This window comes from Halanaerobacter jeridensis, from assembly GCF_016908315.1.
In the GTDB taxonomy this organism is placed as follows: domain Bacteria; phylum Bacillota; class Halanaerobiia; order Halobacteroidales; family Halobacteroidaceae; genus Halanaerobacter; species Halanaerobacter jeridensis.
In genome coordinates, this window is the sequence record NZ_JAFBDQ010000008.1 from 57,672 (window position 1) to 115,342 (window position 57,671).

Annotated in this window: 57 protein-coding genes and 1 riboswitch (2 of these 58 cut by a window edge); all 57 genes read right to left on the reverse strand. The window is 34.6% G+C overall.

Annotated elements, in window-relative coordinates; all coding sequences use genetic code 11:
• Nucleotides 1–187 carry the start of a KdsC family phosphatase gene (locus tag JOC47_RS08955; protein ID WP_204701736.1) on the reverse strand. Its footprint begins 311 nt before the window's first position, so 187 of the gene's 498 nt are visible here — the first part of the coding sequence; the start codon lies at nucleotides 185–187; the stop codon falls past the left edge of the window.
• A gap of 162 nt (nucleotides 188–349) precedes the next feature.
• On the reverse strand, nucleotides 350–1,330 hold the full coding sequence (locus JOC47_RS08960) for a KpsF/GutQ family sugar-phosphate isomerase (protein ID WP_204701737.1): 981 nt from the start codon (nucleotides 1,328–1,330) through the stop codon (nucleotides 350–352).
• 19 nt (nucleotides 1,331–1,349) lie between these two features.
• Entirely contained in the window at nucleotides 1,350–2,174 is an 825-nt protein-coding gene (gene kdsA / locus JOC47_RS08965) for a 3-deoxy-8-phosphooctulonate synthase (protein WP_204701738.1), read from the reverse strand.
• Nucleotides 2,175–2,335: 161 nt separating this feature from the next.
• Nucleotides 2,336–3,061: a 3-deoxy-manno-octulosonate cytidylyltransferase gene (gene kdsB / locus JOC47_RS08970; RefSeq protein WP_204701739.1), complete on the reverse strand. Its 726-nt coding sequence runs from the start codon at nucleotides 3,059–3,061 to the stop codon at nucleotides 2,336–2,338.
• Nucleotides 3,058–4,179 carry a tetraacyldisaccharide 4'-kinase gene (lpxK, locus tag JOC47_RS08975; protein WP_204701740.1) on the reverse strand — a complete coding sequence of 374 codons (1,122 nt, stop codon included), beginning with the start codon at nucleotides 4,177–4,179 and terminating at the stop codon, nucleotides 3,058–3,060. Before lpxK ends, kdsB begins: the two co-directional genes overlap by 4 nt.
• Nucleotides 4,179–4,826 (reverse strand): lysophospholipid acyltransferase family protein, encoded by a 648-nt coding sequence (locus JOC47_RS08980; protein WP_239551032.1) that lies wholly within the window; start codon nucleotides 4,824–4,826, stop codon nucleotides 4,179–4,181. The genes lpxK and JOC47_RS08980 overlap by 1 nt, the downstream gene beginning before the upstream one ends.
• Before the next feature lie 200 nt (nucleotides 4,827–5,026).
• A complete protein-coding gene (locus JOC47_RS08985) occupies nucleotides 5,027–6,778 on the reverse strand; it encodes an ABC transporter transmembrane domain-containing protein (RefSeq protein ID WP_204701741.1) in 1,752 nt (583 codons plus the stop codon).
• Nucleotides 6,765–7,913 carry a lipid-A-disaccharide synthase gene (gene lpxB, locus JOC47_RS08990; RefSeq protein ID WP_204701742.1) on the reverse strand — a complete coding sequence of 383 codons (1,149 nt, stop codon included), beginning with the start codon at nucleotides 7,911–7,913 and terminating at the stop codon, nucleotides 6,765–6,767. Before lpxB ends, JOC47_RS08985 begins: the two co-directional genes overlap by 14 nt.
• A gap of 66 nt (nucleotides 7,914–7,979) precedes the next feature.
• Entirely contained in the window at nucleotides 7,980–8,795 is an 816-nt protein-coding gene (locus JOC47_RS08995) for an LpxI family protein (RefSeq protein WP_204701743.1), read from the reverse strand.
• Between the two features lie 516 nt (nucleotides 8,796–9,311).
• Entirely contained in the window at nucleotides 9,312–10,118 is an 807-nt protein-coding gene (gene lpxA, locus JOC47_RS09000; RefSeq protein WP_204701744.1) for an acyl-ACP--UDP-N-acetylglucosamine O-acyltransferase, read from the reverse strand.
• Nucleotides 10,119–10,138: 20 nt separating this feature from the next.
• Nucleotides 10,139–10,570 (reverse strand): 3-hydroxyacyl-ACP dehydratase FabZ, encoded by a 432-nt coding sequence (gene fabZ, locus JOC47_RS09005; RefSeq protein WP_239551033.1) that lies wholly within the window; start codon nucleotides 10,568–10,570, stop codon nucleotides 10,139–10,141.
• Between the two features lie 3 nt (nucleotides 10,571–10,573).
• Nucleotides 10,574–11,401: a UDP-3-O-acyl-N-acetylglucosamine deacetylase gene (lpxC, locus tag JOC47_RS09010; protein WP_239551050.1), complete on the reverse strand. Its 828-nt coding sequence runs from the start codon at nucleotides 11,399–11,401 to the stop codon at nucleotides 10,574–10,576.
• Between the two features lie 31 nt (nucleotides 11,402–11,432).
• Nucleotides 11,433–12,173: an amino acid ABC transporter ATP-binding protein gene (locus JOC47_RS09015; protein ID WP_204701746.1), complete on the reverse strand. Its 741-nt coding sequence runs from the start codon at nucleotides 12,171–12,173 to the stop codon at nucleotides 11,433–11,435.
• A gap of 12 nt (nucleotides 12,174–12,185) precedes the next feature.
• Nucleotides 12,186–14,564 carry a hypothetical protein gene (locus JOC47_RS09020; RefSeq protein ID WP_204701747.1) on the reverse strand — a complete coding sequence of 793 codons (2,379 nt, stop codon included), beginning with the start codon at nucleotides 14,562–14,564 and terminating at the stop codon, nucleotides 12,186–12,188.
• 89 nt (nucleotides 14,565–14,653) lie between these two features.
• The gene (lptC, locus tag JOC47_RS09025; RefSeq protein ID WP_204701748.1) at nucleotides 14,654–15,319 is read right to left on the reverse strand and encodes an LPS export ABC transporter periplasmic protein LptC; all 666 of its coding nucleotides are present in this window, start codon (nucleotides 15,317–15,319) and stop codon (nucleotides 14,654–14,656) included.
• Nucleotides 15,306–15,890 (reverse strand): LPS export ABC transporter periplasmic protein LptC, encoded by a 585-nt coding sequence (gene lptC, locus JOC47_RS09030; protein ID WP_204701749.1) that lies wholly within the window; start codon nucleotides 15,888–15,890, stop codon nucleotides 15,306–15,308. Before lptC (JOC47_RS09030) ends, lptC (JOC47_RS09025) begins: the two co-directional genes overlap by 14 nt.
• Nucleotides 15,871–18,339, reverse strand: coding sequence for an LptA/OstA family protein (locus JOC47_RS09035; RefSeq protein WP_204701750.1), 2,469 nt, complete (start codon nucleotides 18,337–18,339; stop codon nucleotides 15,871–15,873). The genes lptC (JOC47_RS09030) and JOC47_RS09035 overlap by 20 nt, the downstream gene beginning before the upstream one ends.
• An 8-nt stretch (nucleotides 18,340–18,347) precedes the next feature.
• On the reverse strand, nucleotides 18,348–19,421 hold the full coding sequence (locus JOC47_RS09040) for an LptF/LptG family permease (RefSeq protein WP_239551036.1): 1,074 nt from the start codon (nucleotides 19,419–19,421) through the stop codon (nucleotides 18,348–18,350).
• A 27-nt stretch (nucleotides 19,422–19,448) separates the two neighbouring features.
• Nucleotides 19,449–20,570, reverse strand: coding sequence for an LptF/LptG family permease (locus JOC47_RS09045; protein WP_204701751.1), 1,122 nt, complete (start codon nucleotides 20,568–20,570; stop codon nucleotides 19,449–19,451).
• A 142-nt stretch (nucleotides 20,571–20,712) separates the two neighbouring features.
• Entirely contained in the window at nucleotides 20,713–21,357 is a 645-nt protein-coding gene (locus JOC47_RS09050) for a hypothetical protein (RefSeq protein ID WP_204701752.1), read from the reverse strand.
• Nucleotides 21,358–21,444: 87 nt separating this feature from the next.
• Nucleotides 21,445–22,464 carry a UDP-3-O-(3-hydroxymyristoyl)glucosamine N-acyltransferase gene (gene lpxD / locus JOC47_RS09055; RefSeq protein WP_204701753.1) on the reverse strand — a complete coding sequence of 340 codons (1,020 nt, stop codon included), beginning with the start codon at nucleotides 22,462–22,464 and terminating at the stop codon, nucleotides 21,445–21,447.
• A 55-nt stretch (nucleotides 22,465–22,519) separates the two neighbouring features.
• Nucleotides 22,520–22,954 (reverse strand): OmpH family outer membrane protein, encoded by a 435-nt coding sequence (locus JOC47_RS09060; protein WP_204701754.1) that lies wholly within the window; start codon nucleotides 22,952–22,954, stop codon nucleotides 22,520–22,522.
• 1 nt (nucleotide 22,955) lies between these two features.
• On the reverse strand, nucleotides 22,956–24,104 hold the full coding sequence (locus JOC47_RS09065) for a coiled-coil domain-containing protein (protein ID WP_204701755.1): 1,149 nt from the start codon (nucleotides 24,102–24,104) through the stop codon (nucleotides 22,956–22,958).
• A gap of 35 nt (nucleotides 24,105–24,139) precedes the next feature.
• Complete coding sequence (locus tag JOC47_RS09070) at nucleotides 24,140–24,622, reverse strand: OmpH/Skp family outer membrane protein (protein WP_204701756.1); 483 nt, start codon at nucleotides 24,620–24,622, stop codon at nucleotides 24,140–24,142.
• A 14-nt stretch (nucleotides 24,623–24,636) separates the two neighbouring features.
• Nucleotides 24,637–26,379 (reverse strand): BamA/OMP85 family outer membrane protein, encoded by a 1,743-nt coding sequence (locus JOC47_RS09075; protein ID WP_204701757.1) that lies wholly within the window; start codon nucleotides 26,377–26,379, stop codon nucleotides 24,637–24,639.
• Between the two features lie 20 nt (nucleotides 26,380–26,399).
• A complete protein-coding gene (locus JOC47_RS09080) occupies nucleotides 26,400–30,644 on the reverse strand; it encodes a translocation/assembly module TamB domain-containing protein (protein WP_204701758.1) in 4,245 nt (1,414 codons plus the stop codon).
• A gap of 147 nt (nucleotides 30,645–30,791) precedes the next feature.
• Nucleotides 30,792–32,696 (reverse strand): SpoIVB peptidase S55 domain-containing protein, encoded by a 1,905-nt coding sequence (locus JOC47_RS09085; protein WP_239551037.1) that lies wholly within the window; start codon nucleotides 32,694–32,696, stop codon nucleotides 30,792–30,794.
• 38 nt (nucleotides 32,697–32,734) lie between these two features.
• Nucleotides 32,735–33,058 (reverse strand): rod-binding protein, encoded by a 324-nt coding sequence (locus tag JOC47_RS09090; RefSeq protein ID WP_204701759.1) that lies wholly within the window; start codon nucleotides 33,056–33,058, stop codon nucleotides 32,735–32,737.
• A gap of 32 nt (nucleotides 33,059–33,090) precedes the next feature.
• Nucleotides 33,091–34,254, reverse strand: coding sequence for a flagellar basal body P-ring protein FlgI (locus JOC47_RS09095; RefSeq protein ID WP_204701760.1), 1,164 nt, complete (start codon nucleotides 34,252–34,254; stop codon nucleotides 33,091–33,093).
• Nucleotides 34,255–34,267: 13 nt separating this feature from the next.
• On the reverse strand, nucleotides 34,268–34,843 hold the full coding sequence (locus JOC47_RS09100) for a flagellar basal body L-ring protein FlgH (protein WP_338035340.1): 576 nt from the start codon (nucleotides 34,841–34,843) through the stop codon (nucleotides 34,268–34,270).
• 19 nt (nucleotides 34,844–34,862) lie between these two features.
• Nucleotides 34,863–35,831, reverse strand: coding sequence for a flagellar basal body P-ring formation chaperone FlgA (gene flgA / locus JOC47_RS09105; RefSeq protein ID WP_204701761.1), 969 nt, complete (start codon nucleotides 35,829–35,831; stop codon nucleotides 34,863–34,865).
• A gap of 11 nt (nucleotides 35,832–35,842) precedes the next feature.
• Nucleotides 35,843–36,631 (reverse strand): flagellar basal-body rod protein FlgG, encoded by a 789-nt coding sequence (gene flgG, locus JOC47_RS09110; protein ID WP_204701762.1) that lies wholly within the window; start codon nucleotides 36,629–36,631, stop codon nucleotides 35,843–35,845.
• 140 nt (nucleotides 36,632–36,771) lie between these two features.
• On the reverse strand, nucleotides 36,772–37,512 hold the full coding sequence (flgF, locus tag JOC47_RS09115; RefSeq protein WP_204701763.1) for a flagellar basal-body rod protein FlgF: 741 nt from the start codon (nucleotides 37,510–37,512) through the stop codon (nucleotides 36,772–36,774).
• Nucleotides 37,513–37,679: 167 nt separating this feature from the next.
• Nucleotides 37,680–37,928 carry a sporulation transcriptional regulator SpoIIID gene (spoIIID, locus tag JOC47_RS09120; RefSeq protein ID WP_204701764.1) on the reverse strand — a complete coding sequence of 83 codons (249 nt, stop codon included), beginning with the start codon at nucleotides 37,926–37,928 and terminating at the stop codon, nucleotides 37,680–37,682.
• Between the two features lie 74 nt (nucleotides 37,929–38,002).
• A complete protein-coding gene (locus JOC47_RS09125) occupies nucleotides 38,003–38,803 on the reverse strand; it encodes a M23 family metallopeptidase (RefSeq protein WP_204701765.1) in 801 nt (266 codons plus the stop codon).
• A 42-nt stretch (nucleotides 38,804–38,845) separates the two neighbouring features.
• Entirely contained in the window at nucleotides 38,846–39,760 is a 915-nt protein-coding gene (gene spoIID / locus JOC47_RS09130; protein ID WP_239551039.1) for a stage II sporulation protein D, read from the reverse strand.
• A gap of 273 nt (nucleotides 39,761–40,033) precedes the next feature.
• Nucleotides 40,034–41,293 carry a UDP-N-acetylglucosamine 1-carboxyvinyltransferase gene (gene murA / locus JOC47_RS09135; protein ID WP_204701766.1) on the reverse strand — a complete coding sequence of 420 codons (1,260 nt, stop codon included), beginning with the start codon at nucleotides 41,291–41,293 and terminating at the stop codon, nucleotides 40,034–40,036.
• An 87-nt stretch (nucleotides 41,294–41,380) separates the two neighbouring features.
• Nucleotides 41,381–41,977: a YueI family protein gene (locus JOC47_RS09140; protein WP_204701767.1), complete on the reverse strand. Its 597-nt coding sequence runs from the start codon at nucleotides 41,975–41,977 to the stop codon at nucleotides 41,381–41,383.
• Between the two features lie 305 nt (nucleotides 41,978–42,282).
• Nucleotides 42,283–42,708, reverse strand: a complete 426-nt coding sequence (locus JOC47_RS09145; RefSeq protein ID WP_204701768.1) for a F0F1 ATP synthase subunit epsilon — start codon at nucleotides 42,706–42,708, stop codon at nucleotides 42,283–42,285.
• A 2-nt stretch (nucleotides 42,709–42,710) separates the two neighbouring features.
• Nucleotides 42,711–44,135, reverse strand: coding sequence for a F0F1 ATP synthase subunit beta (atpD, locus tag JOC47_RS09150; RefSeq protein WP_204701769.1), 1,425 nt, complete (start codon nucleotides 44,133–44,135; stop codon nucleotides 42,711–42,713).
• Nucleotides 44,136–44,156: 21 nt separating this feature from the next.
• On the reverse strand, nucleotides 44,157–45,014 hold the full coding sequence (atpG, locus tag JOC47_RS09155; RefSeq protein WP_204701770.1) for an ATP synthase F1 subunit gamma: 858 nt from the start codon (nucleotides 45,012–45,014) through the stop codon (nucleotides 44,157–44,159).
• Between the two features lie 38 nt (nucleotides 45,015–45,052).
• Nucleotides 45,053–46,603 carry a F0F1 ATP synthase subunit alpha gene (gene atpA, locus JOC47_RS09160; protein ID WP_204701771.1) on the reverse strand — a complete coding sequence of 517 codons (1,551 nt, stop codon included), beginning with the start codon at nucleotides 46,601–46,603 and terminating at the stop codon, nucleotides 45,053–45,055.
• Between the two features lie 10 nt (nucleotides 46,604–46,613).
• Nucleotides 46,614–47,162 carry an ATP synthase F1 subunit delta gene (atpH, locus tag JOC47_RS09165; RefSeq protein WP_204701772.1) on the reverse strand — a complete coding sequence of 183 codons (549 nt, stop codon included), beginning with the start codon at nucleotides 47,160–47,162 and terminating at the stop codon, nucleotides 46,614–46,616.
• Entirely contained in the window at nucleotides 47,159–47,659 is a 501-nt protein-coding gene (locus JOC47_RS09170; protein ID WP_204701773.1) for a F0F1 ATP synthase subunit B, read from the reverse strand. The genes atpH and JOC47_RS09170 overlap by 4 nt, the downstream gene beginning before the upstream one ends.
• Before the next feature lie 115 nt (nucleotides 47,660–47,774).
• On the reverse strand, nucleotides 47,775–48,023 hold the full coding sequence (gene atpE / locus JOC47_RS09175; RefSeq protein ID WP_204701774.1) for an ATP synthase F0 subunit C: 249 nt from the start codon (nucleotides 48,021–48,023) through the stop codon (nucleotides 47,775–47,777).
• 51 nt (nucleotides 48,024–48,074) lie between these two features.
• On the reverse strand, nucleotides 48,075–48,626 hold the full coding sequence (gene atpE / locus JOC47_RS15735; protein ID WP_204701775.1) for an ATP synthase F0 subunit C: 552 nt from the start codon (nucleotides 48,624–48,626) through the stop codon (nucleotides 48,075–48,077).
• A gap of 29 nt (nucleotides 48,627–48,655) precedes the next feature.
• Nucleotides 48,656–49,417 carry a F0F1 ATP synthase subunit A gene (gene atpB / locus JOC47_RS09185; RefSeq protein WP_204701776.1) on the reverse strand — a complete coding sequence of 254 codons (762 nt, stop codon included), beginning with the start codon at nucleotides 49,415–49,417 and terminating at the stop codon, nucleotides 48,656–48,658.
• A gap of 20 nt (nucleotides 49,418–49,437) precedes the next feature.
• Entirely contained in the window at nucleotides 49,438–49,827 is a 390-nt protein-coding gene (locus tag JOC47_RS09190; protein WP_204701777.1) for an ATP synthase subunit I, read from the reverse strand.
• A 4-nt stretch (nucleotides 49,828–49,831) separates the two neighbouring features.
• Nucleotides 49,832–50,053 (reverse strand): AtpZ/AtpI family protein, encoded by a 222-nt coding sequence (locus tag JOC47_RS09195; protein WP_204701778.1) that lies wholly within the window; start codon nucleotides 50,051–50,053, stop codon nucleotides 49,832–49,834.
• Between the two features lie 239 nt (nucleotides 50,054–50,292).
• Nucleotides 50,293–50,431: riboswitch (cyclic di-AMP (ydaO/yuaA leader) on the reverse strand.
• Between the two features lie 160 nt (nucleotides 50,432–50,591).
• A complete protein-coding gene (locus tag JOC47_RS09200) occupies nucleotides 50,592–51,599 on the reverse strand; it encodes an MraY family glycosyltransferase (RefSeq protein ID WP_239551041.1) in 1,008 nt (335 codons plus the stop codon).
• Nucleotides 51,600–51,681: 82 nt separating this feature from the next.
• The gene (locus tag JOC47_RS09205) at nucleotides 51,682–52,182 is read right to left on the reverse strand and encodes a deoxycytidylate deaminase (protein ID WP_204701780.1); all 501 of its coding nucleotides are present in this window, start codon (nucleotides 52,180–52,182) and stop codon (nucleotides 51,682–51,684) included.
• Nucleotides 52,151–52,780 carry a uracil phosphoribosyltransferase gene (gene upp / locus JOC47_RS09210; protein ID WP_204701781.1) on the reverse strand — a complete coding sequence of 210 codons (630 nt, stop codon included), beginning with the start codon at nucleotides 52,778–52,780 and terminating at the stop codon, nucleotides 52,151–52,153. The genes JOC47_RS09205 and upp overlap by 32 nt, the downstream gene beginning before the upstream one ends.
• Nucleotides 52,781–53,121: 341 nt before the next feature.
• Entirely contained in the window at nucleotides 53,122–54,357 is a 1,236-nt protein-coding gene (gene glyA / locus JOC47_RS09215; RefSeq protein ID WP_204701782.1) for a serine hydroxymethyltransferase, read from the reverse strand.
• A gap of 37 nt (nucleotides 54,358–54,394) precedes the next feature.
• Complete coding sequence (gene rpiB / locus JOC47_RS09220; RefSeq protein WP_204701783.1) at nucleotides 54,395–54,826, reverse strand: ribose 5-phosphate isomerase B; 432 nt, start codon at nucleotides 54,824–54,826, stop codon at nucleotides 54,395–54,397.
• Nucleotides 54,827–55,001: 175 nt separating this feature from the next.
• A complete protein-coding gene (locus tag JOC47_RS09225; RefSeq protein WP_204701784.1) occupies nucleotides 55,002–55,571 on the reverse strand; it encodes a manganese efflux pump MntP in 570 nt (189 codons plus the stop codon).
• A gap of 340 nt (nucleotides 55,572–55,911) precedes the next feature.
• Complete coding sequence (locus JOC47_RS09230; protein WP_204701785.1) at nucleotides 55,912–56,949, reverse strand: L-threonylcarbamoyladenylate synthase; 1,038 nt, start codon at nucleotides 56,947–56,949, stop codon at nucleotides 55,912–55,914.
• 216 nt (nucleotides 56,950–57,165) lie between these two features.
• Nucleotides 57,166–57,671: the 3' portion of a carbohydrate ABC transporter permease gene (locus tag JOC47_RS09235; RefSeq protein WP_204701786.1), read on the reverse strand. It continues 337 nt past the right edge of the window; 506 of the gene's 843 nt are visible here — the last part of the coding sequence; its start codon lies off the right edge, out of view — the gene reads right to left on this strand; it ends in the stop codon at nucleotides 57,166–57,168.

The following is a 57,671-nucleotide window of genomic DNA, read 5'->3' on the forward strand; positions in this document are numbered from 1 at the left end:
CTGTAATAATAGCAGTCTTAATCCCTGCCTCTTGGGCTAACTTAATCCCCATTCCATCATGAACGTGAAAGAACTTGAACTCTTCGCCATCATTTCCTAGTACAATTCGTCCATCAGTTAATACACCATCTACATCAGTAATAAATAATTTTATTTCTTTTGCTTGAGAATCTAATTTAGGATTCATAGATTTTACCTCCGTTTTAAAATCAATTCTAAAATCACTTAGCTTCGCTCTTGTTGACCCCTCCGGGTTTTTATAGTGCGAAAAACCCTTCGTGTAGCCCACAACGCTCTACTTAGAGCAAATAAAGTGCGCAATCTACATGCATTGTTTTTTGCTTGGGTGCTATAATACTCCTGCTTTCAACAGATCTTGGAAATTAATTAATCCAATTGGGTGATCTTCTTCATCAACTATTGGTAAATCATTAATCTCTTTATCCTGCATAATCTTTAGTGCTTCTGCTGCTAATTTATCGCTGGTAATCCGGACGGGATCTTTAGTCATTAATTCTCGCACCGGTCGGGTTAATAAATCAGCTGATTTCTCTAACTGACGTCTGATATCACCATCAGCTATAATCCCTACTAATTCCTCTGACTCATCAACTACACTCGCTGCTCCCATCCGCGTAGAAGTCATCTTAAATAAGGTTTCTTTTAAAGTAGTCTCTTGGTCCACTACTGGATTTCGCTCTCGAACATGCATTACATCATCAACAGTCAACAATAATCTCTTACCTAAACTACCGCCGGGATGATATAAAGCAAAATCCTCTGGTTCAAAGTCCCGCACTGCTACTAAAGCCATAGCTAAAGAATCTCCTAAAGCTAAAGCAGCTGTTGTACTAGCCGTCGGGGCCAAATCCATCGGGCATGCTTCTTCTTTGACACCACTATCTAATACATAATCAGCATTTTCAGCCATAGTGGAATCTAAACTACCAGTAATCGCAATAATTTGCGCTCCAATACGCTTGACTACAGGAAGTATATTTAACACTTCATCTGTTTCCCCACTATTAGAGATAGCAATTACGATATCTTCTTCTTGCACCATTCCTAAATCACCATGAATTGCTTCAGCAGGATGGAGAAAGAAAGAAGGAGTGCCCGTACTTGATAAAGTTGCAGCCAACTTTTCAGCAATAAAACCAGATTTGCCCATCCCCGTCATTACAATGCGACCTGAGCAATCTAGAATAGCATGTACTATCTCTACGAATGTATCGTCAACAGAGCGTTTTAAACTACTAACCGCCTGTGCTTCTATATCTAAGACTTGTTGGCCCTGTTTTTTAATCTGTTCTGCATCTAAGCGATTCAAATTATATCAACCCCTTTTACTACCTTTTCACTATCTTATCTATTTCTTGTGCCTGCTTTAAAATTCCTTTTAAATCTTCTACTCGTACCATATTTGGCCCATCACATAAGGCGTCATCCGGACAATCATGCACTTCCATAAATAAGGCATCAACACCTGCACCTACTGCTGCCCGAGTTAGATACGGTACATATTCTCGTTCCCCTGCAGAAGAATCACCATCTCCACCAGGTAACTGTACACTGTGCGTAGCATCAAACACAGCTGGATAACCAGTCTCTCTCATTCGTGGTAAAGAACGCATATCTACTACTAGATTATTATAACCAAAAGAAGCACCACGTTCAGTTAATAGAATTCTTTCGTTCCCTGTACTTTCAAGTTTTTCTACTACCTGATCAATATCCCACGGTGCTAAGAACTGTCCTTTTTTCACATTTACTACCTTCCCAGTTTCTCCCACTGCTGTTACTAAATCAGTCTGGCGTGATAAGAAAGCAGGAATCTGAATCATATCTACTACTTCTCCAGCAATCTTAGCCTGTTCTTCAGTATGCACATCAGTTAAAACCGGTACTCCTACTTCATCTTTAACTCGCTTTAGGATCTCTAAACCTCGTTCTAAACCAGGTCCACGATAGGAATCAATCGAAGATCGATTTGCTTTATCATACGAAGATTTAAACACATAAGGAATTCCTAATTCATCCGTAATCTTCTTTATCTTTTTAGCCATTGTAATTACATGTTCTTCACTTTCAATCACACAAGGTCCTGACAACAGTACAAATGGATGTCCTGCCCCAAATTTGACGTCTTCATTTAATACAACTTCTTTTACCATAATAAACACCCCTTTTTAATTGATAATTGTCAATTGATAATGGACAATTAAGTTCAAGAACGTACAATCAAAATCAAAACCTAGACTTGGCAGTGCCAAGTCTCTACATTATCGTTTCTTGTTTTTTATTTTTTTAATTGTCAATTATCCATTCTCAATTCTCAATTGCTTTTAATTTTTCGCCTTACCTTTTCCAGGTCTTCTTCCGTATCAACACCAACTACTTGATGTTCGGTCTCTACTACTTTTATTTTATAACCATTTTCCAATACTCGCAATTGTTCTAGCGATTCTTTTTTCTCTAACGGTGTCGGTTCTAAATTTGTATACTCTAATAGAAACTTTCTGCGATAAACATATAAGCCGATATGTTTATAAAAAGTAATCTCTTCTTCAGTCCGTGGATAAGGTACTAAAGAACGTGAAAAATAAAGCGCAAAATCATCTTTATCAGTTATTACCTTAACCGAATTAGGGTCTTCTAATTCCGCTTTATCTGTAATTTCATGTTTTAAAGTACTCATTTTAACTGTAGTATCATCTAGCAAAGGTTGCACTGCTTGATCAATCATTTTAGGATTTAACAGTGGTTCATCGCCCTGCACATTAACAATTATATCAGAATCTAAATCTTGAGCTACCTCAGCTAATCTATCTGTTCCAGTACTATGTTCTTTAGAAGTCATTTCGACTCGACCACCAAAAGATTCTACCTCTTGGTAGACACGTTGGTCATCAGTTGCTACAATCACTTGGTCTAAATTTTCTGCTTTTCTAACTTGTTCATAGACTCGCTGAATCATTGTCTTACCGCAAATATCTTTTAATACCTTACCCGGTAATCTACTCGAAGCATAACGGGCAGGGATAATGGCTGTTACCTTCATTTTGAAGCCTCCTCTAATTCATCTAACACAGAATCCCAAGTCTCTGCTCCTTCTAAAATCTCCAACTCAATTCCTAAAGCCTGCACATCAATATCAACATTATTTAGTTCAATTAAATCATTATCCATACTAACTGCATCTTTTTCAGTCGTAATGATTTTGTCCACATTGTGGACTGTAGCCAAAGTAAAGAGACGGTTTATTTCGTCTTCATTATAGCTGTGATGATCTTGATAGCGCATCTTCTTAACAATATTAGCCCCTAATTCTTCTAAGGTCATCTCAAAAGAACGAGGGTTGCCAATTCCCGATACAGCCATAACACGGCTACCTTGAACATCTATGGCCTGACATTGATTAGAAGTTACATTTCTTAAATAAGTTGGTTGATGTTTAGTACTGATAATTTTCAGCTTAGATTTAATTTCTTTAATTTGAGCTTTGATTTTAGCTAACTTCTCTTCCTCAACTTGGTCTGCTCTAGTGATAATTACTGTATCTGCTCTCTCTAAACTAGATAATGGTTCACGCAACAATCCTCCCGGTAATAATTCTCCTTCTCCAAAAGGATGAACTGCATCAATTGCTACTATATCATAATCTCTCTCAACTTGCCAATGTTGAAATCCATCATCTAAAATAATAAAATCAGGCTTAAACCTGGCCCAAGCATACTTCCCTGTTTTCTGACGTTTAGAGCCTACTATCACTGGAATCGAATCTAAAAACCGAGCTAATAAATAAGGCTCATCTCCTGCTTCATCAGGAGACATAGTAATCGAGTTACCATCTGAGACTACTCCTATTTCATCATCAAAATCACCTTTGTAACCACGACTTAAAATCACTGAATTATATCCTGCTGCTTCTAAATCTAGCGCCAGCTTTTTGACAGTAGGTGTTTTACCAGTACCTCCTACAGTTATATTACCAACACTAATTACTGTACAGTCTAAAGACTTTCCTTCTTTAATTCCCCAATCATAACTTTTTCTTCTAATATAAACTGTAATCCGATAAATCTTAGCCAAAATAGTTAACACTATTAAAATCAAGCCTGGTATTAACCCAGTTTTCTCTTTTCTAATTACTTGTACTAAATACTCTTCTATATCCATTACTCATCACCTATGACCTCTTCTGCCCTGTTGATTGTTTGATTAATTTTGTCTCTAATTAGATCTTGATAGTAATCAACATCCTCAGCATTCTCAGGGGCAATAGTTATTCCTTCTCCAAATACCAAAGCAGCTTTAGTAAATGGAGCAGGTAGTTTAAATCTATCCCAACTGTTAAATACCTTCTGCGTCTTAAAAGCCACTCCCAGCGGGATAATGATACTATCAGTCTTTTTAGCCAAATAATAAATTCCAGCCTTCACCTGCCGCCGCGGTCCCGTCGGACCATCAGTCGTAATCGCTACTTCTTTACCCTGGCGTAACTTCTTAATCAACCGCAGTAAAGAACGAGTTCCACCCCGACTTGTCGAACCTCTAACTACTTCCCAATCCATTTTATCTAGAACACCAGTTATATATTCACCATCACGACTTTCACTAGCTAAAGTAACACAATCTCTAGTCCGTAAATAATAAATCGGCAGCCATAAATGTTCATGCCACACCGCAAAAATAATATTCTTTCCCGCTGCTTTCAGCTCTGCTAATTTAGCTTCATTCTCTACTGTTAAATTTAAAGAACGGTTAGTTAGCTGCGATAACCAATAAGCTAACTCCGAAATAAAGAATTGCTTCATCTTCTGCATCGAATCACCACCTATATTAGCTGTAGGCTATGTGCTAGCCCACAGCTCAAAGCTCCATACTTTTCTCTTTTCTTGTCACTGCTTCACTATTTACTCTTTAATCTTTACTGATTACTGTTTCACTGCTTCACTGTTCTTACTGTTTTTTTCTTGTTACTCTTTTCTTTTCTTGTCTCTCTTTACTCTTTTCTTGTCTCTCTTTACTCTTTACTGCCTTTAAGTTGTACTTCATATAAATCACTATAGACACCATCATATTCTAATAACTCATCATGTGTTCCTTGTTCAACAATCTGTCCTTCTTCCATAACTACAATTCGGTCAGCATTCAATACTGTTGACAATCTGTGCGCAATGACAAAAGTAGTTCTGTTCTCCATTAATCGCTCTAATGCTTCTTGAACTAAGGCCTCAGATTCAGTATCTAAGGAAGAAGTAGCCTCGTCTAAGATTAAGATTTCTGGATCCTTTAAGATTGCACGAGCAATAGCAATTCTTTGCTTTTGTCCTCCAGATAAACCTGCTCCTCTTTCGCCTAGCTCAGTATCATAACCATCTTCAAAGTTCATAATAAAGTCATGAGCATTAGCAGCTTTAGCCGCAGCAATTACTTCATCACGACTAGCATCTAAATCACCATAGAGGATATTATCTTCAATAGTACCGCCAAAGAGAATAGTTTCTTGTGGTACTATACCCATCTTAGATCGTAAAGAATCAACATTATAGTCTTTAATATCAATATCATCTAAATAGATCTGTCCGTGGTCAGGGTCATAAAAACGAGGGATTAAGTTAACTAAAGTAGACTTTCCAGCCCCACTATGACCTACTAAAGCAATCATTTGACCAGGGTCAACTTCTAAATTGATATTATCAAGGGCCAACTCATCGTCATCATAGCTAAAGCTGACTTCTTCTAACTCAATAGTCCCCTCTACATCCTCTAATTCCTGCGCTTGCGGAGAATTTTGAATTGAGGGTTGAATATCAATGATTTCAAAAATTCTCTCTGCTGCAGACATAGCCCGCTGAATAGTTCCTGATAACTTCGTTAAGGACTTAAGAGGATTGGTAATATATAATAATAAGGTGAAAAATCCTGTCAGTTCACCAGTTGTCATATGTCCTTTAATTACATCTAAGCCACCATACCACAGCACAACTAAAAAAGACATTGCTGCTAAAAACTCAGTTACCGGCGTCAAAGTAGCATTTAGCTGCGAGTTCTTTAAATTGGCCCGGAAGTTAGCTTTATTCTGTTCTTGAAAACGTTCATACTCATATTCCTCGCGACCAAAAGACTTCACAACTCGAATTCCACTAATTGTCTCTTGTAAAATATCAGACACATTAGCTACTTTTACCTGCGCCCTCTTACTCACCTTTCTAATCTTACGATTGAACTTATCAACTACAAAACCAATCACCGGAAAGATTACAAAAGCAATTAAGGTTAAACGCCAATTATCATAAAATAACTTTCCAATTCCTAAAGCTAAAACAAAAGACTTACTGAATACTCCTACAGCTCCAGAGACTATTGCCCCTTGGATAATTCCCACATCATTCGTTGCCCGAGACATAATTTCTCCCGTTTTATTTTGCGAATAAAACTCTAGGGATAGACTCTGTAAGTGGCCGTATAAATCAGCCCGCAAGTCTTTAATTGCATTTTGTGATACAAAAGCAGTTAAATACTTCTGTCCATACTGAAATAAAGCACGAAATAAGAATAATAAAAATAATCCAAGTATAATAGTAGTTAATTTATCAGTCCCTGCTGCTGCACCAGATTGTTTTGCTTCCGTAATCACTGTATCAATAAATTTCCCGAATTCATCGAAAAAGAAAACCGACAAAGCAGCATTCCCAATCATACAAATTACTGCTAATACCAATCGTCCTTTATAAGGGCTTAAATACTTTAATATTCGTTTAGCTAATTTCACTCTGAATCCCTCCTGTCTGCAAAACCAGATTTGCAACTCGATTAACTGCTCCACCAGATCCTAATTTATCTCTTACTATCTCCAATTTTTCTGCTATTTCCCGTTGACGACTAGGAGAATCTAAAATAGTTAATGCTTCTTCTGCTATTGTTTGGCCATTAGCTTCAGACTGTAATAACTCAGGTACAATCTCTTCTTCAGCAATAATATTAGGTAGTCCTACATGAGGAATTCTCACTAATAACTTGCTCAATCCATAACTCAACCACGAAGTCTTATAAATAATCACCATCGGCGTCTGAAAGAATGCCGCCTCTAAAGTAGCAGTACCAGAAGTTGATAATAACAAATCAGCTGTATCCATTACTTCATATGAATGAGCTGCAATCAACTTCACATCTACTTCATAATTTTTTACTCTTTCAGCAATCGCAGATTGAGCAATAGTCTCTGCTACCGGTAGTAAAAATTGGGCTTGAGGATATTTTTTTCTAATTAACTCCGCTGCTTCCAACATCGGGGCCAATAAAGAATCAATCTCTTGTTTTCTACTACCAGGTAGTAAGCCAATCGTAATTTTTTCATCAGCAATATCAAATTCATCTCTAAATTCAGGTGGTGACAACTCCGTTTCAACCATATCTACTAGGGGGTGACCTACAAATTCTACATCTGCTCCTACTTCTTGATATACATCTCGTTCCATGGGGAAGACTGATGCAATCTTGGCTCCGTACTTGGCCATCCTCTTGGCCCGCCATTTGCCCCACACCCAAGCTGAAGGAGCAAAATAATTGACTGTAGGTATATCTAATTTAGCAGTCCGCTTAGCCATTTTCATATTAAATCCCGAAAAGTCAACTAAGAAAGCAGCATCAGGTTCACGCTCTTGAGCAGCAGTCTCTAATTTATTCAAAACCTTATACATCAATCCTAAGTGCTTAATCGACTCCCAAAAGCCAATTACACTTAAATCAGTCGGATCATAGAGAATATCAACCCCAGCTTCAGCCATCTGCTGTCCACCCATACCAAAAAACTCAAGCTCAGGATTTAACTCTTTCATCCGCCGAATCACCTTCGCTGCATGCATATCACCTGATGCTTCACCGGCTACTACTAGTATCTTGCTCATCAATCCACCCCCAACTAAATTAATAATTAAACTGTTTCACTGTTCTTACTTTTCACTCTTTACTGTTTACTCTTTACTGTTTAATGCCTTTATCGCAATTCCGGCTTCATTTGCTTTGGCAATTACTTGCTCTTGATTAACAATAAAGGTCTTATCTGCTTCAATAACTAATCCCTTCGCATCTACCTCAATTAAATTCTCTATCGTCTGTAGTCCTACTGTTGGAATATCAAAACGAAAATCCTGCTGCGGTTTACTTACTTTTGCTGCTACAACTTCTTGACCTAATTTCCCACCGCGTAAGATAGCCTCATCAGTACCTTCAATCGCTTCTACAGCCATAACTGCTTGGTCTTTAACAACAACAGTTTGACCAATATCTAAACCACCAATTTCTTTAGCCATTTGAAAACCATATTCCATGTCTTCAAGTACTGCTTCACTCGGCTCAACAGTAGTTAATAAACCTTCATCGACAAAAAACTGCTGCATGAACTTAGTCTGGTCACTAACTTCAATACCTTCCTCCTGCAATTCATTAACAATTGCCAACATAATCGCATCATCATTTTTTTCAGGTAACTGAGCTAATAATTTTTTAAAACGTTGGTCTAATTCAATTCCTTGAAACAAAAGTTCTTTAGTTACTTTGCCTAATAAAACAACTTCTGAAATTTCTTCATCTTGTAAATAATTAATGATTTTATCCAGTTGACCAACTTCTATTTTCTCAGTACCAGGTACAATTTCTTTTAATTTATCAGTTTTAGCATCAGGAGTCACAGTAATAGCAGTTAAATCTAATCCTGCTTGTTGAGCTCCTTGAGCAAATAAAATTGGTAACTCTCCATCTCCCGCTATTAATCCTAACTTTTCAGTCATTAGTTTTCCCCTCCAACAAACTTTCTATAAGTTTAAAGCTAGAAGCTAGTAGCTAATAGCTAGTAGTGAAAACATAAAATCAAAAATAAACAACATCGAAATAACACAATCAAATAAAAAACTTCAAAATAGTACAATCCCTGCTCCCACTATTAAAGTAAGACTGCCTTGGATTGAGATAAAATTCTTTCGCAGCGTCTTCAAATTTAGTTTGTTAATGAGTCTTAATCTATAATACTTCACTTTATAAATCAACAATGAAATAGTACAGTCCCTGCCCCCACTATTAAAGTAAGACTGCCTTGGATTGCCAAGCAAGTTTTTCGCAGTGATATTAAATTTAGGTTATTGATGAGTCTTAATGAAGTAAACTTAAAATAAATTTCGATTTGCTTAATCGTCAAATTAGATTAAGCAAAATTTATTTTAAGTTTATGAATTTTAGACGAATTAACCTAAATTTTCAAACGAAGAATTACTTGCTTGGCAATCCCGCCAGCTACACTTTATAGACACCTATTTGCATATCCCTCGCTGAGCATTACGCAAGAATCTTAAGAAATGCTCTACCATTTCACTATTATCTAATTCTTGGTCCATCTTTTCAATTGCTTCCGATACATTTAAGTTAGAACGATATAAAATTCGATAAGCTTCTTTTATCTTTTGTCTCACATCAGGTTCAATATCATTTCTTCTTAAGCCTACAGCATTAATTCCATTAGTGGAGGCTGGATGACCATCTACTAATACATATGGTGGCACATCTTTAACAACTTTAGAATCTCCACCAACCATAGCCATCTTACCAATTCTCACGAATTGATGCACTCCTACTAAACCACCAATTACTACTGAATCTTCAACTTCTACATGACCTGCTAAAGCAGCAGAGTTAGCCATTACAATATCATTAGCTACTTGACAATCATGAGCTACATGACTATAAGCCATAAATAAATTACCATTACCGATCTTTGTAACACTACCGCCTTCTTCAGTTCCGCGGTGAATAGTTGTAAATTCACGGAAAGTATTATTATCTCCAATTTCTAAGAAACTCTTTTCTCCTTGGAACTTCAAGTCTTGAGGTTCTTGACCAATTGAAGCACTATTAAAGATTTCATTATTTTCACCAATCGTAGTCCAACCTTTAATCACAGCATGAGGGCCAACCTCAGTCCCATCGCCAATTTTCACATTTTCTCCAATAATTGCATACGGACCGATCTTAACATCTTTGCCAATTTCCGCATCAGGGTGTACTACAGCAGTATCATGAACTTCTTTTAACCGCACTACATTATCTTGTTTTTTGCTCATTATCGTTTAACTCCTCTCCGTTATTTATCTTGAATAAAGCAGGTTAATTTACCATCAGCTACTATCTCATCTTCAACATAAGCTGTAGCCGCTACTTTACCCATCCGCCCTCTTAGTCTTAAGATTTCAACTTCCATTCTTAATTGATCACCTGGTTTAACTGGCTTTCTAAATCTTGCGTCTTCTACTTTAGCAAAATAAGGTACTTTATCTTCAGGTTCTTCTACCGTCTGCAGTAACCCAATTCCTGCTACCTGGGCCATTGCTTCTACAATTAATACTCCCGGCATAATTGGATGATCGGGGAAATGTCCTTCAAAGAATCTTTCATTAGCAGTTACATTCTTAATTGCAACTATCTTATCATCTGGATCAGCCTGCAGCACTCGGTCTACTAATAACATAGGATACCTATGTGGTAAAATCTCTTTTATCTCATCAATGTCCATCATTTTTCAATTCCTCCCTAATAATTTCTTTTTTAATTTTTTAGCTAATTTCGAATTAAGGGTATGCCCTGATCTAACAGCAATAATATGCCCTTTAAATGATGGGGCTAACATCATATCACCAATTAAATCTAGCACCTTATGGCGGGCAAATTCATCTTCAAAACGTAATTTATTAATTGGCCCATCATCATCAACTAAGACTGCATTATCAAGACTGCCTCCTAAAGCTAAGCCAGCTTTCTGTAATTTCTCCACCTCATGAGCAAAACCAAAAGTTCGAGCTGGAGCGACTAATTCTTGATAATTCTCTTGGGCTGCATTATATTCAAAAAATTGATCTGGGATTGATTCGTGGTCCCCCACAAAAGTATAACTGATTTTAAAATCTTCATCCGGCAATACAGTTAAATACTGATCACCTTCTTTAACATAAATTGCTTCATCTAATTGATATATTTCTTTAGCAGCATATTGTTCTGCAATACCTGCCTCCATAAATAAATCATAAAATACTTTACCACTTCCATCAGTAACTGGAGGCTCATTAGCATCTATTTCAACTAATAAATTATCTATTTCTAAAATATTAATTACCGATAAAAAATGTTCTACAGTATTGATATCCGCTTCCTGACTCCCAATAGTAGTACAGCGATTTGTTGAAGTAATATTATCAACATCTGCTTTAATCTCAGGTTCACCATCTAAATCAATTCTCTTAAAAATAATACCCTGCTTAGGAGGAAGAGGATAACAAGTAATAGTCACATTTTGACCTGTATGAAGTCCAATACCAGTATAACTAAATTTCTGTTTGATTGTATGCTGCATTCTTTCCAAGCAGATCCCTCCTTTCACTCATCTAACTTCGATAATAGTCTAATAACTGTTTGTATTTTTGCCCTAATTGAGACTGCGGTTGAGAGAATATCTCTTCTGGATGACCTTGTTCTACAATCTGTCCTTGGTCTAATAATAGAATCAAATCAGCTACTTTTAAAGCAAAAGCAACTTGATGTGTCACAATAATTACAATTCTCTGGTCTTGAGTCTTAGTTAGATCTTCAATCACATCTAATACTTCTTTAACTAAAATAGGGTCTAAAGAAGCAGTGGGCTCATCTAATAATAACAAATTAGGCTCTATAATTAAAGCCCGGGCAATACCTACTCGCTGTTTTTGTCCTCCACTTAAATTAGCAGGATAGTCATTCTTTCTCTCTGCTAATTGCACCTGTTCTAATACCTGCTGCGCTCTAGTTACAATTTCTTGACGTACTAAGTCACTCTTGATCAGCGGCAGCATCACATTTTCTTCGACAGTTAAGTGCTCTATTAAATTAAAATTTTGAAAAACAAAAGCAATTTTTTCTCTCAACTTTAATAACTGCTCAGTATTTAATTCTAACACAGAAATGCCATTTAATAAAATTTTTCCTCCATCAGGTTCAGTTAAACGATTCAAACAACGAATAGTAGTTGACTTGCCACAGCCGCTAGGACCCATAATTACAACGGTTTGTCCTGCTTGGGCATCAAAAGTAATCCCCCGCAACACCTGACGGGAGTCATAACTTTTAGTTAAATTAATAACTTTTAACATAACTCCTCCAATTTAAAAATAAGTTTGACGCTGATTTAATATTTTTAACAGCCCCGGCTTAGCGGCTGGAATAATAATTTGGCGCATTATTTGAGCATAATTAAAGCCAAAAGCTTCTCCAGCTTTAAACTCTGCCTTAGCAAAATCATTAATCACTGCTGCTTCTTTAAAAATAATCAAACCCAGTCCTACCCCTACTAATATGCTGCTCCACCAGGGTAAATAAGGACTCTCTATTCCAGTCAAATAGCAGATACTACTTAAGGTTATTACTGCCATAGTTAAACTATAATAAAAAGCTGGATTAGAATAGAAAATTTTCTCTGTATTTAATTCCTGCAGTGAAGTAATAATTAAACCATGGTCAAATAATAAAGATAAACTAGTACATAACAAAGCTGTGACCACTGTTAAAACTATTTTTACTTCACTCAAAATTTGATAGATTTGATTCCGCAAATTAGGTACAATTATTCCTACAGGAGAATCATAAAAACTAATTTGCTGGGGAATCATTGTTTTAATTTCTTCTTTAATCACTTTTAAGTCCACATTTTGAGCCGGCAACAGCAAAGAAATTTCAGCACCGGGAATTGCTCGTCCCGCTAAATAATGATCTAGTAAATCAATACTAGCAGTAATCTCTTCATCCTTTAGTTTAGGCAAAGACTGCTCAATATATTCTAACTGAGCCGTAATTCCCGCAAAATCTATTGCTCTCAGTTTGACTAACTGTTCTTTTACTGCAGCTAACTTTTCTTCACTAGCTGGCTGTCTAACTTGCTGCAAGCGAGTGATTAAATCTTTATTGCTCACAGCAGTTAATCTTTTAGCAAATTCTTGTGGTGACTCTTTTATTAATTTATCAATCACAGCATTAAAATCCTGCACATTTTTCTGCCAACTTTTAATTTCTTTTAATAATGGATTATAACGATTAATCTGATCTATAATTTCTTGCGTATTATCTACTACTTTAATCTTTAATTGTGCAATGTTTTCTGCTAATTGCTGCAAATTATTGTAGTAATTAGAACCTACTCTCAATTCAGCTTGAGCAGCATTAATTCTAGATTCTAATTGCGTTAATTCTACTCTTAAATCTAAAATTAAGTCTCGCATGAATTCTAATCTCGTAATAATTACAACTAACTGTTCAAGACGATGCTCTAAAGAATCTAAATTAGCTTTAATTTCTCTGCCATCAAGCTGCTCTATATTAGCAGTATAGCCAGCTAATTTCTGATTAAGAGTTTCTATCTCAGTGGTAGTCCCCTTTAATAATTGCAAAGTAGCAAAGAGCTCTTCTAAATTAGCTAAAATAGAGTCAGCATCATTGAAAATAGAACCTAACTGAGGGACTAATTTCTTCAATTCACTGACTAGATAATCTAATTTCTGACGCGGATTATTAATCTCTACTTTTCCCACAGCAGTAGTAGAGTCTGAATTGTAAACAAGATCTCCTACTGCAGCACTACTATCACCAGTTGTGATGACTGCTGTTGCTATCATATCATTTACATTACTAACCCGCAAGTCTATTTTTTTCTTGTCTTCAGCCGGGATTATCAATTTATCTCCTACTTCTATCTTTTGACCTGTAAACACTTTAATTTTAATAGTTGAAGCATAACTGCTTAAAAAACTTTTCATCTCTGTCATAGTTTTAGCTAAACTGCCAAGTTCACTAGAATTTAGTTCTGTTATATTCTTTACGGCTAGTCCATAATCATCTTTAAGCACTTTTTCTAATTTACTTCCCAACTGGACTAGATTATCAACTTCTTCTTTAATAGGAAATCTAATTCCTAACATTTGATAGTCATTTAAAAGAGTATTAATCTTCTCTTTCACTTGCGCAGTAAACTGCGCTTCATCAATAATTACTTCTAAACTATCACCATCAGGAAAAGTAAAAGCTACATGATCTAAGTCTGCTATCTTATCTTCTAGTAATTGACTAGCTTTATTTTTTAAGCCATTAATAGTTAACCGCGGCTCTGTCATCAACGAGGTAGTTGTAATCCCTTTAATATCATTAAAATAATCTTCCAGATTTAGAAATACAGCGCGTCGTTTATATTTCTTCCCTACAGAAATAAATAAATTACTCTTCCCTGCTAAATTAATCCCTGTACTCAACTTTGCTCCCGGGAGTTTCGTCTGTAGGACTTCTTTTATTTTCTCTACTGTCTCTTCTTTCTCTCGTTCATCTATAATTAAGAGTAAATCATTATTCTCATAATCACCAATTAAACTATCCACTGCATCACCAAAGTAATAATCACTAATAGTCCCTATTACTAATGAAAGTAATGTACCTAAAATAATAGTAACTAACAACAAAATTACCACATCTTTTATAAAATCCGATTTAAAAAGCAGCATTTTGTTCACTCCTGTCCGCAAGAATTATACAATAAGCACGAGACAGAGTAAACAAAATCCTGCTAGTAATTGATGTTATATTAAGGTTATTATTCCTCTACTTCAAATTCCATTTTAACTTGGCCGGTAGCATCAATACTACCAGTTTCTAAATCGACAACAATTCTATCACTTTGAATCCATTCATCTTCTTCTTTAATTTCAGCTTGCTCCGTAATAATCATCTCTTCATCATTAGCATTATACTCTAAAGCTTCACCACGAATCTCTTGACCTTTATAATCCATATGCACATTCTTTCTAGCCAACATATCATCACTTTCTAACCATAATTTAAGATATTCACTCGTTAAATGTAGTTCTTCACCAGCTTTAGTAGTATCCAACACTACATTATCTTGAGCTACTAATTGATCCTGGTCTAAATTAAGCTGAATCATATTACTTGTAATTGTTTCATTAGGCCGTTTAAGTTTAACATTCTCAGTGAAAATTAAAATATTATTCTCACTATACATTTTTAAGCGATTTGATGTAACATGATTCTCTTTATAATCAAGAGTCACATCTCCAATTGCAATTCTAATATTTTCTTTCTTTTTATACTTAACTCGATTAGCCTTTAATTTAGCTTCATTACTCTCTTTTTCTTCTGTAGTTTTATTATTATCTGTTTGTTGCTGGGCATAAATAGGGAATCCGAGGCTGAAACTTAGTAGTAGGATCAATAGTACAACTAATTTACTTTTCATCATTTTCAGCTCCCTCTACTTTAAAGGTCATCACTACATTACCAGTAAAATTAACAACTTGGGTTTCTAAATCCAAATTCATATTTTGAGCTGTTAATTCTCCATCTTCCATTTTGACTGTAACGCCCTCGTTAGTACTTAAATTCTTATTTTTTTCATCCCAAGTAAAGAAATCAGATCTCATTTCATCTCCTGCAACTTCTGCTAAATTAACATTGCCCTGTAGTTCAATATCTTTACTCTGTTCATAATAAATTATTTTATCAGCGTCAACTCGATATTTCAACTGATCATTAGAGTATAACTTACCTTCTTTTATATTTCGCAAAATAACTTTTACTTTTTCTTTATCATCTGTTTTAGGTTGAGTAATTGTTTCTGATTCAATATCCCATCTCTTCTCTCCATCACTATAACTAACTAACTGGGGTTTATTAACTTGGTATTGATAATTACCTACTTCATCTTCAGAATCAGATTCATTTTTATTTAAATTGATCTTTACTATTATACCTACAGTTAGGAGTAATAGAATCAAAAGAAGTAGATAAATCTTATTCTTCTTCAAGATCATCCAACATACCTCCTAGATCATCGTCAAACAACATCCCCTCTTCCTCATTAGTACCGAACTTAACTCTGCCTTGAGGGAAGGCAAGAATTTCGTACTGAAACCAGATCTCTTCTGAACTATAATCATAAGCTAATGAGACTCTACGACAGTGTAATCTCTTTTCTAAACTAATTTCTGCTTTATCCATCTCTTCGTCTTCAAAATCATAACTATTATTTAGTAATAAATGCCAACGCCATTCTTGAGGGCCAAACTTCCAATCCAGTCCGTTATCCCATTGTATCATTTTCGACTCATTTAAATCAAATTCAGCAGCAGTCTCATATTCTAGATTATTATACTCTACCTCCAAAGAAGTCACAGTCTTTTCAAATAACTGCTCATTTAAGTCATAAGCTAATACTGTGTCCCATTCGTAGTGTTCCTTAAACTCTAAATTTAATTCACTCTTTAACAATTCATATTCTTCATCTAAGACATCATAACCTGTTTCTACATAAAAACGGCTATCATCATCTCTCCATTCTAAACGCTCATCAATAGTATGCTCTTCATTTTTTTGAATAAATCTATCTGGAGCTTCTCCTGTACCATAATCATAATTGTGCGTAATTTTATTATTCCAATTTTCAAAAATCTTCGTATTCAAGACTAATCTACTCTCATGGAACCAGCGACTCTGTCCCGTACTATAATAATCCTGTTGGAACTGCTGATCTAGAATAATACTATTCTGCAGCGGAGCACTGATTACATCATAATAATCTAATTTGTAGTAGCCATTCTGTTCTTTATGGCCCCAACTACTAGCATATTTATTAGCTCCCCCTAAGGATACATCTAAATTATTTAGATATTGATTATCCCAAATTTCTCCCGGATATAACGTCATCTCGGCCTCCGGTAAATAATAATAACCAATGTCGCTATCTTGTTGGAACAATTTTGTAGTTAATTCCCAATCATAAAAGCTACGTCCTTTATCTTTACCAAGGATTAAAGAATGTAGATGGCCCGTCTTTTCATCATCAATTTCCTCTAAATAATTATCTTCAATTACACCTCGATCAAGTGGGTCATCATAAATATATTCATAATCAATATAGTGCTCTTCAGTAAAGTGCTTTTTAACCGCAAAATCCAAATCATACTCTTTAGGTATGCGATCGTTATCATCATAAAAATAACCCAAATCTAATTCTAAATCATCATTATAGTGTTCTTCACTTAACTGCCAATCATATTTAAGTTGGCCTTCATAATTACGTTCAATCTCATTACTATAATAATAACTAGAGCTATTTTGTTCAAAGCGGTGTTCTAAATCTAGTTCTAGCTCTTGATTATCAGTAATTTCTCCCTCAAAGTTGAGGTCGAAATCAGTTTTATGTTCATAGCTACTGCTTTTGTCATAATCAAAGTCTAATTCACTATCCCAATCTTGGAACTGATTATTCTGACTGAAATCAAAATCAATATTAGTCTCTTTTTCAGGATTAGTCCAATAATTACTCTCATGATCTTTATACTCAAGATTATAATTTCGGGTTATATTATGCCGTCTTAAATAACTATCAAGTTCAACTGTGACCCACGGTGAATAACTAGGATTTAATTTATCTTCTTCAGTATATAAATATAAGTAAGAGTGGTTATCTTCACGATAGCTGAAATAATGTTTAAACCCTAAAGCTAGACCAGTTCTTTGAAAATAGTCAAAATATAATTGACCTTGGTCTCCAGCTAGTCTATTTAAGAAATTGTTATCATAATTTTCATCTAAGAAATAATTATAGGTATTCTTTAAGAACCAACCCCTAGTCTCACTATGGCCTACTTGATGTTCTAAAATTTGGCTCTCATTCTTTAAAGAATAGATTAAAATTGGAGAATAGAGAATAGGGATTGTCCCATTAAACTCCCAAATGAAATTGTTATAAGCAATAATTTTATCCCCCGGATACACTACTATACTACTAGAAGTAATCTTATAATGCGGCACATCATAATCACAACTAGTTGATTTTACTTTATCTAATTCACTCTTATCTTCTCCATAATCTATTTTCGGAGTATTTAAATATAGTTCTCCATTGATACTTTTATCTGTAATCGTACTTTGGGCATCAATAAACAATCCTGAAGCTAATTTTAAATTATACTCAAATTCATCACTTTCCACTTCACCTTGTCCGTCTTTAACTCTCACATTCCCTGTCGCCTTTAACGTCTTTTTTGTCATATCAATTTCCATCTTATCAGCCCATAAATTAATCTCATCAGTTTTTAAATGAGCGTTACCTTCTGCTATAATAAAATTATCTTTTTTAAAATACTGTACATCATCTGCTTCCAAATTAACTTGTCCTGCTGCAAAAGAATTAACACTAAAGAACAAAACAAATACTGCCACCCAACCGAAATATTTAACTGCTTTAATTCTCCTCACCTCTTCCTTTAGCTTATCACATTATCTTCTCTAAAAATCAAAGCACTACCTAAAAATACAAACAACATATTAGGCAGCCATGCTGCAAAAAATGGAGTTAATAAACCATTTTTTCCTAAAGATTTGGATAAAGATAATAATACATAGTACACAAAAATAATCACTACGCTGATAATAATCCCTACTATGCGCCCCCGATCAGATTTAATGCTCAAAGGAGCTCCAATTAAGACAAAGATTAAACAGGCTAGTGACTGAGCTAATTTAAAATGATATTCTACTAATAATTTAGTAGTATCTAAACCGCTGTGGTTAAAAATTCTAATTCTTTCTTCTAATTCAGCCCGACTGAGTTCAGATGGTTTCTTTTGTTTATTAATCAACTCATTAATATTACGCTTTAAATCAATAGCTTTACTGCTGAATTTACCTTGTTCCTGCAGATAACCATCACTAGCTAGTTTAGAAATAATACCATTCTTTAATTTCAAGATGTCGTTCTCTACCGTACCTCGTTGAGCAGTTAATAGTTGGCTGTTTTGAAGGTCATATACTAACACATAATTGGCTTGATGCTTTCTTTTATTTAATTTTTTTATATAAAAGTATTTGTTTTGTTCGCCTTTGAAAAATAGATCTTCTTCTAAGTATGGTTTTTCTTTTTGATTAATTAAAGTATCTTTAATATTCTCATATCTCGTATTGGCCCAAGGTACTAAGCGTTCATTCAATAAATAAGTTACTCCACTAATCAATAATCCTAATATCAGTAACGGAATTAACAGTCTCCTAAAAGTGATGCCGCCCATTCTTAAAGCAGTATACTCACTATCTTTAACTAACCTACTTAAAGCTAATAAAGTAGAAAATAAGACTGACATTGATAATGTCTCTACTACAAACGACGGTAACTTATAAAACAAAAGTTGAACTACTGTTAAAATCGGCACCTTTTTAATGATGATAAAATCCGTTAATTGAAACAAGAACGTACTAATCATAATCACAGTTAGAGCAAATAATACTATAAAAAATGGTTTAATGAATTCTAGAGCTAAATACTTATCTACTATCCTTATCAACTTCAACTCCCCCTCTGCTCTACCAGACTAGAAATAATTCAAGAATTCTTCTTTAACTAATAATCCTGCACCTACTACTGCAAAAACAATATTAGGTAGCCAAGCAGCTAAGATAGGATTTAAAAGTCCATTCCCACCTAAAGAACGGCAAACAGACATAAAAATATAATATAATAAAATAGTAATAATACTAGCTATAATCCCAAACACTCTTCCTTTATCTGATTTAATACTGAGTGGGGCCCCAATTAAAACAAAAATTAAACTAGCAAAGGGAGTAGCTAACTTACGGTGGTAATCAACTACTAAAGAATTAACTTCTAAGCCGCTCTTCTTAAAAGTCTTGATATCTTTTTTAAGTTCTTTACGACTCATTTCAGAAGTAGTCTTTTGTTGACCATAAAAATTATCTAGCTTTTGATTAACATTGATTTCAAAGTTCTGAAATCCTGATTGATAAATCACCTTCCCATTTTTATCAAACTTCTGAATCTTACCCTGCTGTAAATGCCACACCTTATTCTTAAAATACCCTTTTTCGGCAGTAATCATACGGGGATATTTTTTATCTTCCTGTAATTCATAGACAATAATATCTCTTAACTCCCCACTTTTGCGATTAATTTCATTGATATATAAGTACCTATCTTCAACCCCTTTAAAGAAAACTCCCGCCTGTAAAGTAGGAATTCCATCCTGTAAAATAATCCGCCGCACTATATTTTCAGAGCGGTGATTAGTCCAAGGAACTACTTTCTCATTAATAAAATAAGTACTACCACTAATCAGAAGGGCCAAAATTAAAAACGGCAGCATAATCCGATGTAAACCAATCCCGCCCATGCGCATAGCAGTAAACTCATTATTCTTTACTAATTGCGTTAAAGATAAGATAGTTGAGAATAAGACTCCCACTCCAAAACTCTGCACCATCACATCTGGTAATTTATAAATTAATAACTTTAAAACCTTAATTGTAGCTACTTGTTTAACAATAATCATATCCATCAGTTCAAATAAAGTACTACTGATTGTAATGACTGTAATAGTAAAAATCGAAAATAAAAAAGGCTTTAAGAACTCCCATAACAAATAGCGATCAATTAGAGGTAGTTTTAATTTAGAAAGTAAACTTCTACTAGAACGCAAAACTCAACCTCCTTTGCTTTTGACTCTCTTTTTACTTTGTTTTTTACTCGTCACTCATTATATATAATTATATACTCCTCTTCCAATTCCTTCTACAAAAACAAAAAACCTTTAACCAAAATGGTTAAAGGTTTTGCTATCATTAAAATTTATTTTCAAAATTAATACCCAGAGTTAATGCAGATTCATCTGTCGCATCTACAACTCCTAAGTCAGCACTAATATGATCAGTAAATCTAAATTTAGCACCTAAATTAAGACCTTCATTATACTCACCCATTACAGTAGTTACTGGCATCTTTAGATTATTGCTTCCTGTTGAAATAGTAACTGGATTCAACACTTTACTAACTCCCACAAAAGCTTCATTATCTCCATACTCATAGCTAAACAGCCCAGCATGAGCTCTAATACCAGCAATATTAGTATTTTTACTAGCAACTAAATAATAATCACGGTCAAAAACTCCTAGTGAGACCTCTGGGCGAAATTCATTATTCTCTTCTAATAGATTTACTTTAACTGAAGGGTCAATTTCTCCATCACCATCTAGACCGTCGTTCCAGACTAAATTTGCTCCCACCTGTACTTTTTCATTCAATCCATAGCTAAATCCTACTACATCAGCATCATCAATCATATGATAACTCATACTTAAATTTTGCTGAGGTAAAATATCTGCTGTAGGAATAGTTAATAAACTATTACTCCCAAACCTATTTGCCTCCACAGCAGGTGTCACACTAAAACAGATCAATAACGCCATCACTACAACTACTTTTTTCATTATTATGCCCCCTTATTATGTTATAAGATTTTATTTACAAATTATTATAAACCTACAATCTAGACTTGGCAATGCCAAGTCTCTTCACTATTCTTCTAATTCTTCAATTCTCTTTTCCAATTTTCTAATTCTTTTTAACATTTCAGGCAATTTCTTTCTAGCTGCTTTAGTTCTTCGTTCTTGGCGGTGATCATGGGCTGGGTAACCAGAAACAAAAGACTCAGCTTCCAGGTCATGAGTTACCGTACTATTAGCGGCTACAGTAGTATTTTCACCAATTGTAATATGTCCCACAACACCACTTTTACCAGCTAGAGTAACTTTACGTTCAACTTTTGCACTGCCAGCAATACCAACTTGGGCAATAATTAAGCACTCCGGGCCAATTTCTACATTATGTGCAATATGAACTAAATTATCTATTTTAGTACTGCGGCCAATAGTAGTCGAACCCGTGGCCCCGCGATCGATAGTGACATTGGCCCCAATTTCTACATCATCTTCTATTACTACATTGCCAAACTGTGGTACTTTAACATAGCCTTCCTCTTCTTCTTCAAACCCAAATCCTTCTGAACCAATAACGGCTCCAGAATTAATTTCTACATCAGAACCAATCTGAGAACCACGTTCCACTGTTACATTAGGATATAAGATAGTGCCCTCTCCTATACTAACATCTTGACCAACATAAACGCCCGGTGCTAAAATAACTTCATCGCCAATTTGAGCTCCATCAGCAATCACAACACCGGGATGAATACTAACTTCAGAGCCTAATTGGGCAGTATCGCTAATTACAGCTTCATCAGCTATATTAAAGCTTTGATAAGGTTGAGTTGTAAATTTATGAGCAATCTTTGAAAAGGCTAATCTTGGATTTTCAACTATAATTACTGGAGTTTCTATTTCATCAGCTGCTAAATCTTCTGTAATCAAAACAGCTCCTGCATTAGCTAGGGCCAAGTCTAAATACTCTTGGTTCTGCGCAAAGCTAATTTCAGTCTTTGCTGCATTGTCTGCGCCCCCAACACCATCAATTTCTATGTTAGTGCCTTGAAGTTGACCATCAACTAATTCTGCTAGCTTCTTCAAATTATATTTCATGTTTTTCCTCCTTATGTATAACAGGAGGTTACTCCTGTTATTTGCTGCTTAAATTTTATAACTCATCAAGTACTTTTTCTGTGATATCTTCTCCGCCAAATCTTACCTCATCTTTATTCAAGACTACATCATAATCTTGATTTTGGGCTATTTTCTCTACTGCTTGGGCAATATCTTGCCTGAATTTTTCTTTTAATTTTTCTCGCAAATCATTTATTTCTTGATAAACTTCTTCTTGTTTAGTTTCTTTATCAACATCTGATAAATTATCAATCTCAGTATCATATTCCTTCCGCAATACTTCCACTTTATCATTTAACTGCTGTTGATAGTCTTTAGCTTTTTTACTTTTTTCCCACAGCTGTTCTTGGTCTACTACAGCCACTTTTAATTGCTCTACCTTAACTTTAACCTGCGGTTCACGAGCACAACCGCTAATAATACTCAATGCTACAATTACTATTATTACTAATAAACTATATTTTTTCAACCTAGTTCCCCCCAATTTGAACAACTTCTATCACTTCTGAAGTTAGGTCTACAGTATTTAGGTTCTTATGATACTCTGATAAGATGACTCTAATGTCCCAATCTTGACCTAATTGTTCAATACTTTCTTTAATATCCTGCTCACGTCGAGCTATCAAGTCTTGCTTCTTTTGCTGCAATTGTTTAATATTTCCTTCTAAATCTTTAATCTTATTCTTTACTTTTGTTGCTAATTTATTCTCAGCTGAACTTAAATTATCTTCAATATTAGAAGTTAATTTCTTTCTCTCTTCTTTTACTGCCTGGTCTAAACGCTGATTTAAATCTTCAACTGTTGTTTCTAAATCTTGATTCAACTCAACTCGTTTTTCTTTATAATCTTTTTCAGCCTTTGTTTCTAACTGTTGACGATAATTAAGCAATTCTTCTTGAATTTCTGCTTCTTTTTCCTCAATTAAATTTTTAATCTGCTGCGATTGCTGTTGTTGATGAGCAGCTATTTTTTCTTCTCTTGCTTCTTGTAATTCTTCTAATTGCTGCTGATAATCTTTTCTCTCTGTTTCAGTCAAATTATTTAAACTTAGCTTTAACTTAATATTTAGAATTTGAGAATTATAATCTTGATTCAGTTCTTCTTTATATTCATCTTTAGCCTCAGAAATTTTTTCTCTGCGAGTCTGAATTGTGGTAGTTATTTCTGCCATTAATTCTTCTTTACGAGTCTTAAATTTTTCTTTAACTCGCTGCTGTAGTTGCTGCTCATAACTATTTAATTCTTCTACTATCTGCTTTTGCTTAGTCTCTATTCGCTGTTGATATCTCTCCTTAATAGCTTCAACTCGAAGATTTAACTGTTGATTAAAACTAGATAACTGCTGCTCAGTATTTTCAGTTATAGACCTTAAATTCTCTCGTTCATTCTTTAAGTTCAATCTATAATTAATAATTTGTTTATCTAATTCTTTAATTTGCTCAGTTAAGGGATGATTAGCTTTCACTTTTGCTAACTTAACTACTCCCACTTGATTTAATCGCCGGGACTTTATCTGCTTTGCATTATTCCTTAGCTTAGCACTACTATAATTACCAATAGCGGCAATAAAAATCATAAACACAATTAATATCAATCTAAATAATCTATTTTGAAACATTATCTCACCTACCTTTATCCTGGAGTAACTCTCATCTATTCAGCACTTTTTTCTTCAACTGCTGACTGATAATCTTGATTAATCTTCTCCATTACAGCAGCAGTTAAATTACGTCCTCCATAAATTACAGCCGATTTATCTAAAACAACAGAAACTTCTTTCTTAGTAGCAACTTGATTAATTTTCTCATTAATATCTGCTAAAACATCTTCAATCAATCTCTGTTCTTGTTGACTCAATTGATCTTGATATTTCTGAAGTAGTTTCTGCCGTTCTTCTTTATCCATTGTCTTAGCTCTAGTCTTTAATTCTTCCTTTAACTTTTGCGCTTCAGTTTCCAACTTCTGTTCTGATGCCTTCTTTTGGGGATGATTCTGAAATAATTTCTGCATATCCACATAGCCAATCTGGGCAACTCCTTTTTCAACTACCTCATTTTGCTCAGCTTTAATGGGATTAGTTACAATAATTCCTAGACTCAAGATCAACAATAGTGTAAAAAACAATACTTTCTTCATTAGCAAACCCCTTTCTAAAATTTGTTACCTAAACTAATACTGAAATCAGATTTTTCCTCTAATCGACCTTCCGGTGCATAACCATAATCAAGGCCTAGTTGACCAACTGGAGTATCAAATCTAATTCCTAATCCAACAGAATAATTAAAATCATCAATACTCAAATCATCTCTTTCGAAAGCATTTCCTACATCTACAAAAGTAACACCAGTAATATTATCCCATAATTTTTTGCGATATTCAAAATTAGCTAAGAGTAAGGATTCACCTATAAAGCCATTTTCTTCTGGTATATAATCTCTAGTCCCATCACCAGTAGTATCTTGTTCTTTATAATAATCATCATTATAACCTCTTACAGCATCTAAAGATGATAGATAATAACGTTCAGTACTTGGTAAATCTCCTTCACTTGTAGCCATCTTAAAGCGTAGAGCTACACTATCTTCATCCCCCACTGGGAAATACTCTCGCCAATCTAATTTATATTTAGAATAATCAGCAGTCCCCCAAAACCCAGACTTCTGAATTGAAATTTCTTGTCTCTCGCCTGTTCTAGGGCTTAATAGATTATCTCGGGTATCCCGAATTGTCCGTAAAGTTAAACTCATTGTATTATCAGAATTACTGCCTCCATCAGAAAAATTCTCTTTAATAGTACTATAATCTAAATCTAAATAACCTTTAATATCTTCAGTCAAAGGGCGTCCAATTGTAACATTACCCCCTTCTTTACTTACATCTACATCATCTTCAGTCGTCTCATTGCGGTCATAAATATTAAAATCTAAACTAGTTTGCGTTCCAAAAGCCCAAGGCTCATAGAAACCTATTTCAAAGTTATTTCGTTCTCCCCCAAATTCCCAGTTCAAATTAACTTTTTGACCTCGACCACCTAAATTATCTTTTTCAATATTAATCATTCCTGTAAACTTTGCTGTAGAACTATAACCAACTCCAATATTGAAATTACCAGTCTTTTGTTCCTCTACTTTAATTATAACATCAACTTGCTGCGAGTCTTCCAAACGATTAAACTCAGGAATTATACTCTTAAAATAACCTAATCTATAAATATTAGTGATATCTTCTCTTAATTGTTCAACATTTAATACTTGCCCTGGCTGCGTAGTCATTTCACGAGTGATAACATATTTTTTAGTCTTTTCATTACCTTCAATTTTGATTTGATTAATATAACCTTCATTAATCGTGAGATGTAACTGATTCTTATTCTTTATTGTAACATCAGTTATACTAGCCAAGATGTATCCTTGCTCACGATAATACTCATTAACTGCTTTCATTCCTTCATTAAGTTGACTCACATTTAAAACTTTTGGCAGTTTAACTCCTAGTAATTCTTTGATTTTAGATTTAGCTAAATGATCATTACCCATTACCTTGATTTCAGTAATTTCTGGGTTCTCAATCACTTCAAAAATCAATTTAATCCCTGATTTGTACTCTTCAAATAGAACCTGCACATCAAAGAAGTAACCTAGATCAAAAATAGACTGCAAATCCTTCTGTAATTGCTGCTGGTCTAACTGAGAACCAACTGTAGTAGTCACTTCTTTTAGCACTTGCTGATCACTAATCACCTTATTTCCTTCAATTTCGATAGCAGTTATCTTTTGTCCTGCTAATTTATCTACTTTATTATTCTCTAGTTCCTGGCTTTGAGCAGCTACAACAGTTAAATTTAATAATATTAATATTAGTGCAAGATTAATTATAATTAACTTTTTATTCATAACTTTTGTCCTCCCTGCTATTATTCAAATGGAATGGAAGCTTCTAAGCCTAATTCATATTCTCCACTACTGTTATAGTTGCCTTGAATCATTAAATTATCTAATCCTTGATTAAAATAATACTCAAAGCCAATTGCTTTACTTTCTTCTAAGAAAGAATGATTATATTTAAGCATAAAATTATTAAATATATATTTACCGATTTCTACTTCAATACTGTCATTGCTTTCTAATAAAGATTTAATACGTACTTGATCTAAATCTAAAGACTGTTCAAATGATCTTTCTACCTTATAAATAACTTCTGTTTTAATACCTTGCCCAATTACTCTTCTTAATTCTGAAGTCAGTGCCTGTTCATAGTTTTTCTCTAATAGATTACCGATTCCTCCCTGACCAGTTAATAAAGCAATAATCTTCTCCTGCGATAGATTAGAATCAGAACTAAGCTGATAATTAAGCTGGTCAGCCGGACCAGTTAAGGTCAAAGTAATATCATGATAAGGGTCAGATAAGTTATTCTCATCTTCAGCAATCACTCGGTCATAAATCTCTGTAGTCGCCTCTAACTGTAAATTCGGTATATAATCATACTGACGGAAAATGGCGCGTCCTTCTTGTAATTCAAACTCCGTATTGTAATAAGTGAAACGCCCACTATTAGAGTTTAGTTCACCAATTAATCTTACTTTGCCATCAATTGTTCTTAAATTCAAAGTCCCACGTTGCACTAAAATATCAATTTGCTCATTAACTACACGTACATTACTACCTGGTTCTACTGTAATATCAATTTGTGGTTTAATCTTAGAAACTCCACCTTTAGCGCTAGGCCAATCTACAGGCAATTCAAACTGAGTGTCATAGGCTTTAATAACCCCTGTAATTTCGGGTTTAAGACCCGTTCCAGTAATCGATATATCTAAATCATTCATCCCTTGCCAGGAACCATGCTCAAAAGCTATCTGTTGCCCGTTTAACTCTAAATCATAATCGGCAGCACTTAAGCCATCTAAAGTAATACTACCGCTTCCGCTAAAGTTCCCTTCTCCATAATATCCACTAATATTTTTCAATAACAATTGATTATTAGCAAACTTAATCTCACCATTCAAATTACTAATTTTCCTGTCCAAAGTAGGATAAGCAAAACTACCTGCTACTACTTTAGCTGAACCAGATAATGTAGGTTTAGCTAGGGGACCAGTTATCTTTAAGTTAGCACTTCCTTTACCATGAGCAGATTCAATCTTAGGGATTAATAATGATAGTATTCTTAAATTACCTTCGGCTAAATTCAATTCTAAGTCAAAATCTTCGTTTTGAATAAGAGGAATTTGACCATTGGCTTCAATTACATTATCCCCTTCTCCTTCTAATCTCTGCTCTAAAATAACCTTTTTTCCGGCCACTACTTCTACACTTCCGGCTAATTTTTCATAACTTAAATTAGCTATTTCACCTGATGTTATCTTTAGCTCAGAAGTGAAATTAGGCGCTGTTAATCTACCTGTAACTCGCCCATTTAAATTTAAATTACCTCTAATCGGATAAGGAAAGAACTCAAAATTATTTAAAACACTAACATCAAATTTAGTTGCTATCAATTGCAAATCAGCATCTTTACTCCAGGAATAATCACCAATTACTTCTAGTGTACCAGTATCGTCATTATCCTCTACCAATAATTCTACATCGAATTGCGGCTGCTGCAGAGCACCATCAACTTCTATTTGACCATTAAACTGATAAGAAACATTAGTTTCAACTGCTAAGAACTGTTTTAAATAATCTGTAGTTCCAGTAGTTATATCGATACTAACATTGTCTATCTCTTGCGTTTGAGGATTAAAACTACCATTTAGCTGATATTGATTAGTAGCAGTCTGGACTGCAATATCAGTCATATAAATATTTTGCTTTCTATAATCTATTCTACCACTCAGATCTCCAATTGTTTTCTGTTCAAACTGTACCTCTTGAGCACTAAACTTAGCTGCAGCTTTAGGATTATCTAAATCACCATAAACACTACCACTAACTTCAGCACTACCAGTTAACTCTTTTAATTTATCAGTAAAATTGATATCTTCCCACACTAAGGCAGGACTACTAAAATTAAAATCTAATTCTCGTCCAATCATCGTTCCCTTCAATTCTAAACTACTATCTTTATAATTCATTTCTCCTTCTCTTAAAGTCAAACGCTGTTGTTGATAATCATAACTCAAATCTAAAGCTAAGTTATCAAAGTTCTGCTTATTTAATAGCGTTCCCTCAGTTATTTTCAAATCACTCTCTACAATCGGATTCGACAATAGAGAAGTAACTTTAGTTGTCGCCGATAAATTACCACTTAGAGTTAATTGCTCATGAATTAAAGAATCAATCTTTTCAGCCTGCAAATTATTAGTAGTAGCTATTAAGCGGGAGTATGAATCAGCAAAATTAATCACACCATGTAATTGACTCGCATATTTAGGGATTGTCACCTTGTTAAGATGTACTTCCTCTTTATTTAAGTCTAATTCAGCCTTTAATTCCCCTAAACTAATCTCTTGATATTCTATACCCAGACCATTTACTTCAGCCTTTAATTGCGGTTGGCTTAAAGTACCACTCAAAGCACCATCTAGATCTATTTGTCCGTTTAAATCTTCTAATTGATGAAATTGCTGCAATTCTTTAAGCGATAATTGATTGAGCTTTAGGTCTAAATCTACATCTCCAGCTAAACTAATAAAGCCATTAACAGTCCCGTGGCTAGTTTGGCCCTGCAATTCAGTATTATTTAAAAATAGCTTCTGCTTATTAAGCCAAAATTTACTGCTGAACTTGCGAAAGTCATAACCTTTTACAGCCCCGGATTTAACTTTTAAAGAACCAAGTATATTTAACTTTTCTTTACTTAATCCTTCACCTGAAATTATAGCCTGACCATTAACAATTCCTTTTAATCCTAACTTTGATAAAAATTCTAATTCTATATCTGCTACAGATAGATCATTAAAGTTAGTATTAATTATATAGTTAAAAGATTTATTAAGGTCTAAGGTCCCATCTAAATTAATAGTCCCTTGCTTATAATCTAAAGCTAATTGCTCTAAATTTACTACTCCACCTTTATAATATAAGTCCGCTGTTATATCTTTAATAGTTTCTTGGGCCACATTAACACGGTCCATCTGCACTGTACTTCTAATGGTAGGTTCCGCAACAGTTCCTTCAATCTGACCTTTGATATCTGCTTGTCCAGCAACATCTATATTTTGCGCTAATAACTTTTCAATAGTTGTTAATTGCAAGTCTTTAACCTCATAATTCAAATTAAGTTGCGGCTGTTGCCAGCCAAAAATACTGCCGTTAAGGCTGACAAGATTATCTTGGTAATATCCGCTTAACTCTTTTACTTTTAATCCATATTCATTGAGCCCAAAATTACCATTAATTCGATTTAAGCTTAAACCTTGATAATCAAGACTACCATTCTCTAAAAACAGATCACCATAAAAACTATTCTGAGTACTAAATTCTCCTTTAAATTTAACTTTTCCATTAACTGTTCCTGCAAGATCTAGATTCTGAGGAAAGTTTAAGTTACGTTTATTACTTAGATTATCAAGCTTTAAGTTAGAAAAATCAACTTGGCCTTGATAATCTTGTTCATTAATAATTATCTTTGTCTTAACTTTTGAAGCTAAACCTTTAATCTCTCCATCAAGAAAGATTCCCGTTCCTCCTCTTAAATCAATCACGCCATTAATTCTATTAATTTCTTCATTAAGTTCATCAGTTTTAAGATTAACTTGAGCTTCATTAATATAAATTGGGAATAATTCGCTATTATTATTTTCTTTCTTTTGTGGTGCAGAGGATAGTAAAAAATTATAATTCCACTTTTCTTTCTGAATTAAATTAATCTGGGGAGTATTAACTTCGATATCTTTAATAATCTTTAAGGGCTGGGAGTAATCGTTTACTAAAGCAATAATACTATAGCTAACAGTTAGCTCTTCACTGCGCATTAGGTCACGACCATTATTATCCTTAAGCACTACATTATCAGCAGTTATTTGATTAAAACCACTTAACCTCAACCTTTCAATCTTAATCTCTGTATTTAACCGAGACTCTAATTGACTGACGATAGAACCTTTCATCTCATTTAATATTTGATTTATATTGAAATACAGCCCCCCCAGCACCAGCACTAATAAACTAAGCCCAATAATGAATTTTTTAGACTGTAAAAGCTTTAATTGCATAATCTATCCCCCAGTCCAGAATCTCCAGTTCTTTTTTATAATATTATATTTACCTAGGTCTTGCAATGAATATTTTTAGTTACTTCTTGAACATTATGGTATACATTACCAAAGAAAAAGCTCCTCCAAAAAGAGGAGTCCTAGCAATTATTTCTTATCATCAGAACTGTTTCCAGTTTTTTTATGCTCGTTGCTAGTTGCTTTTTTATTTTTTCTCGCTTTATCTTCTGGTTCTTTATCTCTTGTCTTCACCTTAATCTGTTTTCTCACTGCTCCTTGTAAGGCATAATCAGTATTTAGAACTTCTTCTACTAAATTATTATTATAATTCTCAGGCTCTTCTGTTTCTTCTTCATTTTCCTTACTTTTATCCTCAGTTTCTCCTGCTGCTTTTGCAGTTGTTTGAGCTTGACGTGCTCCAGGAGAAAAAGCTTCTTTTAACTGTACAACTAATTGATTATTCTGTTTCTGCTCTTTATATATTTTAATTAATTCTTCTAAATCTTGAATATTATTTGTTTGAAAATTAGAGTCACCATTTTGAGAAGAAGTTAATTGTTCTAAATTAGCATTTTGGCCACTTAAGACATACAACTCTAAAGGACCTTCCTCTACTTCTTCTGGTACTTCTACTGTCACATTTTTAGTAATTAATTCTTTACGATAAGGTCTAAATTTGATTTCAGCTTCTATTTTATCACCTGCTTTAACCTCTTTAGTATTCAAGTTTACTTCTTCTAGTAAGGCTAAGCGAGGTTTTTTACTAACTTCTACTTTAATTTTAATATTAGCAAAGTTAACTTCTTTAAAGGGATTATTAGTTAATAGACTCAGCACTTGAATAAAATCCCCTAATGAATTAGCTGCAATATCATTAGAACTATAGTATAAGTTCGATCGTTTTAATTCCTGCTCAGGTAAATCATTGCTCATTATTTCTAAATCAAGTTGGGCTGTCCCAGCACCTTGGCGGTCAATTGTAGTATCTATAGCTTGCAGCAGCGCTACAGAAGATAATTGCGGTAGCAATTCTTCATCATGAATTATCTGTAAGTTATAAACTTGGCTCCGCTCTAAATTCTTATCTACTACTTCGATTTCTACCGGCACTACATTGGGAAACTTGCCCACTCTACCTGCTACACCAGCTGCTCTATCTTGAGTGATAACTCCCTTTAATCCAGCGGGAGAACCAATTTTAAAAGGCATCTTAATACTAGTTATCATCTGATGGATATAAGCTGATGATAACAAATAATTAGCATTCCCTTTAGATAAGAACGGATGACCAAATCCTAATAGCTTATTACCATCGCGATAAGTTAAAGTTCCAATTGCTGATACATTTATATCACCGCGCACTAACTGCACAGCAACAGCGCTACCAGGTTTTAAAGGAACTTCTTCAATATCTGTAGCAAGCCCTCCACTCTTCACAGGTTTAACATCAAAATCTGATAATTTATCAGCTAATCTATCTTTAGATCTACCAGTTAAACCATTGACTAACAATGGTGTTGTCACAGGCTGCGCTACTAAAGTATGTGCTTCTTTTACTTCTTCTTGAGCAGTACTAAATTTAACTTTATTATATATCTTACCACTAATTTCAATCGGCGTATCAAGCATAATTTCTTCTTCATCTTTTTCTTTTTCTAATTCAAAGATGTTTAACATTTCTTCAATTGGAGTTACCATTCCAATCTTATGATTGGCCATCTGCCAACCATAACCAATAGCTCCAATTAATTTTCCTTTAACATAAACTGGACTCCCGCTCATTCCTGAAGCGATACCACCAGTTCTTTCTATCACATCACCACTTGTTTTGACTAAGATTAAATCTTGGTCCATATTCTGATTTTCTAAAATACTGACTATTTCTACGGCAAATTCTTCAATCTTTGTTCCTTGTAAAACAGTTTTCCCTACCCCCTGCATTCCAGGTTTAATTTCTTCTAAGGGCATAATCTCTGTTTTAGCTACTACAACATTGGATAATAATAAAATAAATAGTCCCAATAGCAAAATCTTAATGCCAAACTTTCTCAAACAAATCCCATCCCTTCATTTTATTCACAAATCTCTTTTTACTTCTTTAATTGCTGATACATAGATTCAGCAATTCCTAATTCGCTTTCAAAGGCTGCCTTTTTAGCTATCTTATTATAATACATATCTTTATAAATATCTTCGCTTAAACCAGTATCTATTAGGTCAGACTTAAAACCAGCCTTATCCATCTGTTTAAACATCATACTCACAAAAATTGATTCATATTCTTGTGATAGTTTCTTTATTTTAGCATTCGTCTCCGTCTTTTCTGCTAAGTGATTTATTTCTTGCTTAGTCTGCTGTTCTTGAGCTTGAGCAGCTCGAAATTGCTGCAAAGTGGAAGCAGTACTTATCTTCATTTTATTCACCCCAATATTAAACTATTATTAATTTACATAATTTCTAAATCAGCATGTAAGGCTCCTGACTGTTTAATCGACTGCAAAATGGAAATTATATCACGCGGCTTAGCTCCTACCTTATTCAAAGCTTTAACTACATCAGAGATATTAGAACCTTTAGGCAATACCGCTAATCTATCTTGCTCTTCCTCAACATTAACATCTTGATTTTGCACCTGCTGTGGTTGTTGATTATTCTCTTCACCTTGCTGATTAGGCTGTACAACCTCATTTTCAGTAGCAATAGTGACCGTTAAATTACCATGACTAACTGAAACTTTAGATAAGCGTACATTATGGCCCATAACAATTGTACCTGTTCGCTCATTGATGACTACTTTAGCTTTTGTATCCGGTCGCACATTTAATTTTCCTAAACGAGAAACAAACTCAACTTTGCGTTTGTCATAATGGTCCGGAACTTTTACTTCTACTTGTCCTGCATCAATAGCTTTAGCATATTTATCTCCTTCGGGCGAATATCCAAAATGACTATTAATTACTTTAGCAATATTTTCTGCTGTAGTAAAATTAGGCTCATTTAGTACTAAGCTAACTCGATTATGATTACTGAACTGATTTGGTACTGTTCTCTCAATTAAAGCACCATTAGGAATTCTGCCTACCGTCGGGTGGTTTTGTCGTACTTCGTTTCCTCCTTGGCCAGCATTAAAACCACCAATCGAAACTGGACCTTGGGCTACTGCATAAACTCGGTCCCCACTAGGTCCTTCTAAAGGAGTCATCAGTAATGTACCACCCTGCAATGTATCAGCATTTCCTAATGAAGATAAAGTCACATCAATCTTATCTCCACTTTGAGCAAAAGGAGGTAATTTCGCTGTGACCATTACTGCTGCTACATTATCTAAACTCATATTTTGGGGCTCTACATCAACGCCAAATTTCTGCAGCATATTAGATACGGAACGAATAGTAAATTCATTCCCTGCACCATCACCAGTGCCTGCTAAACCAACTACTATCCCATAACCAATTAATTGATTACTACGTACTCCTTTAACCCTTGTAATATCTTTGACGCGCACTAAAGGGTCATTAGAAGTAGACTGACTAGGAGTTAAAGCTAAAGCAGTGTTGCTAAACATGACTACAAGCACTATCATCACTATTGTTTTTATCAATTTTTTCATAATTATCCCACCTTTAGAACAACCAATCAAATACCTTGCTCAGAATTCCCTGTCGTTGTTTATCCCCTACTACACCTTTACCAGAATACTGAATATTAACATTGGCCAAATAGGTCGACTCTACTGTATTTTGCGGTGTTACATCTTCAGGTCGCACCATACCTTCTAATTTTATCTTTTGCTTCTCACCATTAACATTTATCTCTTTAGTACCAGAAATTTTTAAATTATCATTATCAAGTACTTCAATTACTTTGACTGTCATTGTTGCATCTAAATTACTACTGCGATTAGTAGTACCAGAAGCACTATTACTATTACTTTGATTATAACCTAAAGACTTAATAAAATCTAAGATTCCTGTTCCCGCTCCTACATTACCTTGGTTATTCTGGGAAGCTTCTGTACTAGCTTGTTGATTAGCACTAGAACTTTCAGTAATATTGACTGTTAAAATATCACCTTTTTCAAAAGCAACTTTATCAGCGTACATCGACTTAGAATCATCCCATAAGGAATTAGCAGTAGCGATCCCTGTCACTGTCATTACTAACAATAACATAATAGCTAACACATAATATTTCTTCACTTTTACCGCCTTCCTTCAATCAATTAATAACTACTTCTACTTCGTTAGGTGCCACAACTTTTGCTTCTATAGTTTGATTACTATTAGTATTCTTAACCTTAATTATATCACCTTTACGCCCATTTTCCAACGCTTTGCCAGTAGTAGTTACTACCACACCACCAACTTTAGCCACAATTTTTACTTTTTGCCACCTCGTAACTAATTGAGGAGTAGCTAACATGTCATTAGTTAAAATCTGCTCAGCCGCTAAAGTCCGGGTTAGCACCTTATTTTCCAGGGCTTGAAAAGAGGATACATATCTATCTGGCGCATTAGTGAGCAGCCTTTCCCGTTGAACAAATAAATCAGCTGTCAAACTTTGGCCTTGCTCTAATCTTTTTTTAGGTATCAATACTTGCACTCGTAACTTAGTAGAAAATTTTATATAAAATTTACGGTATAATTGACCATCAACTAAAACTTTAATCGGCAGCATATTAACACCTAGTAAACGCCGATTATAATTTTTAACTACTTTAAAGTTGATTTTACCCTGGGGCACTAACAATTCCTCAGGGGGATTTAGAGTCTCTATTTCAATTTTTTCTTCATCATATTTTAAATTAGATTTAATATATTGCCGACCATATTCACTTAACTTATCTATTGCTAAAGGATTATAGTCAGCTCTCACTGTAAATTGATATGGGATTCTCAAATTGATTTGTCCCACATTAATATTTTCTTGTCGTAAAGCATAAATTACATCATCACGATATATAACCCGCTGATAACCAGGATAAGGGGTTTGTCCTAAACTGAGGTCCTTAACTTGTTCTTTAAAAGCAGATGAACCTTTAATCTCAGCTATACTATTCAACTTAATATTTAAAGTTGGCACCTGGACTTGACTAGGTATGATAATTGAATTCTCTTGGGCTAAAATCGTAGTTGTACTCATAATTAACAATAATAATAAAACTAATACTACTAACCTAGCCTTCATAACTAAAACTCCTATCGTTTTAAATTACTTGCTTGCTGTAACATCTGATCAGAAGTTTGCACTGCTTTAGAGTTAATTTCATAAGCTCTCTGAGCAGCAATCATATTAGTCATTGAATCTACTGTCTGAACATTAGAAGTTTCTAAGAACTTCTGTGCAATAGTTCCATAACCTTCTTGACTTGGTACTCCAAAAGCAGCTTCTCCAGAAGCAGCAGTTGATTTATAAATATTTTGTCCTACACTTTTCAATCCAGCTGGATTAGCAAAATTAGCTAATTCAATTTGTCCTGCTTGTTGTACTCCATTACCACCTGGTTCAGTATATGTCACTTGTCCTTCTTCATTAACATTAATATTTTGTGCATTAGCTGGTAAAGTAACTGCTGGCTGCAGTAAATATCCATTTGAAGTTACAACTTGTCCATTACTATCTAATTTGAACGAGCCATCTCTTGTATAACCTACACTACCATCAGGCATCTGTACTTGAAAAAAGCCATCACCTTTAATTGCCATATCTAATGGATTTTCTGTACTTTTTAAACTACCTTGGCCAAACATTTTTTGCGTAGCAGCAACTTTTACACCATGACCAACTTGAATACCTGTTGGAACTTGCGAACCTTGGCTATTAGGAGCCCCTGCAGATTTAACAGTTTGATATAATAAGTCTTCAAAATCAGTTCTCGATTTCTTAAAACCAGTTGTATTTACATTAGCCAAATTATTAGAAATAGTATCAACATTCGTCTGTTGTGCCTTCATTCCAGAGGCAGCACTCCACAACGATCTAATCATTCATATCACTCCTAAAATATTTTAGTTTATTCTTTATTCTTTACTCATTACTGATTACTAGTTACTGTTTCACTACCTTACTGTCTTACTATTTTTTCTCTTTACTCTTCACTTGTTACTTGTCACTGATTTACTGCTTCTTAAGGTCTTCCTACTTGATTAACAGCTTGGTCTAAGGTTTGATCATTAATTTGAATTACCTTTTGATCCATTTGATAAGTCCGGCTATTTTGAATCATCTTTGTCATTTCTTCAATCGGATTAACATTAGAACCTTCCACAAAACCTTTCTGAACTTTTCCAGTAGCATTGAACTGATTGCCAGCTTCAGGAGTTCGTCTAAATAGATTTTCACCTTCCTTAGCTAAACCACTTTTATCAGCAAAACTACGTATTCTAATCCCACCTACTTCTTGTCCATTAACCAATAAAGTATTATCATCTATAGCTACATTGCCACCTTCTTGCACCTCTAAAAATCCATTTTTTCCTCGCACAGGATAACCTTGCTGAGTAACTACCCGATTTTGATTATCAACAGTGAAATTACCGTTTCTAGTATATCTTTCTCCTTGAGGAGTTTGAACAACAAAAAAACCTTCTCCTTTAATCGCCCAATCCATACTATTACCTGTCTGCTTAAACTTTCCAGCAGAATGGTCAGTATCAACTTCATCTACAGCAGTTCCATTACCTAATGTTCCAATTTCTTTAGATTGAGTATCAATTTTATTCATCATTTCTTCAGGAAAAGCCTTATTAATAGCAGTCTCTTTCTTAAAACCAGTCGTATTTGTATTAGCCAAATTATTAGAAATAATTTCTTGCCTTCTCATCGATGACTGCATACCTGAAGCAGCTGTATATAATCCTTTAATCATAATTTTCCCCCTTTACAAAAAAAAATAAACCTTAGTTGTGTATTTAAAGATAAAAGCAAAAACTCCTTCTCCTTTCAACAAATAATATTTAATTTCGCTTTTAACTATAAATTATGGGATTAAAAAAGCTAAAAAAAGAAGTAGGAAAATTCCTACTTCTTTTTTAATTACATATTCAAATATTTTTTTCTCGTAGCTTCTCCACCACGATAATGTCTTTCAGATTTATTATAATCTAATACATTTCGTACTTTATCATCTAAATTTTTATCTATTTTCTGTAATCGTTTGGTTACATCTTTATGCACTGTACTTTTGCTAACTCCAAAAACTTTAGCAGCTTGTCTGACCGTTGCTTTAGTTTCATAAATATAATTAGCAATTTCCAACACCCGCTCATAAATGTAATCCTTCATTACCTTGTCCCCCTTCAAGTTTCTCATTACATATATATGAAGAAGGGAGACTAGCATATTACAAAAATTAAATTTTAATTAAAATAATCCACCGGGTTAACTGATTTTTCACCTTTTATAATTTCAAAATGTAATTCACTGTTCTCACCAGCACCATTGTCACCTAATTTAGCAATCATTTGACTTTTAGCAACTTCATCCCCTACTTTTACAGTAGCAGTTTCTAAATTAGAGTATAAAGAATTATATTTATCAGTATGAGTAATTATAATTGTTATTCCTTGATAATCGTCTCTAATTATTCGTTTTACTTTTCCATTTGCCACAGCTTTAATCTCAGCTCCAATTTCTCCTCGGATGTTGACGCCTGAATTATACTTCCAAGCATCTAAGAGTTGGTCTTTATACCATTCACAGTTACTAACTATTTCACCCTGCAGCGGCATAATTAAATTATTAAATTGCGAAGAAACAGATTCTGATGACATTTGGGGGACACTATTTACTTTTTCTTCACTAATCTCATCTTCAATTTTTTCTTTTGTCTTCTTGGCAGACTTTTGACTATCACTCATTACCGCTCTTCCAATCTCACTAAATTGTTCTTGCTCAGGCTTAGAATTAATCATTTGCGGTTGGGAAATACTATCTACAGTTATCTTTTCTTGAGTTTCTTCCTGATTATTGTGAGGTAACAACTGATTAATGGAATCTAATTGATAACCCTTTTGATAATAAGCAATCATACCTCCTAATGCAATAAAGAAGGCAATAAATAATACATAACCTGCCCAGCCTAATTTTTTCAATTTTTTAAGTTTATTTTTCGTAGCACTCAGCGAAAAAGGTAATTTCTTTTCCTCTTTTTTGCTCATTGCTTCCACCTCCAGAAATTATAATTCCCAGAGGTATATTTTTTATACATCGAAATCATTTTTTCCCACTATTACTTTTGCCTGAGGATAGTAATGATACAAGATCTCTATAAAATTACATCCCTCTTCTGCTAATCCTTGCGCTCCATACTGGCTCATACCTACTCCATGCCCAAAACCATCAACAATAAATTTAATGCCCAACTCAGTTTTAATAAATCTAAATTTAGTTGAATTTAAAGCAAGTTTTTTTCTGATTTCCCTCCCAGAAAAAACTTGCTTATTTATTTTCATCTTTAGAACTCGCCCACTATTACTACGACTAATAATCTGCACTTGCTTATAATTAATGCTATCTAAGTTTTTAGCTAATTGCTGCCAAGTAAAAAACTGCTGTTGATTATAATAAGGGGAATTATTTTCACAATAACTATTAACACTTTTTAAATAAGGAATTTTGCCACCCCAAACTTCTACTGCTGCAGCAGTCCGCCCCCCGCTAGTAGAATGATAAGCAGCAGTAATTAGTTCATCATTATAGACTAATACCAACCCTGCTGTCTCTTCTACTGCAGTAGATATTTTAGACCAATTATAAAAAAAATTATCTGTAGTCCATTTATTCTTCAACTCTTGTTTAGATAACCAAGCTTGATCAAACTTACTAGATGTGGTTAATCTTTGACCATTAATTTCTTTTTTCAAAGCATAAGTCCTGGCTGCCACTGCTTGAGCTTTCAGCGCTTCTAAGGGAAAAGAAGCTGGCATTTCTGCTGCCACTACTCCTTTTACATACTCTTCTAGGGGCAAGGTCTTTTCTTGCTGCAATTTATAATCATAAACCGTAATTTGAGGTTTGGATTCAATAAGATTAATCAACAACACTAATCCGCTGGGCATTAAGATTAAACTCAATAACCAAATCGAAAGTATCACAATTATCTTTTTCAGGAGCATCACTCCTTTATCTATTTAATACATTTCTATTCCTATCAAAATTTAAATAGACTCCAATTAACATTAAAAAAATAATTATAAATATTCTTAGTGTTGTATCTTTATCCCAATTAATTAATTTTATTCATTCTCTATTAATTAAAATACAAAAAAAACAAAAAACAACCCGCTAAGGTTGCTTAATACTCAATACTTTAACTACTCATTTGTTTTGCGTCACTCCGTGCAGCTTTATTTTATGGCAAACTGCTGTGTTTCCGCAGTCTATATGCATTAACTATTGCCAATCTTTTTAATATCAATACCCACACCTCTTAATTTATCAATAACATTTTCATAACCTCGTTCAATATGATAACCTTCTTTAATTGTTGTTTCCCCCTCTGCTACCAAACCAGCTAAAATCAAAGCAGCTCCTGCTCTTAAATCGGTAGCTCGAACTTCTGTACCTGTTAAAGGTGTTTGATGCACTACAGCAGTATGACCAATCTTCTTTTCTTTTATCTCAGCTCCCATTTTCTTTAACTCTTCTACATGAGCAAATCTATTTTCAAAGACCGTTTCAATTACTTTCGATTCACCTTCAGCTTGAGTTAGTAAGACCATAAATGGGGCTTGTAAATCTGTTGGAAAACCGGGATAAGGAAGTGTTTTAACATCTACAGCTTTTAAATCAGATTTAGCATTGACTTTCACTCCGTCTACATCTTCTTCAATTCTAACTCCCATTTCTTTTAATTTTGCTACTAATGGTTTAATATGCTCTACTAATACATTGTCTACATATAATTCACTACCTGTTACAGCCCCCATAATTAAATAGGTTCCTGCTTCAATTCTATCAGGAATAATTGTATACTCTGTACCAGTTAATTCTTCTACTCCTTCAATTCTAATAACATCAGTTCCGGCTCCTTTAATTTCTGCTCCCATAACATTGAGGTAATTAGCCAAATCAACAATCTCTGGTTCTCGAGCAGCGTTTTCAATCACCGTTTTCCCCTCAGCCATAGAAGCAGCCATAATAATATTCATTGTCGCTCCTACACTAGGATAATCTAAATATATCTTAGCTCCTGTTAATTTTTCAGCTTCTATATGAACAAAGGTTCCATCAATAGTCACTTCTGCTCCTAAAGCTTTAAATCCTTTTAAATGCAAATCTATTGGACGATCTCCAATATCACAACCACCAGGAATAGTTGTTTCTGCTTGTCCATGGCGGGCTAAAAAAGCTCCTAAAATATAATAAGAAGCCCTCAATTCTTGGGCCAAATCTTCTGGAACCTGAATCTTATCAACAGCATCAGGATTAACTGTTAATTGATTATTTTTATATTCTACTTCTGCTCCCAAAGAATCTATAATTTTAACTATATTTCTAATATCCCGCAGGTCAGGTATATCACATAATACACTTTCCCCATGTCCCATCAAACTAGCCATAGCAACAGGTAAAGCAGCATTTTTAGCTCCACTAACACTTATTTCTCCATTTATTTGCTCTGTACCAGATACTACAAACTGACTCATGTTATTTCCTCCTATACAATTTTTCAAACATATATCCGTTTAAATATATTCTTTATTAAGGAGCATCTTCCTGCATTAATCACAAAATTAATCATGTTTACCTGGACATTTTTCTCCAATTAGTTTATCAAATAAAGACATTTTTTTGTAATTTTCTAATTCTTCCGGTGCCTTCTCTTTAATTAAATTATAGCAATCTCCACATATTTTTTCGCCGCGAGCATTAATTAACTCTTCTGGGATCCCTTTTTCTTTTAATCTTTCCCTACGGCTGCGAACATAAATTTTTTCTGCATGGACTGCATGGTCACTAACTACTACTAAAGCAACCTCTCCCACTAATCCTGCTGCACCAATTTTTTTAAAAGATAAGTCATTATCATCAGCTAATTTAATATAATCTCTAGCTTTTGACATATCTACTTCGCGATTGAGAATTAGTTTAACTGCTTCACTATCTTGCATTGCTTCAGCAACTTCAGGATATGTACCTTCTTCTTCTACCTGAGAAAAAGTTAGAGCAATTAAGACTCGTTCTTTAAATTCACCTAAAAATCTATTTTTTTCATTCTGTTTTATTTTAGGTCCACCATTGACTCCTGCGGCAGCAGTTCTTTCTAATTCACTCTTCTGCTGCTGTTTTTTCATAGATTCTTGTTCTATATCCTGCTGCTTATCAGACATAATAATCACCCCTAGTACGATTTCTTTAAGAGAAGTATATCAAAAAATTACCAAAAGCACAAGCGAACAATATTTATATAAAGTGGCACTATCGTGCCACTAGCTAGTAGATAAAAGCTAGTAGCTAGTAGTAAATTCAAAACAAAAAAACAGTTTATAGCTAGAAATTATTGAATACTAGGTTAATGTTTTAGGTTTTGAATTTGATTTTATTTTTTAACTACTAACTCCTAGCTACTTACTTCTAGCTATAAAAAAATAAGAGCAAGGGAAAAATCCCTCACTCTCATTATTATCTATAATATTTATTCAAATTGATCGAAATCATGATGTTTACTAGCTTGTAAACGATTCAAGGCTTTTTCTAGCGCAATTTCAGCCTGACGTTCATCAATATGATCTTCATGTTTTTTCTCTAGTCTTTCTTCAGCTTCTTCCTTAGCAGCTAATGCACGATCCACATCTATTTCTTCAGAGTGTTCAGCAGAACCTACTAAGACCGTTACTTCATCAGGCTTAACTTCCATGTAGCCTTGAGTAGCAGAGAAGATATCCTCTCCGCTACCATCCTTGACTCTAATAATTCCAATATTTAAGCCAGTAATTAACGGCTCATGATTGGGCATAATTCCCCGGTTCCCATCAATTGTTCTTACATTTATAATTTCTACGTCATCACTTTCATAGGCAACTCTTTCCGGGGTTACAATACTTACATTCATCGTTGCCATAATTATTCACTTCCTTCTAGCTCTTGCGCTTTTTCTATCGCCTCATCAATAGTTCCTACGAATAAGAAAGCTTCTTCTGGTAAATCATCATGTTTACCTTCTAAGATTTCTTTAAATCCGCGAACTGTTTCTTCAACTGGAACATATTTTCCAGGGATACCAGTAAACTGTTCTGCTACAAAGAATGGCTGTGATAAGAACCGTTCAATCTTACGAGCACGATTAACAGTAATCTTATCTTCTTCAGATAATTCATCCATACCTAAGATAGCAATAATATCCTGTAAATCTTGATAACGCTGTAAAGTTTCCTGAACTTCTCGAGCAATCTCATAATGCTCTTCTCCTACAACGTTAGGGTCTAGTACATTAGATGTAGAATCTAATGGGTCAACAGCAGGATAAATACCTTTCTCAGAAATCTCACGAGATAATACTGTTGTTGCATCCAAGTGAGCAAATGTAGTTGCTGGAGCAGGGTCAGTCAAGTCATCTGCTGGCACATAAACAGCCTGTACAGAAGTAATAGACCCTTTGTTAGTAGAAGTAATTCGCTCCTGTAATTGCCCCACATCAGTTGCTAATGTAGGCTGATAACCTACAGCAGAAGGCATACGACCTAATAGGGCGGATACCTCAGAACCAGCCTGAATAAAGCGGAAGATATTATCGATAAATAACAGCATATCTTGGCCCTGCTGATCTCTAAAGTATTCAGCCATTGTTAGACCTGTTAGTCCAACTCTCATTCGGGCACCAGGTGGTTCATTCATTTGCCCATACACTAAAGCAACTTTATCTAAAATATTTGCTTCTTTAAATTCTAACCATAAATCTGTACCTTCACGAGTTCTCTCTCCTACACCACTGAACACAGAATAACCTCCGTGCTCTTGGGCGATGTTATTGATTAACTCCTGAATTAATACAGTCTTACCTACACCAGCACCACCAAATAATCCAACTTTACCACCTTCAGCATACGGTGCTAGTAAGTCAACAACTTTAATTCCTGTTTCAAAAATTTCTGTACTAGTAGTCTGCTCTTCATACTTAGGTGGATCACGGTGAATTGGTGATCTTTTATCTGTTCCAACCTCACCCTGCTGATCAATAGTTTCACCTAGTACATTAAAGATTCGACCTAAGCATTCTTCACCAACTGGTACAGAAATAGGCCCTCCAGTATGAATGGCTTTCATACCTCTTTTTAATCCATCAGTAGAAGACATCGCTACACCTTTAACTCGATTATCTCCTACCTGGTTCATAATCTCAACTGTTACTTCTTTATCATGTACATCATCAATAATTCTAATTGCATCATTAATTTCAGGTAAGCTACCTGTTTCAAATTCAGCTTCAACTACTGGGCCAATAACTTCAACAACTTCTCCTGTATTTTGGCCCTGATTTTCATCACTCATAATCAAACCTCCTCCATCTTCCTATTCTAATGCTTCAGCACCACCAACAATTTCAGTTAATTCCTGCGTAATTGCAGCTTGACGAGCACGGTTATAAGATAATGTCAAGTCATCTATCATTTCTTCAGCATTTTCAGTTGCTGAATCCATAGCTGTCATCCGAGAAGCAAATTCGCTTGCTTTAGCTTGCAGTAGTGAACCAAAGATTAAATTAGTCACATACTGCGGTAAAACTGAATTCAATACAGCACCAGCCGAAGGTTCGTATAAATATTTACTCATATTTTCAGCATCTTCCTTCTGTTCTGGTGGTTCAATTGGAAACAGCTCTATAACCTCAACTTTATGAGATAGAACTGATTCAAAATCAGTGTAAACTATGTTTACTTCATCAAGCATCTCTTCTCGATACAGTTCCATAATTTCAATAGCAATATTTTCAGCAACTACAAAACCAGGTTTATCCGGTACATCTAAATACTCAGATATGATTTCATATCCATTGCGTTTAAAATGTCTTTGACCTTGGTTACCAACGGCAAATAAAGCAACATCTTCATCTCGAGCAGCAGTTAATTCTTCTACTTTCTTAATCACTTTGTTATTATAGGGTCCACATAAACCCCGGTCACCAGTGACAACAACATAACCTACTTTCTCAACCTCGCGTTCTTCCATTAAAGGATGCGAATCTTGAGTATCTCCACCTGTAATTCCAGCTAAGGTCTGCTTAGTCTTAGTGAAAAAAGGTTTAGCATTTTCAGCTCTTTCTTGAGCCTTTTGTAACTTAGCACTGGCTACCATCTTCATGGCTCGAGTAATCTTCTTAGTATTCTCAACACTACTTATCTGCCGTTTAATATCTCTCATACTTTGCATTCTGTCAGATCACCTCGCTTTACTGGATCCTTACTGAGCTAGGCTGTAGCTTCTTCATCCTCAACTTCAAATTCACTTTCATCTATGTCAAAGTTATCTTTAAATTCTTGGATAGCTGCTTGTAACTTTTCTTCTGTCTCTTCTGTTAATTCACCAGTTTCAACGATACTCTCCGCTATCTCTGGTTTTTCAGCATCCATAAATGCTAAGAACTCTGCTTCAAATCTTTCAATATCATTAACAGGAATATCATCTAAATATCCATTGTTTACTGTATAAACAATAATTACTTGGTCAGCTACAGAAACTGGACTAGTTTCATCCTGCTTTAAGACCTCTACAATTCTTTCTCCTCGGGCCAACTTCTTTTGCGTTGCTTCATCAAGGTCAGACCCAAACTGAGCAAAGGCCTCTAACTCACGATACTGTGACATATCAAGTTTTAACTGTCCTGCAACGTCCTTCATCGCAGAAATCTGTGCATCTCCACCTACACGAGATACAGATAAACCAACGTTAACTGCTGGTCGAACACCAGAGTAGAATAATTCACTTTCTAAGAAGATCTGACCATCAGTGATAGAAATTACATTCGTTGGAATATAAGCAGAAATATCTCCCGCTTTAGTTTCAATAATCGGTAAAGCAGTTAAAGAACCTGCACCTAAGTCATCATTTAATTTAGCAGCACGCTCTAATAATCGAGAGTGTAAATAGAATACATCTCCTGGATAAGCTTCACGGCCTGGTGGACGTCTTAATAACAATGACATCTCACGATAAGCAACCGCGTGCTTAGATAAATCATCATAAACTACCAATACATCTTCACCTTCGTACATAAAGTGTTCTCCAATAGAACATCCAGCATAAGGAGCTAAGTACTGTAATGGAGCTGGGTCACTAGCTGCAGCAGTAACTACAGTTGTATACTCCATTGCGCCCTCTCGTTCTAATTTATTTACTACCTGAGCTACTGTAGAAGCTTTCTGTCCAATAGCTACATAAACACACTTTACATCTTCGTCTTGCTGGTTAACAATTGTATCAATTCCTAAAGCAGTCTTACCAGTTTGACGGTCACCAATAATTAATTCTCGCTGTCCTTTACCAATTGGCACCATAGAGTCAATAGATTTAATACCAGTCTGTAGTGGATCTTCTACTGGTTGACGCTGTACAATACCTGGCGCTTCAGTCTCCACAGGACGAGTATCATCAGCATTAATTGGACCTTTACCATCAACAGGTTCTCCTAACGGATTAACAACTCTTCCTTTTAACTCTTCTCCTACAGGAACTTCTACAACTGTTTCAGTCCGGTGAACTTCATCACCTTCTTCAATTTCTGATTCCTCACCCATGATTACACAACCAATACTACTTTCTTCTAGGTTTAAAACCATGCCATTAACGCCGCTTTCAAACTCCAAAAGTTCTCCAGCCATGGCATCTTCTAAACCATGAATTCGAGCAATACCATCACCAACACTAAGTACAGTTCCTACACCCTTAGTTTCTAATTCAACATCATAATTTTTAATTTGGTCTTTAATAATTGAACTTATTTCACCTGGATTCAGTTTCATTCTCTCACCCCTAACTTACTTCTAGTGTCTGCAGATTCAATTCAACCTCTTGCAGATAATTTTTAATACTACCATCAATTACTTTATTACCAATCTTTAATACTAATCCACCAATTAAATCAGGTTTGACTTCTATCTCTAGCTCAATTTTCTTATCTAAAGCACTCTGCAATTTATCTTTCAACTTAGATTGGTGTTTATCAGATAATTCAATTGGTGTTTCCACTGCAACAGTTAAACGATTCTCTTTTGCTGCTAGCATATCTATAAATTGTTGATGGATTTGTGGTAAATAAACTTCTCTTTTCTTATCAATTAACAACTTAATGAAATTTAAAAATGTAGTTGATAATTGACCACTGAAAACTTCTTCTAGAATCTTTTTCTTCTGTTTATAGTCCAACCCTGGATGCTCCAAAACTTGATTTAACTCTTCATTCTCTTCAACCAGAGCAGCAACTTCATCAAATTCATCAACAATTGTCTCTAACTCATCTTCTTCTTGAGCTAATTCAAATAAAGCATCAGCATACTTCTCAGCAATTTCTTCTTCTATCATTGCACTTCACCTAATTTCTCTTTGTCAAGCTGTTCAATATAGTTCTCAATCGATTTTTCCTGCATATCCTCATCAACAATTTCTTTTAATGCTTTCTTACTTAATAACAATGATATATCAGAAACCTCTTCTTTCAACTCTTCTCGTGCTTTATCTTTAGCCCGGGCAATATCATCTTCCGCGCGAGCTAATTTACGGTCAGCTTCTTCCTCAGCTTCATTAATAATTTCTTCTTCTTTCTGACGAGCTCGACGCCGACCTTTTTCAATAATTTCCTGTGCCTCATCTTTAGCATCTTGCAGCTTTTGTTGATACTGCTGCTTTAGTTCTTCAGCTTCTTGCTCTTTTTCTTCAGCATTGTCTAACTTATTAGAAATCTTGTTAGATCTCTGGTTCATAAAGTTAGTCACAGGTTCAAATAAAAAGTGTTTTAGCACTAAGAATAAAATTATAAAGTTAACAAGTTGAAAAAAGAAGGTAACTCCTAAATCAATCATTTCTTTCCCTCCCTTCACAGAATAACCTTCATTCTAATCAAATCTTAACTGCGAAACAAAGTTAAAAGAAGATGAATAATGGTGCCCATTACCCATCTTCACCTATGTTTTTCCATTACACAAATGGATTAGCGAATAATAGGATTAAAGCGATTACTAAACCGTAGATACCTGTTGTCTCTGCAACAGCGGCACCAAGTAACATAGTTCTTACAATTACACCCTGTGCTTCTGGTTGTTTACCTACAGCTTCAGCACCCTTACCTGCAGCAAATCCCTGACCAATACCTGCACCAATACCTGCAATCATTGCTAAACCTGCTCCAATAGCAGAAGCAGCTTGAATTAAAGCGTCTCCATTCATTATGAACTCCTCCTTGTAATTGTCTGATTTTTAAGAATTTTTTATAAATATTTAAGCTAAAAATGGATTAGCAAATAGCAAAATTAATGCTACTACTAAAGCATAAATACCTGTGGTCTGACCTACAGCCTGACCTAACAACATAACACGAACAATTAAACCTTGATACTCAGGTCGATTACCTACTCTCTCAGCACCTTTTCCAGCAGCATATCCTTGCCCAATACCTGGGCCAATTCCTGCCATCATTGCTAAACCTGCTCCTAAAGCAGAAGCGGCTAAAACAAATCCTGCTCCTTGTAATCCAATTAGCGGATTAGAATAAAGCAAAATTAATGCTACTACTAAAGAAAAGATACCAGAAGTTTCAGCTACTGCTGCCCCTAATAACATCACTAAAGTTACACTTTGGCTGTTATCTGTATTCTTTCCTACAGCTTCAGCACCTTTTCCGGCAGCAAAACCCTGTCCCACTCCGGGACCAATTCCGGCAATCATAGCAAAACCTGCTCCAATAATAGTCGCTGAAATAGTTAAAGTTTCAGCACTAAATTGGCTCAACCACTCTAAAACAAACATCACTAAATTCGAGATTTCTCCCACTTAAAGCCCTCCTTTCCAATTTGGAGAGACTATTCCATCTCCATTGAAATATAAGTCATAGTTAACATCGTAAAGATAAAGGCCTGTAAAACTCCTGCAAATACAGTGAAGTATAAATCAGCAATTCCTGGAATACCAAGTGCTACTACAGAATATAACAAGCCCATAATTACAACACCACCACCAAGCATATTCCCAAATAGACGGAAAGCTAGTGACATTGGGTCAGCTAAATTTCCAATTACATTTAACGGGAACATAAATGGCATTGGCTCAAAGTAATCTTTAAAGTATGTGCCAATTCCTTTTGACTTAATTCCAAAGTAATGAATACAAAAGAATGTAATTGCTGCTAAAGCAAAAGTTGTATTCAAATCAGCAGTTGGAGTATATAAGTGTAGTATATCTCTTCCAGGAACAAGGCCTATCAAATTACTAATTGTTAAGTAAATCATCAAAGTCCCAATATACGGAGTAAACTTCTGCATACCCGGCCCCATAGTATTCCTTACTAAGCCTTGCATTGAATCTACTAATGCTTCAATAACATTTTGGACACTGCCAGCTTCAGGTTCTTCCTTTAAATCACGCGTTGCCCACCAGGAAAACAACCCTAATACAACTATCAGAATCCAAGTAGTTGTCACAGTTGACTTTACTGGAGCATTAGCAATCTGTAATGCTTTAGTCAACCCATTTTCTGGGATATGAAACATCACCTGTGGAGCAAACTCCTCAATATTAGGTGAGTTAAATAACATCTTATCAATCAATTTACTGAAAAAATCCATTATCTCTTCTCCCTCCTTTCTTATCCAGTCCAATCATTTTGGTGTTGAGGCCACATATCAAACAAATTAATGACAAAAATAACTAGTTTAACGATCAACATTCCAATAATAGTAGGAAACAAATTTATTTGATTATTCTTAATTAACGTATAAAATACAAAAAACCAAAAACCATACTTGAGTACATACTGCACAATCATGTATACTCTAGCTACTAACGGCTCAAAATTAACTGCTTTTTTTAAGGAAAAAGAAAGTAAATATAGATTAGTAACTCCCATTGTGCTACCAGCAATAATACCTAAAGCATTCTTGCTACCCCAAAAATAAAACACAAATAAACTAATAATAACAACAGTTAATAATGTCCATTTAACAATAAATCCTGTTGTTTGCTTTACTTCTTTCATGCAATCACTTCCCATCATCTTGCTGCTGCATAATTAAACGATAAGCATTGCGAAAACCAGCACTTACTCCTAATATTACACCTACGAGCAAAAATATTAAATTAGTATGTAATAATTCATCTAAATAATTACCCAGCCAAACTCCAGCAATCACTGGCACAATCATAGTGATTCCTACCTGGGAAATTAAAGCCAAAGCTTTTAAAAAATTCATTTTATCGTTCATGTTAACTCTCCTAATTAGTAATCCCTATCTTACTCTTAAATTATTCATCGCCCCCCATGAGGGGATTGATACTTTCCATTATAGCAAATCTAGTTTTAATTAACAACTAAATGTTATTTCTAAGTGAAAATTAAAACTTTGCTAATACAAAAAGACTACAGCAGATAGCCGTAGTCCTGTTTAAGACAGTTTTCATCTTCATCTAAATTAGATACAATTTACCCATTATAAAATAGGCTAGCAGCCCCTTATACTGCCTACGAGGTTAGCTGTCGGGCTCAGGCTAAGGGTACCTTACCAGTTCTCTTTATCATTCTGGATCCGCCCCAAAAAAAATGGGTCCCCCGCTCCTAAAACAGGATTAGACATCTGTGCTTCAATATTTACTTAGAATCTTTATCTTAATTCGTTACATTCATTATAATAAATATCTTCATTGTTGTAAAGTACAACCACACAATAAAAACTTAAACTCCCCCTTTGATTACAGCATTTAGGGCTTGTGAAAAAAATAATTTGAGTCCTGTTTAGCCCTAATTTAAAAACCTAAATTTTTATTTAATTTCTTAAGTTCCCAAGCACCTAGGCCTAACAAAAGGGTTGTACTAGTCAGTAAAATAAATCCTTGTTTCAAATTAGCACCATGAATTCCTACTGCTATCATTGCTAAAAAAATACTAATTAAATAAATAACTATCATTACCTCAGATTGCTTTAAGCCAATTTTTAATAGTTGATGATGCAAATGTTCTTTATCAGCCTTAAATAATGGATTTCCAGCTAATTTCCTTCTCAAAATAGCAAAGATAGTATCCAACATTGGAACTCCTAAAGCTAAAATAGAGATCACAATAGTCAAGACTGTAATGGTTTTTAAATAACTAATTATAGCAATTGCACCTAAAGTAAATCCTAAAAACATACTTCCAGTATCGCCCATGAAAATTTGAGCCGGATTTAAATTATAGGGTAAAAAACCTAAAATTGAAGCAACTAAGGGAACAATTAGCAATAGTACCTCAAATTGGCCCTGTTGATAAGCAATAATTCCTACAGTCACTGCCGCAATAATCGATACCCCTGCTGCTAATCCATCTAAGCCATCGATTAAATTAACTGTATTTGTAACTCCTACTAGCCACAGTAGAGTAATTGGCAAGGCTAAATAGCCTAAATAATAAATTCCACCGCTAGGATTAGTAATCAACTCTATTTTAGTACCCATTAAAATCAAAGTTAAAGCAGCTACAACTTGACCACCTAATTTAATTAAAGCAGGCAGCTCATATAAGTCATCTATAACTCCTAGCAGTACAATTAAACTACTACTAATGATTAGTCCATAAAATTTATAATCAATTCCTAACAACACTAATGATAATATAAAAGAAAAATAAATGGCTAATCCACCTAAACTAGGAATAGCATATTGATTAACCCGTCGTCTATTAGGTTGGTCTACAGCACCCAAAGCACGGGCCAATTTCTTGACTAGAGGAGTTAACACTAAACTACTGATCAAACTTAATAAAAATAGTTTAATCATTTTCTTCATCCTCTCTAATTAAAAGTCTATCCTTAATTGTAGGGAATTAGCCTTAAAATTGCAATTATTTTATTGTGGTAAATTAGTCAATTTGTTCTAACTCAATTTCAGCTTCTTTTAACATTTTTTGAGCCAATTCATCTGGGTATGACCCCTTAAAAACTATTCGCTCAATCCCTGCATTAATAATCATTTTAGTACATAAAATGCAAGGCTGATGAGTACAATATAAGGTCGCACCCTTAATTGAAGTCCCATGCTGGGCCGCTTGAATAATAGCATTCTGTTCAGCATGCAGTCCTCGGCATAACTCATGTCTTTCACCTGAAGGAACATTTCGTTGTTCACGTAAACAGCCTGTTTCACTGCAGTGCGGCAAACCGCTGGGAGCACCATTATAGCCAGTAGTTAAAACTCGTTTGTTGCGCACTATAATCGCCCCTACTTTGCGCCGTAAACAAGTAGAACGTTTAGCTACTACATGCGTTAATTCCATAAAATATTTGTCCCAAGAAGGTCGACCATCTCCAGTAGGTTGCTCTATATCTGGGTTATTTTGTACCAAACAGTCTGTCACCTGCATCTCCTAAACCTGGGACAATATAAGCATGATCATTTAACTTTTCATCCACTGCAGCAGTATAAATATCTACATCAGGATGAGCTTCCTGTAAACGTTCCACACCTTCTGGAGCAGCTACTAAACAAACAAATTTAATATTCTGCGCTCCTTTATCTTTAACAAACTGTAATCCCGCTTCAGCAGTTCCACCTGTAGCTAACATAGGGTCAACTACAATCACTTCTCGGGAACCTAGTTCTGGCGGCATTTTACAATAATACTCTACCGGTTCTAAAGTATCAGGATCTCGATATAAACCAATATGCCCTACTTTAGCAGCCGGAGCTAAACTAACAATTCCATCTACCATACCTAGTCCAGCTCTTAAAATAGGTACTACTACCATTTTCTTTCCTGCAATTACATTAGATTCTGTTTTAGTAATTGGTGTTTCAATTTCAATACTTTGTAAATCTAAATCTCTCGTAATTTCATAGCCCATCAAAGCAGCAATTTCATCAGTTAACTCTCTAAATTCCTTAGTTCCTGTTTCCTTCTTTCTTAAATGCGTCAATTTGTGTTGAATTAATGGATGATCAATAGTATGTACCTCACTCATTTAAAAAAACCTCCTAGTATTTTTTTGTTTACAACAAAAAATAGTGATGAGTAATCAGTAATTAGTAATGAGTTAAAATCAAAAACAAAAGAAAATCACATAAGATATTATCTCATCTATATTGACATTCTTTTTTTTATTTGTATTTTAGCTTCTGTTCTCTTTTATCACTTTTTCTTTATTTTTGCCATAACTCATTACTTTGTACTGCTTTTCTCTTTTTACTTGTTACTCGTCACTTATTACTTTTTATTGCTTTTTCTCTTTACTCATCACTCATTTCTTTTTTCTGATTACTGCCTTTTTCTCTTTACTGATTACTCATCACTCATCACTATCTACTATTCCTGATATAACGGATAATCTTCTACTAATTGATCTACTTCATCACTTACTTCTTGTTGTACTGCTTCATCATCTAAATTTAATAATACTTTCGTAATTAACTCTGCAACCTTTTCCATCTCTTCTTCTGCAAAACCACGCGTTGTTAACGCTGGAGAACCTAATCTAATTCCACTAGTCACAAAAGGACTTCTTGTTTCAAATGGAATAGTATTCTTATTGACTGTAATTCCTACTTCATCTAAAGCATGTTCAGCTTCTTTGCCTGTGATATCATGTTCTGTTAAATCTACTAACATTAAGTGATTATCAGTTCCACCGGCTACAATTCTAAAGTTATCTGCTAAAGAATCAGCTAAAACTTTTGCATTTTTAATTACTTGCTCTTGATATTCATTAAACTCTTCAGTTAAAGCCTCTTTAAAGCACACAGCTTTAGCAGCAATTACATGCATTAATGGACCACCTTGGATCCCAGGGAAGATAGCCTTATCAATCTGCTTAGCCAAATCTTCTTCGCATAAAATCATACCGCCTCGAGGTCCTCTTAGAGTTTTGTGAGTAGTGGTCGTTACTACATGAGCTGATTCAACAGGATTTTGATGTAAACCTGCTGCTACTAAACCTGCAATATGAGCCATATCAACAACTAAGTAAGCATCAACTTCATCTGCTACTTCTCTTAAACGAGCAAAATCAATCTCTCTAGAATAAGCACTAGCTCCTGCAACAATCATCTCAGGGTCTTCTTCTTGAGCTAATTCCAAAATTTTATCATAATTCAATCTTTCTGTATCTTCATCCACACCATAAGCTACAAAATCATAATAGTCCCCGGACATATTTACTGGGCTACCGTGCGTTAAATGTCCTCCATGCGTTAAATCCATACCTAACACCTTATCACCTAGTTCCAACAAAGCAAAATAAACAGCTTGATTAGCCTGCGAACCAGAATGAGGTTGCACATTAGCATGGTCAGCATCAAATAACTCTTTAGCTCGTTTAATAGCTAATTTTTCGACTTCATCAACATGTTTACAACCGCCATAATATCTCTTTTCTGGATATCCTTCGGCATACTTATTTGTTAATTCAGTACCCATCGCTTCAAGTACAGCATCACTAACAAAGTTTTCTGAGGCAATTAATTCTAAATTACCTTTCTGTCTCTTAACTTCTCGATTAATAGCTTCACTAACTTCAGGATCAATATCATTCAACTTTCCCATTTTATCACTCCTCTAATTCTCTATAAAATCTTAAAAATTATATATTGTTAATCTTATCAATCCGTCTTTGATGACGACCACCATCAAAATCAGCATCTAACCAAGTACTAACAATTTCTCGCGCTAGCTCTGACCCAATCACTCTTGAACCCATAGTTAATACATTTGAATCATTATGTTGTCTTGTCGCCCGAGCAGAAAAAACATCATGACATAGAGCAGCTCTAATACCAGGTACTTTATTAGCTGCAATAGACATACCGATTCCTGTCCCACAAATTAAAATTCCTTTGTCATATTCTCCTTCTGCTACTGCTTCAGCTACTGGAGTAGCATAATCAGGATAGTCAACTGATTCTGTAGAATCTGTACCAAAATCTTTGTAGTCAACATCTAATTCTTCTAATAAGTCAATTACTTCTTCTTTCAAATCATAACCACCATGGTCACTAGCAATTGCTACTTTCATTTCTATCGCCCTCCATTAAAAGCTATATTTGAGTATAAGTATAAGTCTGAGTTTGAATTGCTTTATGCTTAGCCTTAAACTTAGCCCTTATACTTAACCTTATTATTTATCTCTTCCTCTAGTAATTATTCTCTAATTTTATTTCTTATCCTGCTTAAAAAAAGAATTTCTAAAATTAAGAAAATAAGAAATGTAACCCTAAGAAAATTAAGACTATGCCACCAATTATTTGTGCCTTAGTAGCTAAAACTAAACCTATTTTCTTTCCTAAAAGCAAACCAAACAATACCATCAAACCAGCAATCGAACCTAAAACAAGACAACTGCATAGTATTTTAACATTTAACATCCCTAAGCTAAAACCTACAGATAGAGCATCAATACTAACACTAACTGCTAAAATTATGATCCCCCACAGGGATAAGTCGAAAGCAAAGTCTCCATATTCTCTTTCTTGTCTGCTCTCTACTATCATAATTGTCCCTAAAATAATTAATAAACCAGCACCAATTACGCTAGTTATATTTTTAATTGTCTCTTCAAAATAATAGTGTCCAAAAAAATGATCTAATAATTGAGCTAAATTGATTCCTAACAACGGCATTATAACATGAAATACTGCAATTACTAAACTTAATTTTAAAATTAAAGACCAGTTAATGCGATTCATCCCTACTGCTACCGAGACTGAAAAAGCATCCGTCCCTAAAGCAACACCTAAACAAATTAATTCTATTAACTGCATTCCATCACTCCCTATTAACTAACTACTACATATATATTAATAGGAAGTGATAAATAAACTTCAATTGTGAAAAAATAAAATTCAAAACCTAGATTCGGCATGCCAAATCTCTACCTGCTAATCACTTATTCTGTATTTTACGCTTTTCTGTTTACTTGTTACTATTCTTTGTTACTGCTTTTTCTGTTTACTCTTTACTTGTTACTATTTACTGTTTTTCTTGTTACTCTTTGCTGTTTTTTTTCTCTTTGCTCTTCACTGCCTTTTCTCATTACTGTTCTTTGTTACTCATTACTGCTTTTTTCTCTTTACTCATTACTGCCTTTTCTGATTACTATTCTTATGTGTCGATAATTTGATAACCAGCTGATTTACGCAGGCGATTCATAATTGCTAATCCTAAACCATGTTCTGGTAAACCTTCAATCAATATTTTATCCACACCTAACTTATCAAATTCACGCAGTAACTTAAATATATTATTACTAATTTCAGTTAAATCATCACGACTCCCCATCACTTTAACGATTCCTTGCTGATAAAAATCTTGATATTCACGACTAGCCATAATTCCTACGTTACTTTCTTGAGCGGCTAGCTCTTGAATTTTATCAGTTATAGCTTCAGCTTCTCCCTCAACTAATATTACTTCAGCTTGCGGAGCATAATGTCTATATTTCATACCAGGTGATATAGCTTCTTTGGATTCTTGATTTACTTTAGCCTTCACAGCCGGGTCTATCTCCACAGTTCCTAATACCTCTTCTAACATTTCATAAGTAATACCACCAGGACGTAATAATGTTGGCACCTCAGTAGATAAATCTACAACAGTTGATTCAACTCCAATCCCAGTTTGGCCTCCATCGACTACAGCCGCTATCTCTCCTGCTAAATCAGCAATAACATGTTCAGCCAAGGTAGGACTTGGGCGCCCTGATAGATTGGCACTAGGAGCTGCTAACGGTACCTCTGCTAATTCGATTAATTTCAAAGCTAAACTATGCTTAGGCATTCTCACTGCTACTGTATCTAAGCCACCAGTAGTGATTTCAGGAACCTCTTCACTCTTCTTTAAAACCAAAGTTAAAGGTCCCGGCCAGAATCTTTTGATTAACTTCTGAGCTTGTGGAGATAAGTTTCCAGTAGTTAACTCTTTAATTTCCTCCTGTCTAGCAATATGTACAATCAAAGGATTATCAGCCGGTCTTCCTTTAGCAGCAAAGATAGACTGTACAGCTTCTCCATCTAGAGCATTAGCACCTAAACCATAGACAGTTTCGGTGGGAAAGGCAACTAATTTACCTTTTTGTAATAAGTCTGCTGCTTCTTTTAATTCAGTTTTACTAAAGATTTTAGTTCCATTTTTTTCTCGCATAATATCCCTCATCTATAGTATTTGTGTATAGTATATATCATTTTGAATAAAATCTAAATGAATTTTTTGAATTAATCTCCATACTTAAATCAAATAAAAGTATGGGTATGTATCGCAAAAAGTATGGGTATCATCGCATAAAGTATGGGTATTTATTATAAGAAAAAGTGGACTCTAGGTCAAAACCCAAAGTCCACTAAATGAAATTTATTAATTTTATTCTTTAACACCACCAAATGTTAGGCCGCCAGAAATAAATTTCTCAACCATTAAAAATAGAACAATTACTGGAATTGCAGTTAATAATGAAGCAGCCATCATCCGACCCCAAATATAGTGCTGGGTATGGAATAAACTATTTAAGCCCATTGGTAATGTAAAGTTACCTTCTGAAGTTAAGAAGACAGAAGCAAATAGATATTCATTCCAAGCAATCATAAACGCATAAATAAAGACTGAAACTAATGCTGGAGCAGATAAGGGAAATATAATTTTAAAGATAACCTCTACTCGACTACAGCCGTCTATAATTGCAGCTTCTTCTATTGATTCAGGAATTGTTCTAAAATAATTACCTAACATATACAAAGATACCGGTAAAGTCTGAACTAAATAGGTAATGATTAACGACAGCCTGGTATCATAAAGCCCAGCATTCACTACAATCTGGAACAGCGGAATCACTAATAAAATTCCTGCAAACATATAAATAAATAATACTC

Bases quoted from the DNA above. Each gene is read 5' to 3' on its own strand.
- kdsA (WP_204701738.1), bottom strand. From the start codon at position 2,174: ATGGTAAAAGAAGTTGTATTAAATGAAGACGTCAAATTTGGGGCAGGA.
- kdsB (WP_204701739.1), bottom strand. From the start codon at position 3,061: ATGAAGGTAACAGCCATTATCCCTGCCCGTTATGCTTCGAGTAGATTA.
- lpxK (WP_204701740.1), bottom strand. From the start codon at position 4,179: ATGGATATAGAAGAGTATTTAGTACAAGTAATTAGAAAAGAGAAAACT.
- JOC47_RS08980 (WP_239551032.1), bottom strand. From the start codon at position 4,826: ATGCAGAAGATGAAGCAATTCTTTATTTCGGAGTTAGCTTATTGGTTA.
- lpxB (WP_204701742.1), bottom strand. From the start codon at position 7,913: ATGAGCAAGATACTAGTAGTAGCCGGTGAAGCATCAGGTGATATGCAT.
- JOC47_RS08995 (WP_204701743.1), bottom strand. From the start codon at position 8,795: ATGACTGAAAAGTTAGGATTAATAGCGGGAGATGGAGAGTTACCAATT.
- lpxA (WP_204701744.1), bottom strand. From the start codon at position 10,118: ATGAGCAAAAAACAAGATAATGTAGTGCGGTTAAAAGAAGTTCATGAT.
- fabZ (WP_239551033.1), bottom strand. From the start codon at position 10,570: ATGATGGACATTGATGAGATAAAAGAGATTTTACCACATAGGTATCCT.
- lpxC (WP_239551050.1), bottom strand. From the start codon at position 11,401: ATGCAGCATACAATCAAACAGAAATTTAGTTATACTGGTATTGGACTT.
- JOC47_RS09015 (WP_204701746.1), bottom strand. From the start codon at position 12,173: ATGTTAAAAGTTATTAATTTAACTAAAAGTTATGACTCCCGTCAGGTG.
- JOC47_RS09020 (WP_204701747.1), bottom strand. From the start codon at position 14,564: ATGCTGCTTTTTAAATCGGATTTTATAAAAGATGTGGTAATTTTGTTG.
- lptC (WP_204701748.1), bottom strand. From the start codon at position 15,319: ATGATGAAAAGTAAATTAGTTGTACTATTGATCCTACTACTAAGTTTC.
- lptC (WP_204701749.1), bottom strand. From the start codon at position 15,890: ATGATCTTGAAGAAGAATAAGATTTATCTACTTCTTTTGATTCTATTA.
- JOC47_RS09050 (WP_204701752.1), bottom strand. From the start codon at position 21,357: ATGAAAAAAGTAGTTGTAGTGATGGCGTTATTGATCTGTTTTAGTGTG.
- lpxD (WP_204701753.1), bottom strand. From the start codon at position 22,464: ATGAAATATAATTTGAAGAAGCTAGCAGAATTAGTTGATGGTCAACTT.
- JOC47_RS09065 (WP_204701755.1), bottom strand. From the start codon at position 24,104: ATGTTTCAAAATAGATTATTTAGATTGATATTAATTGTGTTTATGATT.
- JOC47_RS09070 (WP_204701756.1), bottom strand. From the start codon at position 24,622: ATGAAGAAAGTATTGTTTTTTACACTATTGTTGATCTTGAGTCTAGGA.
- JOC47_RS09075 (WP_204701757.1), bottom strand. From the start codon at position 26,379: ATGAATAAAAAGTTAATTATAATTAATCTTGCACTAATATTAATATTA.
- JOC47_RS09080 (WP_204701758.1), bottom strand. From the start codon at position 30,644: ATGCAATTAAAGCTTTTACAGTCTAAAAAATTCATTATTGGGCTTAGT.
- JOC47_RS09090 (WP_204701759.1), bottom strand. From the start codon at position 33,058: ATGAAGATAAGTACTGCTTCCACTTTGCAGCAATTTCGAGCTGCTCAA.
- JOC47_RS09095 (WP_204701760.1), bottom strand. From the start codon at position 34,254: ATGAAAAAATTGATAAAAACAATAGTGATGATAGTGCTTGTAGTCATG.
- flgA (WP_204701761.1), bottom strand. From the start codon at position 35,831: ATGAAGGCTAGGTTAGTAGTATTAGTTTTATTATTATTGTTAATTATG.
- flgG (WP_204701762.1), bottom strand. From the start codon at position 36,631: ATGATTAGATCGTTGTGGAGTGCTGCCTCTGGAATGAAGGCACAACAG.
- flgF (WP_204701763.1), bottom strand. From the start codon at position 37,512: ATGATTAAAGGATTATATACAGCTGCTTCAGGTATGCAGTCATCGATG.
- spoIIID (WP_204701764.1), bottom strand. From the start codon at position 37,928: ATGAAGGATTACATTTATGAGCGGGTGTTGGAAATTGCTAATTATATT.
- JOC47_RS09125 (WP_204701765.1), bottom strand. From the start codon at position 38,803: ATGAGCAAAAAAGAGGAAAAGAAATTACCTTTTTCGCTGAGTGCTACG.
- spoIID (WP_239551039.1), bottom strand. From the start codon at position 39,760: ATGCTCCTGAAAAAGATAATTGTGATACTTTCGATTTGGTTATTGAGT.
- murA (WP_204701766.1), bottom strand. From the start codon at position 41,293: ATGAGTCAGTTTGTAGTATCTGGTACAGAGCAAATAAATGGAGAAATA.
- JOC47_RS09140 (WP_204701767.1), bottom strand. From the start codon at position 41,977: ATGTCTGATAAGCAGCAGGATATAGAACAAGAATCTATGAAAAAACAG.
- JOC47_RS09145 (WP_204701768.1), bottom strand. From the start codon at position 42,708: ATGGCAACGATGAATGTAAGTATTGTAACCCCGGAAAGAGTTGCCTAT.
- atpD (WP_204701769.1), bottom strand. From the start codon at position 44,135: ATGAGTGATGAAAATCAGGGCCAAAATACAGGAGAAGTTGTTGAAGTT.
- atpG (WP_204701770.1), bottom strand. From the start codon at position 45,014: ATGCAAAGTATGAGAGATATTAAACGGCAGATAAGTAGTGTTGAGAAT.
- atpA (WP_204701771.1), bottom strand. From the start codon at position 46,603: ATGAAACTGAATCCAGGTGAAATAAGTTCAATTATTAAAGACCAAATT.
- atpH (WP_204701772.1), bottom strand. From the start codon at position 47,162: ATGATAGAAGAAGAAATTGCTGAGAAGTATGCTGATGCTTTATTTGAA.
- JOC47_RS09170 (WP_204701773.1), bottom strand. From the start codon at position 47,659: ATGATTGATTTAGGAGTTACCTTCTTTTTTCAACTTGTTAACTTTATA.
- atpE (WP_204701774.1), bottom strand. From the start codon at position 48,023: ATGAATGGAGACGCTTTAATTCAAGCTGCTTCTGCTATTGGAGCAGGT.
- atpB (WP_204701776.1), bottom strand. From the start codon at position 49,417: ATGGATTTTTTCAGTAAATTGATTGATAAGATGTTATTTAACTCACCT.
- JOC47_RS09190 (WP_204701777.1), bottom strand. From the start codon at position 49,827: ATGAAAGAAGTAAAGCAAACAACAGGATTTATTGTTAAATGGACATTA.
- JOC47_RS09195 (WP_204701778.1), bottom strand. From the start codon at position 50,053: ATGAACGATAAAATGAATTTTTTAAAAGCTTTGGCTTTAATTTCCCAG.
- JOC47_RS09200 (WP_239551041.1), bottom strand. From the start codon at position 51,599: ATGATTAAACTATTTTTATTAAGTTTGATCAGTAGTTTAGTGTTAACT.
- JOC47_RS09205 (WP_204701780.1), bottom strand. From the start codon at position 52,182: ATGCAGGTGACAGACTGTTTGGTACAAAATAACCCAGATATAGAGCAA.
- upp (WP_204701781.1), bottom strand. From the start codon at position 52,780: ATGAGTGAGGTACATACTATTGATCATCCATTAATTCAACACAAATTG.
- glyA (WP_204701782.1), bottom strand. From the start codon at position 54,357: ATGGGAAAGTTGAATGATATTGATCCTGAAGTTAGTGAAGCTATTAAT.
- rpiB (WP_204701783.1), bottom strand. From the start codon at position 54,826: ATGAAAGTAGCAATTGCTAGTGACCATGGTGGTTATGATTTGAAAGAA.
- JOC47_RS09225 (WP_204701784.1), bottom strand. From the start codon at position 55,571: ATGCAGTTAATAGAATTAATTTGTTTAGGTGTTGCTTTAGGGACGGAT.
- JOC47_RS09230 (WP_204701785.1), bottom strand. From the start codon at position 56,949: ATGCGAGAAAAAAATGGAACTAAAATCTTTAGTAAAACTGAATTAAAA.